Annotated in this window: 51 protein-coding genes and 2 tRNA genes (1 of these 53 running past the window's edge); 19 read left to right on the top strand and 34 right to left on the bottom strand. The window is 32.5% G+C overall.

Annotated features, from left to right (window positions below; all coding sequences use genetic code 11):
- Positions 1–219, top strand: the end of a protein-coding gene (sucC, locus tag BUA46_RS11885; protein WP_019388134.1) for an ADP-forming succinate--CoA ligase subunit beta. The gene continues 972 nt to the left of window position 1, outside the view; 219 of the gene's 1,191 nt are visible here — the last part of the coding sequence; its start codon lies beyond the left edge, outside the window; its stop codon occupies positions 217–219.
- 53 nt (positions 220–272) lie between these two features.
- Here sucC and BUA46_RS11880 read toward each other — a convergent pair whose 3' ends face one another.
- Entirely contained in the window at positions 273–626 is a 354-nt protein-coding gene (locus BUA46_RS11880; RefSeq protein ID WP_019388135.1) for a DUF1456 family protein, read from the bottom strand.
- A 372-nt stretch (positions 627–998) separates the two neighbouring features.
- Between BUA46_RS11880 and BUA46_RS11875 the strand changes: the two genes are divergently transcribed.
- Positions 999–1,412, top strand: a complete 414-nt coding sequence (locus BUA46_RS11875; RefSeq protein WP_019388136.1) for a hypothetical protein — start codon at positions 999–1,001, stop codon at positions 1,410–1,412.
- An 86-nt stretch (positions 1,413–1,498) separates the two neighbouring features.
- Here BUA46_RS11875 and uvrB read toward each other — a convergent pair whose 3' ends face one another.
- From uvrB to BUA46_RS11840, 7 genes are all read right to left on the bottom strand, one after another.
- Positions 1,499–3,502 (bottom strand): excinuclease ABC subunit UvrB, encoded by a 2,004-nt coding sequence (gene uvrB / locus BUA46_RS11870; RefSeq protein WP_019388137.1) that lies wholly within the window; start codon positions 3,500–3,502, stop codon positions 1,499–1,501.
- A gap of 86 nt (positions 3,503–3,588) precedes the next feature.
- The gene (locus BUA46_RS11865; protein WP_019388138.1) at positions 3,589–8,778 is read right to left on the bottom strand and encodes a T9SS type B sorting domain-containing protein; all 5,190 of its coding nucleotides are present in this window, start codon (positions 8,776–8,778) and stop codon (positions 3,589–3,591) included.
- Between the two features lie 125 nt (positions 8,779–8,903).
- A complete protein-coding gene (locus tag BUA46_RS11860) occupies positions 8,904–13,811 on the bottom strand; it encodes a T9SS type B sorting domain-containing protein (RefSeq protein WP_072794753.1) in 4,908 nt (1,635 codons plus the stop codon).
- 147 nt (positions 13,812–13,958) lie between these two features.
- Positions 13,959–16,409: a T9SS type B sorting domain-containing protein gene (locus tag BUA46_RS11855; protein ID WP_035106452.1), complete on the bottom strand. Its 2,451-nt coding sequence runs from the start codon at positions 16,407–16,409 to the stop codon at positions 13,959–13,961.
- Between the two features lie 4 nt (positions 16,410–16,413).
- The gene (locus BUA46_RS11850) at positions 16,414–19,137 is read right to left on the bottom strand and encodes a T9SS type B sorting domain-containing protein (RefSeq protein ID WP_019388141.1); all 2,724 of its coding nucleotides are present in this window, start codon (positions 19,135–19,137) and stop codon (positions 16,414–16,416) included.
- A 28-nt stretch (positions 19,138–19,165) separates the two neighbouring features.
- Positions 19,166–19,990, bottom strand: coding sequence for an ABC transporter permease (locus BUA46_RS11845; RefSeq protein WP_019388142.1), 825 nt, complete (start codon positions 19,988–19,990; stop codon positions 19,166–19,168).
- Positions 19,991–19,995: 5 nt separating this feature from the next.
- Complete coding sequence (locus BUA46_RS11840; RefSeq protein WP_019388143.1) at positions 19,996–20,898, bottom strand: ABC transporter ATP-binding protein; 903 nt, start codon at positions 20,896–20,898, stop codon at positions 19,996–19,998.
- Positions 20,899–21,023: 125 nt separating this feature from the next.
- Between BUA46_RS11840 and BUA46_RS11835 the strand changes: the two genes are divergently transcribed.
- Positions 21,024–22,088 (top strand): hypothetical protein, encoded by a 1,065-nt coding sequence (locus BUA46_RS11835; protein ID WP_019388144.1) that lies wholly within the window; start codon positions 21,024–21,026, stop codon positions 22,086–22,088.
- A 4-nt stretch (positions 22,089–22,092) separates the two neighbouring features.
- Here BUA46_RS11835 and BUA46_RS11830 read toward each other — a convergent pair whose 3' ends face one another.
- The 5 genes from BUA46_RS11830 to BUA46_RS11810 all read right to left on the bottom strand — a co-directional run bounded on the left by BUA46_RS11830 (position 22,093) and on the right by BUA46_RS11810 (position 26,188).
- On the bottom strand, positions 22,093–22,608 hold the full coding sequence (locus BUA46_RS11830) for an IS1096 element passenger TnpR family protein (RefSeq protein ID WP_019388145.1): 516 nt from the start codon (positions 22,606–22,608) through the stop codon (positions 22,093–22,095).
- A gap of 39 nt (positions 22,609–22,647) precedes the next feature.
- Positions 22,648–23,664 carry a COX15/CtaA family protein gene (locus BUA46_RS11825; protein WP_019388146.1) on the bottom strand — a complete coding sequence of 339 codons (1,017 nt, stop codon included), beginning with the start codon at positions 23,662–23,664 and terminating at the stop codon, positions 22,648–22,650.
- Positions 23,665–23,737: 73 nt separating this feature from the next.
- On the bottom strand, positions 23,738–24,190 hold the full coding sequence (locus BUA46_RS11820; RefSeq protein ID WP_019388147.1) for a GNAT family N-acetyltransferase: 453 nt from the start codon (positions 24,188–24,190) through the stop codon (positions 23,738–23,740).
- On the bottom strand, positions 24,187–25,611 hold the full coding sequence (locus BUA46_RS11815; protein ID WP_019388148.1) for a CCA tRNA nucleotidyltransferase: 1,425 nt from the start codon (positions 25,609–25,611) through the stop codon (positions 24,187–24,189). The genes BUA46_RS11820 and BUA46_RS11815 overlap by 4 nt, the downstream gene beginning before the upstream one ends.
- A 16-nt stretch (positions 25,612–25,627) precedes the next feature.
- Complete coding sequence (locus BUA46_RS11810; protein WP_019388149.1) at positions 25,628–26,188, bottom strand: L-threonylcarbamoyladenylate synthase; 561 nt, start codon at positions 26,186–26,188, stop codon at positions 25,628–25,630.
- A 75-nt stretch (positions 26,189–26,263) separates the two neighbouring features.
- On the opposite strand from BUA46_RS11810, the gene BUA46_RS11805 reads away from it, so the two are divergent.
- Positions 26,264–27,025, top strand: a complete 762-nt coding sequence (locus BUA46_RS11805) for a lipopolysaccharide kinase InaA family protein (RefSeq protein ID WP_019388150.1) — start codon at positions 26,264–26,266, stop codon at positions 27,023–27,025.
- Between the two features lies 1 nt (position 27,026).
- Here the strand turns inward: BUA46_RS11805 and BUA46_RS11800 are convergent, their stop codons facing one another.
- The 5 genes from BUA46_RS11800 to BUA46_RS11780 all read right to left on the bottom strand — a co-directional run bounded on the left by BUA46_RS11800 (position 27,027) and on the right by BUA46_RS11780 (position 31,749).
- Positions 27,027–27,782, bottom strand: a complete 756-nt coding sequence (locus BUA46_RS11800; RefSeq protein ID WP_019388151.1) for a glycosyltransferase family 2 protein — start codon at positions 27,780–27,782, stop codon at positions 27,027–27,029.
- A 2-nt stretch (positions 27,783–27,784) separates the two neighbouring features.
- On the bottom strand, positions 27,785–28,861 hold the full coding sequence (locus BUA46_RS11795; protein WP_019388152.1) for a CDP-glycerol glycerophosphotransferase family protein: 1,077 nt from the start codon (positions 28,859–28,861) through the stop codon (positions 27,785–27,787).
- A gap of 38 nt (positions 28,862–28,899) precedes the next feature.
- Positions 28,900–29,844: a Stealth CR1 domain-containing protein gene (locus BUA46_RS11790; RefSeq protein ID WP_019388153.1), complete on the bottom strand. Its 945-nt coding sequence runs from the start codon at positions 29,842–29,844 to the stop codon at positions 28,900–28,902.
- A 36-nt stretch (positions 29,845–29,880) separates the two neighbouring features.
- Positions 29,881–30,795 carry an ATP-grasp fold amidoligase family protein gene (locus BUA46_RS11785; RefSeq protein WP_035106440.1) on the bottom strand — a complete coding sequence of 305 codons (915 nt, stop codon included), beginning with the start codon at positions 30,793–30,795 and terminating at the stop codon, positions 29,881–29,883.
- A 138-nt stretch (positions 30,796–30,933) separates the two neighbouring features.
- Positions 30,934–31,749, bottom strand: coding sequence for a 2,3,4,5-tetrahydropyridine-2,6-dicarboxylate N-succinyltransferase (locus BUA46_RS11780; protein ID WP_019388155.1), 816 nt, complete (start codon positions 31,747–31,749; stop codon positions 30,934–30,936).
- Between the two features lie 325 nt (positions 31,750–32,074).
- On the opposite strand from BUA46_RS11780, the gene BUA46_RS11775 reads away from it, so the two are divergent.
- The 5 genes from BUA46_RS11775 to BUA46_RS11755 all read left to right on the top strand — a co-directional run bounded on the left by BUA46_RS11775 (position 32,075) and on the right by BUA46_RS11755 (position 34,670).
- Positions 32,075–32,383: a hypothetical protein gene (locus tag BUA46_RS11775; RefSeq protein ID WP_019388156.1), complete on the top strand. Its 309-nt coding sequence runs from the start codon at positions 32,075–32,077 to the stop codon at positions 32,381–32,383.
- Between the two features lie 104 nt (positions 32,384–32,487).
- Positions 32,488–32,898, top strand: a complete 411-nt coding sequence (gene ruvX, locus BUA46_RS11770; protein WP_019388157.1) for a Holliday junction resolvase RuvX — start codon at positions 32,488–32,490, stop codon at positions 32,896–32,898.
- A gap of 87 nt (positions 32,899–32,985) precedes the next feature.
- The gene (gene def, locus BUA46_RS11765; protein WP_019388158.1) at positions 32,986–33,576 is read left to right on the top strand and encodes a peptide deformylase; all 591 of its coding nucleotides are present in this window, start codon (positions 32,986–32,988) and stop codon (positions 33,574–33,576) included.
- A 55-nt stretch (positions 33,577–33,631) separates the two neighbouring features.
- Positions 33,632–34,057 (top strand): DUF5606 family protein, encoded by a 426-nt coding sequence (locus BUA46_RS11760; RefSeq protein ID WP_019388159.1) that lies wholly within the window; start codon positions 33,632–33,634, stop codon positions 34,055–34,057.
- 49 nt (positions 34,058–34,106) lie between these two features.
- Positions 34,107–34,670: a TlpA family protein disulfide reductase gene (locus BUA46_RS11755; RefSeq protein WP_019388160.1), complete on the top strand. Its 564-nt coding sequence runs from the start codon at positions 34,107–34,109 to the stop codon at positions 34,668–34,670.
- On the opposite strand, the gene BUA46_RS11750 is transcribed toward BUA46_RS11755, so the two are convergent.
- The 7 genes from BUA46_RS11750 to BUA46_RS11720 all read right to left on the bottom strand — a co-directional run bounded on the left by BUA46_RS11750 (position 34,667) and on the right by BUA46_RS11720 (position 39,961).
- Positions 34,667–35,812: a lycopene cyclase family protein gene (locus BUA46_RS11750; RefSeq protein ID WP_019388161.1), complete on the bottom strand. Its 1,146-nt coding sequence runs from the start codon at positions 35,810–35,812 to the stop codon at positions 34,667–34,669. The two genes, BUA46_RS11755 and BUA46_RS11750, sit on opposite strands and share 4 nt — an antisense overlap.
- A 16-nt stretch (positions 35,813–35,828) precedes the next feature.
- On the bottom strand, positions 35,829–36,278 hold the full coding sequence (locus BUA46_RS11745) for a sterol desaturase family protein (protein ID WP_019388162.1): 450 nt from the start codon (positions 36,276–36,278) through the stop codon (positions 35,829–35,831).
- 10 nt (positions 36,279–36,288) lie between these two features.
- Complete coding sequence (locus BUA46_RS11740; protein ID WP_026010091.1) at positions 36,289–37,128, bottom strand: phytoene/squalene synthase family protein; 840 nt, start codon at positions 37,126–37,128, stop codon at positions 36,289–36,291.
- Positions 37,125–38,597, bottom strand: a complete 1,473-nt coding sequence (locus tag BUA46_RS11735) for a phytoene desaturase family protein (RefSeq protein WP_019388164.1) — start codon at positions 38,595–38,597, stop codon at positions 37,125–37,127. The genes BUA46_RS11740 and BUA46_RS11735 overlap by 4 nt, the downstream gene beginning before the upstream one ends.
- Positions 38,598–38,640: 43 nt before the next feature.
- Entirely contained in the window at positions 38,641–39,540 is a 900-nt protein-coding gene (locus tag BUA46_RS11730) for a MerR family transcriptional regulator (RefSeq protein WP_019388165.1), read from the bottom strand.
- Positions 39,541–39,744: 204 nt separating this feature from the next.
- Positions 39,745–39,830: transfer RNA gene (locus BUA46_RS11725), tRNA-Leu, on the bottom strand.
- A gap of 58 nt (positions 39,831–39,888) precedes the next feature.
- Positions 39,889–39,961: transfer RNA gene (locus BUA46_RS11720), tRNA-Lys, on the bottom strand.
- A 143-nt stretch (positions 39,962–40,104) separates the two neighbouring features.
- On the opposite strand from BUA46_RS11720, the gene BUA46_RS11715 reads away from it, so the two are divergent.
- Positions 40,105–40,626, top strand: a complete 522-nt coding sequence (locus tag BUA46_RS11715) for a shikimate kinase (protein WP_019388166.1) — start codon at positions 40,105–40,107, stop codon at positions 40,624–40,626.
- Here the strand turns inward: BUA46_RS11715 and BUA46_RS11710 are convergent.
- The gene (locus tag BUA46_RS11710; protein WP_019388167.1) at positions 40,618–41,121 is read right to left on the bottom strand and encodes a phosphoribosyltransferase family protein; all 504 of its coding nucleotides are present in this window, start codon (positions 41,119–41,121) and stop codon (positions 40,618–40,620) included. The two genes, BUA46_RS11715 and BUA46_RS11710, sit on opposite strands and share 9 nt — an antisense overlap.
- A gap of 83 nt (positions 41,122–41,204) precedes the next feature.
- Positions 41,205–41,588, bottom strand: coding sequence for an RNA-binding S4 domain-containing protein (locus BUA46_RS11705; RefSeq protein ID WP_019388168.1), 384 nt, complete (start codon positions 41,586–41,588; stop codon positions 41,205–41,207).
- Between the two features lie 83 nt (positions 41,589–41,671).
- On the opposite strand from BUA46_RS11705, the gene BUA46_RS11700 reads away from it, so the two are divergent.
- Positions 41,672–42,730, top strand: coding sequence for an FKBP-type peptidyl-prolyl cis-trans isomerase (locus BUA46_RS11700; protein ID WP_019388169.1), 1,059 nt, complete (start codon positions 41,672–41,674; stop codon positions 42,728–42,730).
- A 58-nt stretch (positions 42,731–42,788) separates the two neighbouring features.
- On the opposite strand, the gene BUA46_RS11695 is transcribed toward BUA46_RS11700, so the two are convergent.
- Complete coding sequence (locus BUA46_RS11695; RefSeq protein WP_143148130.1) at positions 42,789–43,424, bottom strand: outer membrane beta-barrel protein; 636 nt, start codon at positions 43,422–43,424, stop codon at positions 42,789–42,791.
- 124 nt (positions 43,425–43,548) lie between these two features.
- Between BUA46_RS11695 and tgt the strand changes: the two genes are divergently transcribed.
- The 6 genes from tgt to BUA46_RS11665 all read left to right on the top strand — a co-directional run bounded on the left by tgt (position 43,549) and on the right by BUA46_RS11665 (position 50,704).
- Entirely contained in the window at positions 43,549–44,679 is a 1,131-nt protein-coding gene (gene tgt / locus BUA46_RS11690) for a tRNA guanosine(34) transglycosylase Tgt (protein WP_019388171.1), read from the top strand.
- A 6-nt stretch (positions 44,680–44,685) separates the two neighbouring features.
- Positions 44,686–45,762: an LptF/LptG family permease gene (locus tag BUA46_RS11685; RefSeq protein ID WP_072794752.1), complete on the top strand. Its 1,077-nt coding sequence runs from the start codon at positions 44,686–44,688 to the stop codon at positions 45,760–45,762.
- Positions 45,749–46,645: a DMT family transporter gene (locus tag BUA46_RS11680; RefSeq protein WP_019388173.1), complete on the top strand. Its 897-nt coding sequence runs from the start codon at positions 45,749–45,751 to the stop codon at positions 46,643–46,645. The genes BUA46_RS11685 and BUA46_RS11680 overlap by 14 nt, the downstream gene beginning before the upstream one ends.
- A gap of 70 nt (positions 46,646–46,715) precedes the next feature.
- Positions 46,716–47,669 (top strand): acetyl-CoA carboxylase carboxyltransferase subunit alpha, encoded by a 954-nt coding sequence (locus BUA46_RS11675; RefSeq protein ID WP_019388174.1) that lies wholly within the window; start codon positions 46,716–46,718, stop codon positions 47,667–47,669.
- Positions 47,670–47,835: 166 nt separating this feature from the next.
- Positions 47,836–49,377: a replicative DNA helicase gene (gene dnaB, locus BUA46_RS11670; protein ID WP_019388175.1), complete on the top strand. Its 1,542-nt coding sequence runs from the start codon at positions 47,836–47,838 to the stop codon at positions 49,375–49,377.
- Between the two features lie 70 nt (positions 49,378–49,447).
- Positions 49,448–50,704 (top strand): hypothetical protein, encoded by a 1,257-nt coding sequence (locus BUA46_RS11665; RefSeq protein ID WP_026010094.1) that lies wholly within the window; start codon positions 49,448–49,450, stop codon positions 50,702–50,704.
- Positions 50,705–50,854: 150 nt separating this feature from the next.
- On the opposite strand, the gene BUA46_RS11660 is transcribed toward BUA46_RS11665, so the two are convergent.
- The gene (locus BUA46_RS11660; RefSeq protein ID WP_019388177.1) at positions 50,855–51,304 is read right to left on the bottom strand and encodes a hypothetical protein; all 450 of its coding nucleotides are present in this window, start codon (positions 51,302–51,304) and stop codon (positions 50,855–50,857) included.
- Between the two features lie 139 nt (positions 51,305–51,443).
- Here BUA46_RS11660 and BUA46_RS11655 point away from each other — a divergent pair, with 139 nt between their 5' ends.
- Complete coding sequence (locus tag BUA46_RS11655; protein ID WP_019388178.1) at positions 51,444–52,520, top strand: adenylate/guanylate cyclase domain-containing protein; 1,077 nt, start codon at positions 51,444–51,446, stop codon at positions 52,518–52,520.
- Positions 52,521–52,532: 12 nt separating this feature from the next.
- Positions 52,533–52,955, top strand: coding sequence for a secondary thiamine-phosphate synthase enzyme YjbQ (locus BUA46_RS11650; protein WP_019388179.1), 423 nt, complete (start codon positions 52,533–52,535; stop codon positions 52,953–52,955).
- Here the strand turns inward: BUA46_RS11650 and BUA46_RS11645 are convergent.
- The 5 genes from BUA46_RS11645 to thrS form a co-directional block, all read right to left on the bottom strand.
- Positions 52,936–53,754, bottom strand: a complete 819-nt coding sequence (locus BUA46_RS11645) for an HAD family hydrolase (protein WP_019388180.1) — start codon at positions 53,752–53,754, stop codon at positions 52,936–52,938. The two genes, BUA46_RS11650 and BUA46_RS11645, sit on opposite strands and share 20 nt — an antisense overlap.
- 140 nt (positions 53,755–53,894) lie before the next feature.
- Positions 53,895–54,239 carry a 50S ribosomal protein L20 gene (gene rplT / locus BUA46_RS11640; protein WP_019388181.1) on the bottom strand — a complete coding sequence of 115 codons (345 nt, stop codon included), beginning with the start codon at positions 54,237–54,239 and terminating at the stop codon, positions 53,895–53,897.
- Between the two features lie 100 nt (positions 54,240–54,339).
- Positions 54,340–54,537 carry a 50S ribosomal protein L35 gene (gene rpmI / locus BUA46_RS11635; protein WP_019388182.1) on the bottom strand — a complete coding sequence of 66 codons (198 nt, stop codon included), beginning with the start codon at positions 54,535–54,537 and terminating at the stop codon, positions 54,340–54,342.
- A 67-nt stretch (positions 54,538–54,604) separates the two neighbouring features.
- Entirely contained in the window at positions 54,605–55,150 is a 546-nt protein-coding gene (gene infC, locus BUA46_RS11630; protein ID WP_202801147.1) for a translation initiation factor IF-3, read from the bottom strand.
- 33 nt (positions 55,151–55,183) lie between these two features.
- Positions 55,184–57,118 carry a threonine--tRNA ligase gene (thrS, locus tag BUA46_RS11625; protein WP_019388184.1) on the bottom strand — a complete coding sequence of 645 codons (1,935 nt, stop codon included), beginning with the start codon at positions 57,116–57,118 and terminating at the stop codon, positions 55,184–55,186.
- Between the last annotated feature and the right edge of the window lie 553 nt (positions 57,119–57,671).

Here is a 57,671-nt window from a genome sequence, read left to right as displayed (position 1 = left end):
ATTAATATTTTTGGAGGTATTGTACGTTGCGATCGTGTGGCACAAGGTGTTATAGATGCATACAAAAACATGGGTAATATTAATGTGCCTATTATAGTGCGTTTACAAGGAACCAATGCAGATATCGCGAAAGAGTTAATTGATAATTCTGGTTTAGCAGTATTAAGTGCAACTGAATTTCAAGAAGCTGCAGATAAAGTTCAAGAAGTATTAGCTTAAATACATATTGCAGAAAAGGAATTCTGTAATTTGAAATAAAAAAAGAGCATCAATTATTTGATGCTCTTTTTATTTGTATTAGAATGTAATAAGCTTTTCTTTTTTTTAGGTTTTTTGTTTATCGCTTTCGCGGAAGCTTGGTCTTTTTCCAATCTAGAATCGTTTTTGGATTGGTCTATTCTTTTGTCTGGCATTGGTCCTCTAAGGTGGATAACAAGACCATTTAAAAAATTCCGAAGTATTTGATCACCGCACTCCATATATTTTGGATGATCTTCTTTTCTGAAAAATGCTCCTAATTCACTTTTAGATATTCTAAAATCAACAAGTGCTAATATTTTTACAATATCATCATCGCGAAGTTTTAAAGCCACCCTTAATTTTTTTAAAATATCGTTATTTGTCATCGTAATTCTTTTAACGGTCTAAAGATACATGTATTTCATCGATTTTCATTCTTGCAGACTTCAAATCTAACGTTTTGTCTTTATTAATTGAGACACTAAAAATCCTGCTATTTTAAGAACTTAATTTTGCGTATCTTTAATTAAGTTAAAATGTTGAAAATCAACAATTTGTATTCGTTTATTTTAACTTTTGAGTAAATAATAAAAATGTTGAATTGCATTTTTTTTGGATATAATAAATTAAATAATTGATGAAATTGTCAAAATCTACGATTAAATACCTATCCTTTTTCGATAAGTTACCTAATAACCACGATTATTAAAAGATGTATCTGCTTAACTTTATATTGTAATTAATTGATCCCTTCCATAATGATAAATAGAGTAGAAAAATTGAGTCTTCTATCAGAAATGATAGCATTCGCGAAATACGACAAGGATATTCGGCGAATCGAGTATAATTTCTTATTAGGAGTTGCAAAACAGTTAGATATCTCTCGAGAAGATTTTGAATATTTGTTAGAAAACCCAGTAACTTATACACATTTAAAATCTCATAGTGAGCGCATTGTTCAATTCCATAGATTGGTTTTGTTAATGAATATAGAACAAGAACATAATGAGGATAATAACTCTGCTGGAGTAATTAAACTTTATAATTTTGGTTTGCGCATGGGTCTGAGCCATGAATCAATTACCAAAGTACTTTATTTAATGGAAAGTTTTCCAAATAAAATTGTGCCTCCAGATGTTTTAATAGACATTTTTAAGACGCAGTATAACTAGTAGTTTCTCTTTAGATAGTTCTAAAGACCCTAATAATTTAGTGTTGATTATAATTTTCAAGAGTAGATTACCGAAAAGCTAAAAGTTTATTCTTTTAGCTTTTCTAATTTTGTACGATAGTTTTTAATATCGTCTCTAAGTTTTGCTGCTACATTAAAATCTAAAGCTTTAGCAGCTTCTTCCATGAGTTTACGTTTTTCACGGATTTTCTTTTCTAATTCACCCTTACTTAAATATTCGCTTTCTGGTTCAGCAGCTTTTAGCGCTTCAAGTTCATAGCTGTATGTACTAACCGAATTTTTTGAAAGTGCGTTATCTAAACTCTTATTTAAAGCCTTTGGTGTAATGTTGTTTTTAGTATTGTAAGCAATTTGTTTTTCGCGTCTGTATTCCGTTTCATCAATAGTTTTTTGCATGCTTTTGGTAATTTTATCGGCATACATAATGGCTTTTCCATTTAAGTTTCTAGCAGCCCTACCAACGGTTTGTGTCAATGAACGTGCCGATCGTAAAAAGCCTTCTTTATCGGCATCCAGAATAGCCACTAACGATACTTCAGGTAAATCTAAACCTTCACGAAGTAAATTAACTCCAACCAAAACATCAAAAAGTCCTTTTCGCAAATCTTGCATAATTTCAACTCGTTCTAAAGTATCCACATCACTATGGATGTATCGGCATCGAATTTGAATTCTATCCAGATATTTAGTAAGCTCTTCCGCCATACGTTTGGTTAAAGTCGTTACTAAAGTGCGCTCATCTTTTTCAACGCGTTGTTGAATTTCTTCAATTAAATCATCTATTTGGTTTAAACTAGGTCGGACTTCAATTATAGGATCAAGTAAACCTGTAGGCCGAATGACCTGTTCTACATAAACACCATCAGTTTTTTGTAGTTCATAATCGGCAGGTGTTGCACTCACGTAAATGACTTGATTTTGCAATGCTTCAAACTCTTCAAATTTTAAAGGCCTGTTGTCCATAGCTGCTGGTAGCCTAAATCCATATTCCACTAGATTTTCTTTTCTACTTCTGTCGCCACCATACATAGCGTGTACTTGTGAAATGGTAACATGACTTTCATCAACAACCATTAAATAATCGTCTGGAAAATAATCTAATAAACAGAAAGGACGAGTTCCGGGTAGTCTGCCATCTAAATAGCGAGAATAGTTTTCAATACCTGAACAATACCCTAATTCACGTATCATCTCTAGATCGAATTCTGTACGTTCTTTGAGTCTTTTGGCTTCTAAATGTTTGCCTATTTCTTTAAAATAATCATGTTGTTTAACTAAATCGTCTTGAATTTCTTTAATCGCCCCTTGAAGGATTTCGGGCGAAGTCACAAACATGTTTGCAGGATAAATGTTTAATCTATCATATTTTTCAACCACTTGATTGGTTTGAATGTTGAATGATTCTATATCTTCTATTTCATCACCAAAAAAATGAATTCTAAAGGCATCATCAGCATAACTGGGGAAAATATCAACAGTATCGCCTTTTATTCTGAAGTTTCCATGATTAAATTCTCCTTCGGTTCTTGAATATAAACTTTGCACGAGTTGATGTAACAATTTTGTTCTGGAAATAACTTGATCTCTTTCTATTGTAATTACATTCTTCTGAAACTCAACCGGATTTCCAATACCATAAAGGCAAGATACCGATGCTACTACCAACACATCTCGTCTACCAGAAAGTAACGATGATGTAGTGCTTAAACGCATTTTTTCTATTTCCTCATTTATAGATAAGTCTTTTTCTATATAAACTCCAGAAACAGGAATGTAAGCTTCAGGTTGGTAATAATCGTAATATGAAACAAAATATTCAACTGCATTATCAGGGAAAAATTGTTTGAATTCTGAGTATAATTGAGCAGCCAACGTTTTATTATGGGCTAGAACCAAAGTAGGTTTTTGTACTTCCTGAATCACATTAGCAACAGTAAATGTTTTTCCAGAACCTGTGACGCCAAGTAAGGTTTGGTATCTTTCTTTAGATTCGATTCCTTGAACGAGTTGTTTTATGGCTTGAGGTTGGTCGCCAGTTGGACTAAAATCCGATTCAATTTTAAACTTCATATATCACTTAAATGCCAAAGTATTTTATTTGACTAAATTACTTAAAGTAGATGGATTTTGGAATTTAAGCCTTGTGAAATTTAGAATTATCGTTTTAATGTAAAGTGACCAGAAAATTGCCTGCCATCTTCAAGAATAACTTGGAACCAATAATCATCGGTTGGTAAAATTGATCCATTAAAAGATCCGTCCCAGCCATCATATTCAACTATTAGCTGTTTTAATAGCTTGCCATATCTATCGTAAATGAGTACGGTGCTGTTAGATTGAAATCTAGCATCTACACCTTGTATTTTCCAAGTATCATTAACGCCATCCCCATTTGGTGTGAAATATTTAGGATAGCCAACAACGGCAATATCTAATGTGGAAACTCCACAAATATCATCTAAAACATGTATGGTGTAAAAACCTGGGCGAACATTATTAAAGAAAGGAATGTCTTGATAAACAATAAATGTTGAACCTTCTTCTTGTAATGCAAACTGATAATTTCCTAAACCGAGATGTGTCGTATTTATAGTCACTGAGTTGTTTTCAGAAAGATCAACAATTGTAACATCGTCCTGAGTAATGGTTGCGATTTCGGATGCATCTACATAAATTTCCTTAGATTTAGAACAGTTAGTTCCATCGGTTTTGGTTAATGTTATGGTATAAATGCCAGGATCTGATACTGTTATTATTCTATTATTTGAAACAAATTGATTTGAAACCGTATTATCCAAACTTGTAAAAAACCATTCATAATCAAAAACTTCTGATGAATTGGCTTCATAAGGCTCCAATTGAATGGAGAACGTTGGGTCTGATGAACAAACTAATCTTGGGCTTTCTACTTCAAATTCAGGTAACGGATTTACCACAAAATCTACCGTTGTTGATACTGAGCATGTTGGGTTAATAGTGTTAAAAACATCTACAGTAATAGTTTGATTTCCGGAAATAAATGGATTGGGTAGAGTAGGACTGTTGTTAACCGTAACACTATTTTCATCAATATAACTAAATCGAACGTTCATACCCGTTTGGTTTCCTAAAATAGTATTTGAAAATGTTGTTGTTACAAACGGAAAAACACCATCATCATCAACATCTCCTGCATTTCCATCGCATTCAACTTGAGCAGGAATAGTATTAACTATTACAGGCTGTTCATCTACAATAAAGTTAATTAAGGTCTCATCGAAACAAGCACCATCAGGATCCTGAGTGTTGTTATTAGTCACTCTAACTATTATATTTTGATTTTCAGTTAAAAAATTAGGCTGAATAGGACTTACAACTTGAGTGCCATCTGAATAAAAAAGTGGAGCGCCCGTTTCAGTATAATAGGTTATGTTAACATCTGCTAGGTTTTGGCCATTTAAAATATCGGATTCTAGTTGTGAAGTATCGAACGGAAAGTTTAAAATGGTATCAGTCATATCAATATCACATTGTCTATCAAACTCAACAGGACTTGCAACAGGTAAGGCTTCAACATTTAAAATATTCGTGAGCTCTTTTAGACCTAAACAATTATTACCTAAATCACTTTTTACTCTTACCCATATTGTTTGAATATTGGGAGAGTTAGTGTTTTCGTGATTCGCAACATCCAATATTTCGTTATTTTCTAATTCGGCATCAATTATGCTTTCATAAAAATGAGTCGTAACGTTTATGGTATTAAATACATTGGTTTCAATGTCATCTTTAATAGCTGTCATATCAAAAATGGCAGTCCCATCGCGGTTATCAACACCATCATCACATTGAAACAACGGTTGTGGATTGTAAGTTGTTAATACCGCACTACTTGGGTTTACCTCGAGTGTTAAAGGCACAATTCTATAGCAACCGTTTGAGTCTTCAACTCTTATCCAAATCGTTTCTGGTGTAAAGCCTAAATCATCCTGATAGGCTTCCGGGGCTAAAATCGGGTTAGTATTTTTGTTTGCGTCTGGTTCAGTTTCGAAATAGGTAAAAACTAAATTTTCTGTGATAAAATTTGGGTTTATTTCAGATTTAATATGGTCTTGAGTTAAATTGAAAAAGGATTGCCCATCATTACTATCGTCATCACATTGATTATAAATACTAGGATTATTTGCAACCGGTAATTCATTGACTTCTAATAATGCAGCTTCAGAATATATGCCACAACTATTCCCACTTCTATCCAGTTTTACACGGAATTGAAAATTATTAAAAGTAGGTTGAATATTAGTTATAGTTAGCTCATCTGTTTGAGAACCGGAGTAAGTTGCATCATCAGTAATTAAAGCCCAAGTAGTACCACCATTGGTACTAATTTCCCATTGAAAAACTTCTGCTTCGGGAGATATAACTATAAAACTTTCTATTGATGCTTCGCATGCCACTAGATTTAAAGGTTGTTGCGTTATAGAAATAGGACTATGGGTTAAATAATCTGCATTTGGTATCGTGTAACCATCGCTGGCATTGGTAACTAATCCTAGTCCTGTAATAGAATCGGATACTAAATCTACTAAAACAGTTCCGTCACCTAAATAAGTATCCATATTTCCATCTGAGAAACCGGCCTCTATAACATCTGTACAATTATCGCCATCGCTATCTTCATCTATATAACTAAAAATACCATCACTATCTTCATCATTAAGTGCATATCCAATTTCATTACTATCGGGTGTGGTTTCGGCAAAATCTGTCCAACCGTTAATTCCAAAACCTGGGCCATCAACAATACCGTTTAAATCGGTATCGGAAAGCAATCCTAATTCACCTGTTTCAAACAAATCAGTAATCCCATCATTATCACTATCCAAATCGTAAAAATCTGGTATGGTATCACCATCAGTATCTAATGGGGCTACACTAGCATTGTAAATATCATCTAATCCGTCATTATTAGAATCCAAACCAGACAAAGGAACATAGGTTCCTGTATTTTCAATAAAATCTGGGATACCATCATTATCGCTATCTAAATCGAAAGCATCTTTAATTCCATCAAAATCTGTATCTTTCTTATAGCACGATAAGGAGATGATACCGTTAAATGTTGATGTTGCATTGCCATTTTCTAAAATATGAACAAATGATAAACCATCAACTTGGTTCGCAAGAAACTCATATGGTGCTGTGCCATTTGGGGATGCATTAAATTTAAATCGTATTTCTGAACCAGAAAGCATAGTTACACCAGTTTCAAAAATACCGTCGAAATTAGAATCTACTAATAGTCTGTCATCTGGGTCTACAAGTGTTATATTTTTATTTACAGGCAGTATTCTGGCTATAAAATATTCACCGTTGATAGTGGAATGTACTACTGAAATATCTTCTAAAAATTTGACATCGACAGATTCTGTAAATGATATACTATAGTTATTTTCCGCTGATGAAGCTGGCGCTAATGTGCTCGTAATTTTACCTGCAGTACTACCATTAAATGTATTAGTACCACCATTACTATTTGATTGCATAAGAACACCACTCGCAATGGTGTTATTGGTACTTGCGTCTTGAAAAATCAGCTGAGGCGTGTTAAGATTAGTTACGTTTATAATGACATTTCCTAGAGATTCTGTGCAATCGGGTATACCGTCGTTATCGTTATCAATATCAACGTTATCGATAATACCGTCATCATCCCTATCATCGGGACAAATACTTATAGGGATTTCTATAGACTCTAATTCTTCACCTGTACAAGTAATTATTCCAATTAATTTATAGGTGCCAGGTGCATTTGGTGTTAAACTTGCTGTAGGCTCCATAAGATCAATAAACCCTGACCCGCTACCATCATCAAAAAGCCATCTAAAACTATCAAAGTTTTCTGCATTAGCGGCTTCTAAAGTTACATTTGGAATACAATTTCCTAGTGTTGCAAATTCTGCGTTAAAATTAATTTCTGGTGGTGATGGAAAACCTGAATAAAAACTTCCTGAAGTTGCGGCGCCACTATAGTTAAAGTATGCACAATACAACTCGTCATCACTTTCAACTGTAATATTGCCACTTATTCCCTTTATTTTATAAGTGATGTAATCTGCTTTTCCAGTTACAGTATTTACAGCACCTAAGTTAATATTTCCAGTTATAGAAGACGTCACTGTAACATTTGCGGTAGCTTTAGTCACTATTGTAATACCACCCTCGTAAGGTGTAGATCCAATGTTATTTATATTGGCAATATTATCTAAATTACCTCGAGTTTCACAACTTAAAGGAGGTACAAAAAACATACCTTGGTTGGCTTCGGAGGGTGAGCCATTGTTATTTAGTCCTCCAACCCCTTGATATGCAAAAACGGGTTGGGAAGTTTCAACATACATGTTGCCATTACTGCTATAGTTGTTGCCCTCTATTACATAATACTCTCCAGCATCAATAGTTACTCCTGTAACATTTCCGTTAATATTTATAGAGGTGTTGTTTGTATGGGCCACTAATAAAATGTTTTCCCAGTCATTTGTGCCATCGCCTCTAACAAAAATATATTCAGTACCAATTTTACTTAATCCAACTATTTGATCGATACCATAATCTCTTGCACCGCCAGTACCAAAACTTCCATTGGCAGAACCGCAATTCACTACAACTGGTTTGTCTGAACTCACCAGACATCCTATTAATCCATCGGTATTTATACTCGTATCATTACAATTAATGGCCAAGGTATAACTTTCACCTTCATCCAATGTGACGTTCACGGGTATTGGTCCACTGTAATTTTGAATGATAATACCATTTGGAAGATCACTGAAATTAACTTTAGTATCGTCTACTGTGGCCATGACAGAGACAAAGTTGAGGTAGTTGTCCTGCGGATTTTCACTCGTATAACTACCAATTCTAAAAATTGTATCTGGTGCAGATAGTCCTTTACTTACTAATGCACCTGCTTGAGAACCTGCATTCATTCTAACTGATACATAAATTACATCCTCAGATTCAATTATATATCCTTTATTAGTAGTTATGACACTCGATGAAGGCGAGGGTATAAACAATTGTGTATTACCTCCAGATCCTATTGATATTTCTGCAGGGTTTGAATTATTTACTACGCCCGTAATGTAATTCGCCTCTGGTTGGCCTATTGGTTTTATAGTATAAGGAACATCTATGTTTCTAGGCGTTGATAAGTAAATATACTGGTCTTGAGGAGTGGAACTACCCGAGTTTGCAAACGTTAGTGGCGGTATGTAGTGTTTTTTACTTAATTGTGCATAACCTCGAATACTACAAAGAATTAATAAACAAAATATAAATCCTTTAACGATAATATTATTCGTCATGTTTTAATATTAAGTAATTACCTTAATTACTAGTTGGAAAAACTAAAATATAATATTTAAAGTAAATAAGACTTAAAAAAACTTTTAAGGTTTAATTACATCGTTAAAACAACTTTATTTTTAAATTATCGTTTTAAAGCAAAATGCCCTTTAATATTGAAAGTTTCTCCATTTTGAACTATGTCTGCCGAAAACCAGTAATCATCTGAAGGCATATTTTCGCCATTATAAGTTCCATCCCAACCTTCTGAATAATGAGGTAATGTTTTAATGAGTTTTCCGTGTCGGTTATAAATATAAACCATAGTTCCGGGCAATTGATTTGCTCCTACAATATGCCAAGTATCGTAAGCGCTATCATTATTTGGAGTTACAAATTTTGGAATATCGAAAACGAATACTTGTTTTGTAACATCCATACACCCGTTGATATCTCTTACGGTTACAAGATGTTCTCCGAAAGAAACATCTTCAAAAATATTAGAATTTTGCGGTTCACCATCATCCAGAATATAAATATAATCTCCTATTCTCGAGTTATCTATTTCAACTGTAATTCTATTTGGGTCAGCAAAATTAACAGTTGAAGTGAAGTTTATTATCGCTTCTTCCGAAGGAATTACTTCAAAATTATGAGTGTATGAACAGTCATTACCCACAACATTAGGTCTAGTTACGGTTACAGCATAATTACCAGGATTTGTTGGAGGTATTACAATGCTACTAGTAGTGGCTCCTGTAGACCATAGATATCTATCGCCAGCTACTCCGGTATCTGCAGATACAGTAACAGGTTCGTTATTACACAACGGTACGGTTTCATTTATTGCAATAACGGGTAAGTTATTTATGCGAATATTAAATTGGGTTGTGCTATAACAGTTTGTTCTATTGTTTTCTAACCGTGCGTAGATAGTTTCCCCGTTTGAAGCCGAATAAATATTCCGTAGATTATCCGTTTTGCTTTCAGCATCTTCTAAAGAACTATAGAAGGTTATGATATGATTTAATGAATTTAAAGACCCTAGAATAATACTGTTATTATCTCGTAAATCAAAGCTTTGTATACCATCGTAATCATCATCACAATCCACTAAATCTGGCGGTGTGTTGGCAACTGGATTTTCATTTATTTGCAATACAAAAGTGGGTACAAAATAGCATCCGGTAGATGGGTCTGATACCCTGATGTATATGGTATGGCTTGCCGCTGAATAATTAAAGGTACTACCTAGAGGTGCCAAATTATCATCCGCATCAGTTTGTGAATTATGATATGATATCGTAACAGCAGAAGGATCGCTAACAATCATATTATCAACTTGCGATAAATCATAAGAATTAGTTTCATTATCGCAAATCTCGATTGTACCTATTAAATTAGTTGCAGGTGGCAGGTTTACTATTAATTCTAAAGGAATAACAACAAAACAGCTAGTTAAATTATTGGCTACTTTTATATAAACAGTTTTCGTATTCGAATTAAAATTAGATGGATTTGTAATTTCCATGGAGTTATCTAATCCGTCGTTTGGATTTATATCTGTTAAATTCTCGAAATAGTTTAGAGAAAGATTACTTTTTACTCTATCTAAAACTTCAAAATCATCATCAACAGTATCAATATTATATGTTGTTAAATCAAAATCAACAATACCGTCATAATCAATATCACAATTGGTAATACTCGGGACGTTATACATAACATCGGGAGCGGCAATAATATTTATCCCTAATTCTTCAACGATATGGCATAATGAGTCTTCACTTTCAATTCTGATATAAATACTTTGCGGATTCGTAGTATTAGTATATGTAGAAGGTAAAGGCGCTGTATTAGAATCCGCATCTTCAGGTGAAATATGGAACGAAATATTCAAATTATCGGGTGAACCAGAGCTAATTTCGGTGGCTTTTTCAGCTAAATTAAATTCATGTAAACCATCATTGCTATCGTCATCACAAATTAAATAATCTATTACAGTATTATAAACAGGATCTGGCGAAACTTGAATGAGAAAAGATGAGGTTCCAAAACATGATGGATCTGTAATGTTTTCTACCCTAACATAAATTGTTTGAGGACTAGAAGTATTTTGATAGACATTATTTTTATCTATTGGCATGGTATATGCTGCGTCTTCAAAATAATAAACTTCTTTACCAGGTTGTCCGTTTAAAATTTCAACATCCTTTTCAACTAATAGGAAATCTGAAGTTCTATCACCATCATCTTCACATAATTGAAAATTACTAATAGTTGGGAAAACGGGTAATGTATTTACAATTGCTTCAAATGAAACAATAGAATAACAGCCCGTGCCACTTGCAGCATCTTCTACTCGGATATAAATAGTTTGTGTATTTGAATTGTAAGCACTACGGTCAGCAACAGGAATAGGATTTGTATTGTTATCAGCATCTTCAAAAGATGTAAAAACATCTAAGTTTAAACCTGTTCTGCTTGGTACGGCTTCATCAATTTTATCTTCAAGATTTATTATTGAAAAACCATCTTGATCGTCATCACATATTATTTCATTAGAAGGTTGATTGGTAGTAGGAGCAACCAAAACTTCAATTTGAAACGGGTTAACTGTAGAACAACCAGAATCCAAACTCTCAATACGCGCATAAATGGTTTCTATGGCATTAGTGTTGTTATAAAAAGGCGGTAACTGATTCGCTGTATTATTACTTATTGCATCTGCATTATTATCAAAATAAGTAACTGTAAAGTTGGTGTTCCCTCCAGTGATTATGTCATCTATTGATTGTAAATCTATGCTTGCAATACCGTCGTCATCATCATCACAATATGGAATTGTTACATTTGAAAATAATAATATAGGGTTTACTAATAAGGTAATTTGAGAATTTTCAACACAACCGCCATCTTCTATTCTGATATATAAAACTTGTGGGCTTGTTGCCGCGTAAGGTGCAGTTTTATCTATAGGGTTTGTCCCATTATCTCTGTCTTCTTCTGTTTCGTAAAAAGTAACTGTAATTGAATTTGGTAAATCGTTAGCAATAAATATTTCTACGGTATTTAAATCGAAATTTAAGGTGTCTGAATTATCATCATTGGTATCACAAAGTGCGAAATCGCCAGTATCCGTTCCAGTAAGTAATAAATTGGTATGAATTTCGAATGGTACTATAGTTGTACATCCTGTAGTATCATCTTCAATTCTTAGATATAGAGTGGCAGAACCAGGTTCTAACACGGCATTTGTATATTGGTAATTGGTTTCGTCTGCAATAACGTTTGTGTTGTTAAACGCATCATCATAAGTTGCATGAAAAGTTGTTGACACACCTGTTAAGCCATTAAGTATGGCGCTAATAACCTCGGTTAAATCGAAAGTGGCATCGCCATCTAAATCTCTATCACAAGCATCAATATATTGCGTTTCTCTGTTAACAATAGGGCTAAGCGTAACTACAACATCTAAAGTTGTGGTGGTAATACATCCTGTGGTTGTATCAACAACTCTAACATAAACTTGTTCGTTTGGTGTGTTCGTATTAATGTAAGGTGATGGAATAGGATTATTTCCCGTACTAGCATCAAGTGGGTTATAATGATAGCTCACTAATAAATTCGTTTGACCTTGTGTAATTTCGTCATCTTTTTGAGTTAAATCAATAATGGCATAACCATCAGGGATGTCGTCTCCATCACAAATTTCTAAAGTTGTAGGCGTTACAATATCTGGTAACGGATTAACAATTAAATTAAAACTTGTATATGCTAAACAATTACTATCGTCATCCTCAACCCTAACAAATATTGGCTGCGGGTTTGAGGAGTTTGAAATAGGCGTTGTTACAGGTAAAATATCAAGTCTTGCATCACTATCGGATAAATGATAGCTAAACGTATAATTTGTAAAAGGAATATTTGCAATAACTTCTGCATCTTTGGTTGATAAATCAAAGATTTCGGTTTCATCGCCGCTCGGATCATCACATATCTCATAATCCGAAACAGGATCCATCGGCTCTTCGGTGTTTAAAACAACTTCAATTTCATCCGTCTCTAAACAGGTGCTTCCATTTACGGGCACTGAAACTTCTACACGATAAGTACCATCTTGAATGGTTGTATAGGTAGGTGATATTGCACCGGGTATTAATGTGCCATTTCTATACCAAGCGTAAGAAGCCAATGGGTTTTGTAAATCGGCGTCTAAAGTTGCCACACTTTCACAAGTAGCAATATCTTCCCCTAAATCGAGTACTCTGAAACTATCACCTTCAATAAATACAGCGGAATCAAAAGTTCCATCTGTTTGGTCGGCGATTATTAATTTAATATGGTAGGTTACGTTAGGTTGTATGCTACCCATTGCTGTTAAAACGGTAGTTCTCCCATTATAATTTGTATCACCACGGTTATAACCGTCAAAATATTGGTCGTTTTGTGCGGCACAAACTCCAAAAATTTCGTCGTGAATGGTATTGGTATTTACAGGTATGGCTGTACCTGGAATAAGTGCGATATTTTGATAAGGATTAGTTGTTCCTGCTTCTTTGATAAGAAAAACAAAGCCATCAGAAAATTGACAGGGATTAATGCCAAAGTATTCTTCGGATGCTAATAAATAATTAAATTGAAACTGATTTGAGATGGAAACAAAATCGAACTCAATTGAGGTGGCATTAACGGTATTTGTAATTCCTAAAGCGGTTTCTAAATCGGGGTCTGTTCCCCATGTATTTGAGCCTTCACTAAGCGTTGGTGTGATAGTAGCATTACCACCAGAGGCTGCCCCACCGGTTGATAACATAATACCTCTTTCAAACGGAAAATTTGAACTACCTCTTTCAAAATAAGCATAACTAGAAAGACCGTTGGCACTACCATTGACAAATGAATCAATATTAGAAATATCTACACAACCGTTTACCAGATTGTCTTGTATTAAAGCTTGTAAACTAACAGTATCATCTACAGTTATTTGCTGTGAAAACAAATAATTACTTCCGCAAAGAATCGAAATTATGATGAAACGTGCAAATCTCATAACGTGTAGGTATTTTCTATTAGGTTATTATTAATTAAAATATGACCATTAGTTGGGACTAATATGGTCGAAAAATAGGCATATTTAGATGAAGCGCAAAAAAAATCGGACAAAATGCACGAAATTTAGTTTTTTAGACCCTGTCATCTAGTTTTTCAAAGTGAAATGATCCTTAAATATTCTTCCGTCTTGTAAAATGACAGAAAACCAATAATCATCACTAGGTAATTTTTTACCATTGAAATAACCATTCCATCCTTCACTTAAAGGAATGAGTTGTTTTATTAATTTTCCGTAGCGGTCATAAATTTTAATTTTAGTATTGGGCTGAAACATACTAGATACACCATAAATTTTCCACTCATCATTAACACCATCGTTATTAGGAGTGAAAAATTTAGGAAACCCAATAACAGAAACATCACTTTGAGTAACACCACAATTGTTCTTAACATCTTTTACCGAAACCGTATAAATTCCAGGAAAAACATTATCAAAAATATTACTGTCTTGATAATCTTTTACAGTATTTCCATTTTCATCTATCAAACGATATTGATAAATCCCTTCTCCTGAAACGTAAACTGTTATGGTATTATTTTGAGAAACATCATTAACATCAAAAGCTGGAGAGTTAAACGTTGCAGTATTTGAAGCTTCAATGGTAACCGTACGTTCTTTAAAACAGTTATAACCATCGGAAACTGTTACGGTGTAAATACCAGGTTCATTTATTTGGGTTGCGTAAGTGTTATCTCCGTTCGACCAATTGTATGTATAATTATTTGGATTTCCGCTGTTCAATGCCGCATCAATAGTTATAGTTTCAGGAAAATCATTTAAGCAATAGTAAAATAAATCTTCAGTTTTGATATCAGGTAAAGGAAATACGTATAGAAAAACTTGACTGATACCATAACAATCATTCGCATTTTCAACCCTTGCATAAACAATATGATAGTAAGGGGTAGTGTTGGTATAAATTGGATTTAATGGATTTTGCTCTAATACGGCATCTTTAAAAGTTTGATAGTACACGACATCTAGGTTTGCCGGTAACCCCGCTAATATATCTGCTGAAGCATCCTCTAAATTAAAGTTGTAAAGCCCATCTTCTATACCATCATCGTCACAAAAAGTGAGATACGCGTTGTTCGAATCTGTAACGGTAACCGCAAGTGTAAGTTCAGAATAACCAATGCATCCCGAAGCATTATTAATTACTTCTACATAAATTATTTGTGGATTCGAGGTATTGTTAAATGCATCGCCATTAACTTCAGAAGTTCTTACAGCATCCGTATAGAATTTTAATGTCCTATTCGCAGCAGCTCCAGTTAATTCAGCCTCCGCTTGATTTAGATTAAAAGTTGTTAACCCATCTGATAATCCATCTTCATCACATTGCAATAAAGTAGTGTTTAAAGCTTCAGGAGCTTCATTTACTTGTAAATTTAAAGTTGTAAAACTGCTACAAAATGAATTGGATACTTCTTCAATACGTACAAATATTTGCTCGTTAAAAGGCGTAGTATTGTAATAGGAATAGGGAAGGGCACCAATTCTATTTTCAGCATCTGAACTTGAAGTATAATATAATACGTTGAAATCTGCTGGGTTTTGCCGATTAAGAATTTCGCTGTTTTTTGAAGCCAAATCAAATATAACCTGTCCGTTTTTATCATCGCCATCATCTAGATTGTCACATAAAATATAATCTGATGGTGATGTAAAATCTGGTCCGCTAACACGTAATTGAAAATCAGTTAATTCAAAGCAACCAGTGGAATTATTTGTAATTCTAGCATAAATAGTTTGTGGATTGTTAATATTAGTATAAGGGCTGTTTAAAGCGTTTGTGCCTATATTAGCATCACTTGCAGAAATATGGTAAGTCACTGAAACGTTGGATTGTGAACCTATAATTGACGGTGTATTATTGGAAAGTGTAAACTCTGTTGTTTCATCTGTAAAAGGCGCAATTTCATCGCAAGAATCAACATCTAATGCTGCTCCAGAAGTTCCTGATTCATCAGTTGGAGGCTCCGAGAAGGTAGCAGTTCCTGTCCATTCTAAACTAAACGGACTGTTACCTATAGGTCGGTCTATAACAATAAAATAGGTTTCTCCAGCATTGACATCAAGCCATCTTACAAAACTATTGCCACTTGCTCCTGGCCCTTCAGAAGTGTCGGTTTCTGAACCATTCATACCAGTTTTATTGTTTGATAAACCTGCGTTTTGAGGATTAGTTGTTGAACATCTTATAGCTTGACCTAAAGCGCCACAAGCCACATTTGGACCAAAAACAAAAAAATCATAATCTTCAGTGATACTTCTACTATTTGGTGATAAGGTGAACCCAAGAGTTCCAGAAGTAACTGTAGTAACACTAAGCCAAATGCTATTGTTTTCTTGACTTGAACAGTTTTGGCCAGCACCTAATTCTTGTGTGCCTATTCCGTTTACATCTAAAGTAATATCAGCATTTCCACATGCTGTTACAGCGTTGATACAATCCGTTGGTTCTTGACTTATTAATACGTTCGAATACAAAACTATCAAACAGAAAAAACTAAATTTTAGATATACTTTCAATATGTTAATGTTTGAGAGTGAAATGATCCTTAAATATTCTACCATCTTGTAAACGAACAGCAAACCAATAATCATCACTAGGTAATATTTCACCTTGATATAATCCATTCCAACCTTGCCCTAAAGGATCAAATTCTTTAACCAATTTGCCATATCTGTTAAAAATTTGAATTTTAGTATTCGGTTGAAACATGCTTGAAACACCATATATTTTCCATGTGTCATTCACCCCATCATTATTAGGAGTGAAAAACTTAGGAAACCCAATGACTGATACATTTTGATTTACAATACCACAATCATTTTTTACATCTTTAACGAGAACATTATAAATCCCAGGAAAAACGTTCTCAAAATAGTTACTGTCTTGATATGGATGCGTGGTGATATTATTTTCATCAATTAAGCTGTATTGATACGTGCCCTCGCCGCTAACAAATACAGTTATGGTATTACTTTGTGAAGCATCGGTAACCTCAAAAGCTGGATCTTGAAAAGTTGCAATGTTAGATGGCTCTACTGTTACCGTTCTATTTTTGGTACAGCCTGTTATCTTATGAGTTACCGTAACGGTGTAGGTGCCAACCTCATTTATTTGAGTAACATAATTTGTATCTCCGTTAGACCAATTGTAATTGTAATTACTTGAAGCATCATTTATAAGTCCTGCATCAATATTGATAGTGCTTGGAAAAAAATTGATACAATAAATATCAGACCCTTCAGTTTCTATATTCGGTAATTCGTGAACCGTTAATAAAACTTCACTTATACCGTAGCAATTGTTGGCATTTTCAACGCGTGCATAGATAACTTGATTGTAAGGATCAATATTGGTATAAGTAATAGGTAAATGATTTATTTCTAACAAGGCATCGTTATAAGTTTCAAAATACGAGAGGTTTAACCCTGCTGGCAATCCTTTAATGATATCATTTTCGGCATCGCTAAGGGTGAAGCTATAGAATCCATCCTCAATACCATCATCATCACAATGCTCTAGGGAAGCATCACTAGCACTTGTAGAGCTAACCGCTAGCACCAATTCTGAAAAACTTGAACATTCCGTTAAATCGTTTATAACTTCAACATATACCGTTTGAGGATTAGATATATTGTTATATGCATCAGCATTAAGCTCTATAGTTCGTGAAAAATCTTGATAAAATTTTGTCGATCGATTAAAAATATTCCCGACTAATTCGTTATGTGCTTCAGTTAGATTAAAAGTAGTTAAGTTATCTGCAATTCCGTCTTCATCACATTGTAGTAAAACATGATTATTTGCTTCTGGATTAGGAACAAAGTTAACAAATGCTTGACCTTCTAATGCGCAATCGCCATTGTTGGGCTCAATGTATACTTGATAATGTCCTTCTTGAAAAATTTCTAAATCAAAATCTGTTTCAGGCAAAGGCGCGCCATCAACCGTCCATATGTAGGTTGCTCCAGGAATATCATCTGCGGCTAAAATGTAAGAACCTCCATCGCATATATCTAAATTAATTGAGCTTTTTCCGTTTTTTATGATATCTATTTCTGTATTAAAAAAAGATGCTATAAAAGGAGGCAAGCCTTGTGACGAATTGAAAGGTGAAAGGTTTATAGCATTGTGCCTATATGTACAGCCTGGACCTACAACATTTGGATTTTCTATAACACCTAAGAACGGTAATCCAACATCGTAAGTTGAACTTAAGGCTCTATATATTTTTCCATCAGGACCTAATTGTAATGCGCCTCTATAAAGTTGTCTTGAATCTATATTAACTTGAGAGTTTTGCACATCGGCATCGGCTAAGTTAAACTGAGATAAAGTTGATTTATGATTGGCTGGATTATTATTACTATTAGGGTTTTGGGTATCAAAATAGTCGTTATAAGAATGCACGTATAAAAGCTGACTATTTGGTGAGAACTCAACTCCATAAGGAAAAGCACCACCATTATTTGAGGTTATAAATAATGCAGTTTCATTGGACAATGTGCCTAAAGTTGAATCAAAATCGTATAAAAATAATCCGCTTTTTATATTGGCCGATGCCGCTTTCGTACCATCAGGCGAAAGTTTTAAATAGCCACGAATCTCGTTGGTAGGATTCATTCCAGGAGATTTTACGGAAGTTGTGTTAATACCTGTATTACTTATTTCAAAGGCATGGAAAGTATCAAAAGTAGTGCCTGTTCCATCCTCTGATGCATAAGTTACCACCCAAATGGATTCAGTTACGCAATCTTTTAAAACCGCTGTAATTTTCTCTGAACAAAACGAAAGTAATTGGGTGTTTTTAGCTGTTACTTGACCTAAACCTCCATTAAGTGTCATATCGACTATTGAATAATTTAAACCGTTATTAACGCCGTCGAGACTATTATCTACAGTAAAGACATAATAAATGGAGGAGTCTGCTGGTTTGGGAACTATAATGGCGGATTGTGTACTAGACGAATCACCATGTAAACCAAAGCCATTCACCATTTGTAAATGGTTACTGTTCCAAATGGTAACGCCGTCAGTATAAAAAAGCAAATTACCATCTTCATCTGATATTGAAGAACAGCCTTCTCGAGTATTTAATTGCCCGTCGGTTTTTTGAATAATGGTATTCGAAGCTAGATCGAAAGATATACCCGCATTCTCCCCAAAATACCAATTTGAGGCTTCATTTTGAGCATAGAATAGCAGCCCAAAAAGGCTAAAAATTACAGATAAAGCAGTTTTTTTCATTTTTCAATAGCGAAAGCTACCAAAGATATTATAAATCTCGCTTTTTTAATAATCTATACGACAAAAAGATAAATAAGGCAGTCCAACATAGTACAATAATTATTTCGTAGCTGTGAGCGCCATAATCATAGGCCAATTCCCCTTTGTCTGGGAATTTCGTCATGGCTACTCTCTGAAAAGGTTGGTCTATAAGTTTATACATAGACTTTAATGGAAAGAAATTTTGTATTTTTTCTGCAATTGAAGCATTAAATTGCCATGTTATTAAACCAAACAGTATCCATTCTAAAATATACAGAATAAATAGAAAGGCTAAAGCGAAAGCAGATCGCTTTACTAACATTCCAAAGAATAAACACAAACTAAAAAAACCAATCAATTTAACAAAGTAAGCTAATAAAAATTCAGTTTCTCTAACCACTATGGTAGCTTCGGTATAACTGGAATAATACATACCAATACAAAATGAAATTAACGTAATTAAAACTGTTGAAACCAACGAAAAAAATACAATGGTATAGAACTTAGAAAGTATAAATTCCTTTTTACTTAAGCCATCAATAAGGTTTTGTTTTATAGTTTTATTACTGTATTCGTTGCCAATCATACTCACTACAACTATAGCGAAAAAGAATTTAAACTGAGAGGCAAAAAAAGTTGTTAAATGCCAAATAATTGGAAAATTAAAAACGCCCAATTCTCCTAATTCTAACGTGAAAAAACCAAATACATTAATCTTTAATGATGACAGTAAAATAACAAAAAAAGGCAAAATAAATGATATAAAAATGAGTATTTTACTCGTTCTATTCAGCAATAATTTTTGCAATTCTAAATTTAATAGTCGTAGCATAAAAATTAGTTTTGGTTGTGGTCTGTTAACTGCAAAAATTGCTCTTCTAAGCTTTCTTTACGCTGCACTAAATGCGTTAATACAATACCTTGTTCAAAAAGGTATTTATTAAAATCATCAGATAGCATGGGTTCGCTTAGAAATGCCGTAATTAAATGATCTTGAATCTTAACTTTACTAAATGATTTATGGTTTTCAAGCAACTTAATAAGTTCGGTTTCTTTATTGCACTTTAGCTCGAAAAAACCATGGCTGGAAATCATTTCATCAACTCTGCCCGAATATAATTTAACACCTTTTCGGAGTACAACTACATGTGAGCATACTTTTTCAACTTCATCTAGCAAATGCGATGCAAGTAGAATGGTAGTCCCTTTTGCAGCAATTTGCTTTATTATTTCTCGAATTTGATGAATTCCTTGAGGGTCCAACCCGTTTGTAGGTTCGTCTAGTATTAAAATTTCTGGGTCGTTTAATAGGGCAGAAGCAATGGCTAATCGCTGTTTCATACCTAAAGAATAGGTTTTAAACTTACTATCTTTACGTTCTAATAAACCAACTATTTCTAACTTTTCGTCTATTTTACTAAAATCTACGCCCTTAATTTTACAAACCAATTTTAAATTTTGTGTGGCTGTCATGTACGGGTAAAAGTTTGGGCGCTCAATAATAGCGCCTACCTTCTTTAAAGCATCATGTGTTGAGGTGTTGCCATCAAACCAATGAAAACTACCTTCGGTTTTGTTCACAACGTTAAGTACTATGCCTAAGGTTGTAGATTTTCCGCTACCATTCGGACCCAAAATTCCATAAACATTTCCTTTGTTAATGGTGAATGATAAATCTTTAACAGCCGTTAAATACCCGAATTTTTTCGTAAGGTTGTTTATTGTAAGAATAGATTCCAAACTATAATGTTTTTCTGCTAGCTGAAGATGTTAGCAATGGTTAGTTGTTTAAGTAAGACGAGAGTCTTTAATTATTGTTACAAGTTTATGATAAAAACCTTAAATTTGAATAAGTTTATACCTCTATGCAAGATTTAAAAATATCTAAAAGAAAGCCTTCATTTCCTATAACACAAAAGTTGGATGAATATCTTACCTTATATAATAGAAACGTAAAAATTCCTATTTTTTATGATGATTTATTAAGATTTCAAGGGTCTATTGTTGTGTATGATAAAGATGATAATGACACCCTTTGGATTCGTGTGTATTACAATGAGTTTGAGCGTGAAGAAATTGAGTCTGCCTTAAAAAAAGTTTATACCATTTTCCACTCAGATGGTAATGAGAATATATTGCCATTTTTAAGTGTTGATGCCATAGATTATTGCACTTTCGGAAACTCTAAACCTTTTAGAGTAAAGATTAGAAATATTTTAAATGATAATTCTACTTATTTCTATGTAAAAACTGCCGATGCTTCTCGTGTTTACGGGTTGGAGTTGGAGCACATGCTTTCGCCTTACAATTTGAATTTTCTAGTATACGAAAACACTTTGATTGAAGAACATATTGCGGGCATTCCGGGAGATGAGTTTATAAAAAATATGTTGCCAGATTGTAATAAATCTGAAAAGTCTCAAATAGCCAAAGAGTTTGTAAAATTTAATGAACGTTGCATGATTAGAATGCTAGGAGATATGCGTTCGTATAATTATGTAATTGTTCCTACTCATGATTTTGATAAAGTGGTTTACAAGATAAGGGCCATAGATTTTGATCAACAGTCTTATGAAGGAAAATTTAATATCTATAGACCTCAGTTTTTCAAGGAAAATTTTCAAATGGTAGAATTAGTTTCAAATAGTATCCAGAAGTTGTCAATAGATCAATACAAAACTGAAGAGCGTTCTATATTAGTAAAGCGTTTAAAGAGTTTTCAAAATAGGGTAGCCCGATTAATAAAATGTATGGAGGCAGATGACATTTCGCCAAAAGAACACGTAGACCAATTAAAGATGACTATTTTTAGTTACACCAACGATGTAAATTTTAAGAAAAGTAAGAATATGGGAGAAATACTTAAATATTCGCTTGACTTTTTAACCCGTAATTATGAGAATGTTACTTTAGAAAATTTAAAACGCTAATAGGTTAATTCCAGTTCTCATCAAAATCTAAATTATCGTAATCATCTACGTCAATTTCATCTTCAAACTCATTAAATTCATCTTCTTCACTATAAGTTTCAAACGATTTTTCATGAGCTTCATCTGGAACTTGTCCTTTAACAAACATCAAGTTCGGATAATCGTGCCCTTCAGTTTCTTCAACTATTTCGGCTAATTCAACAAAGAAGGTCCACATGCTTAAAAAATCGTAAACATAAATAAGTTTAGTTTGTGCTTCGTGAACAACACTATCTAAACTAGTTTCATTCATTAAACGCGCAGAACCATCATCACTTAAATCGAATAATGAAATTTCTTCACCTTGATCCCATTGATCGTTACTTAAATAAAATGAAGCCATTTCAGTTCCGTCGAAACCAAACGATTGCGTTATGATGTTGTGCAAATCTTCAAGCGTATCGGTTTCACGAATTTCTAAATCGCGGAAGATATCTTCTTCTGTGTCATTATCTAAAATAACTCTAAATCTATAGATCATTACGTATAAATATTGAAGTGCAAAGTTAACTCATTTATCTTATTTGGAAAAGCGATGCAAAGTAAATGTCATAGCACTTAAAAGAAAAAATGCACCAACTTGATGAGCAACACCTAACCAAACAGGGACTTGTAATAATATGGTAAAAACCCCTAATAAAAATTGAAACCCTAAAATAACAACTAATAAATTTAATCCTTTTGATTGATAGTTTGTAAGGGCTAATTTTTTAGATTTATAATAAATGGCTAATATAAATCCAACCACTACAAAAGCTAGTATTCTGTGTACAAATTGCACTCCGCTTTTGCCTTCAATAAAGTTTTTATAGGTAGGAGTTTGTTCGGTATAAACGGTTTCATGCATAAATTTTCCTTCGCTCATCATTGGCCAGTGGTTGTGCATAAAACCGGCATCTAAACCTGCTACAAAAGCACCGTAAATAATTTGCACAATTACTATAAATAACCCCCAGCGAATTAAGTTTCTAAACGCATTATTGATTGCTTTCTTATCAGGAAACATTAAATCTAATGCTACCCAAAAAGTATAAGCAAAGGTTATAAATGCGGTAGTTAAGTGCGCTGCTAATCTGTAATGACTAACATCAGGATTATCAACCAATCCGCTTTTTACCATATACCAACCTAGAAAGCCCTGGAAGGATCCAAGGCAGAGTAAAACTATTGCTTTTTTTAAAGTGGATTTTGAAAGTTGTTTCGTTATTAAAAAATATAAAAATGGAATTAAAAATACGAGACCTATAAACCTTCCAATAACACGGTGGAGCCATTCCCAAAAGTAGATATCTTTAAAATCTTCAAGTGTAAATTGGTTGTTTAATTTTTGATATTCTGGGTACTGCTTGTATAAATCGAAAGCTTCCTGCCATTCAACTGCATTCATAGGAGGAATGGTGCCTGATATTAGTTTATAGTTGGAAATAGACAATCCAGAATGTGTTAATCTGGTAATGCCACCAACAACAACCATGATAAAAATTAAAATGCAACCCGTTAATAACCAGTAAATTACTTTTTTGTTGTCCTTTTTCATATCTGTCTGGTCGAGCGCAGTCGAGACCTATTAAATGTTGTAACCTCTCGACTGCGCTCGAGGAGACAATAGTTTATTTTAATTCCTTTTTAAAACATAAACTATTTTCAATGCCTATGTACTGTCCGTAGTTTGGTATTATGCTATAATTCATTTTTTTATAAAATGAAACGGCTTCCTTTTGACGTTTTCCTGTTTCCAAAACACAGGTGTTAAAATCAAGTTCTCTTGCCCAAACTTCTAATTCTTGTAACACTTTTGAGGCTAAACCCATGCCTCTAGAACTTTCTTGAGTAAACATGCGTTTTACTTCAACTGTATCTTCACTTAAGGCTTTAAAGGCACCACAAGCAAGTGGCGTTTCATTTTTATAAACAACAACTACATGTTTTAAAACATCAATATTATTATACTGACTGTAAAACGCATGTTCATCGCCATCAATTCTTTTTAAATAGGCGTTTAATAAGGATACTAAACTTATAAAATCTTTATTTTTAGAATTTGTTCTTTTAACAGTAATCATGAATCTACGGCAGATTTTAGTCCTAATTTTTTACCTTTCTCCAGCATGAGTTTATATGCCGCTTCATATTCGTTTGGAATTTCACCTTCAAGAATGGCTTCTTTTATGGCTTCCTTAATTATTCCAATTTCTCGTGAGGGTTTTAAATTAAAAACCGACATGATCTCCTCACCAGAAATAGGAGGTTGAAAATTTCTAACATGATCGCGCTCTTCAACTTCAATAATTTTTTCGCGAACAATTTTAAAGTTATTATGATATTTCGTGAATTTTTTTGGGTTCTTGGTAGTAATGTCGGCTTCACATAAAGTCATTAAATCATCTACATAATCGCTCGCATCAAAAACCAATCTTCTCACGGCCGAATCGGTTACAATATCTTGTGCTAAAACAATTGGTCGAGAACTCATTAATACCATTTTTTGAACAAATTTCATTTTGTCATTCAATGGCATTTTAAGTCTTTTAAATAAGCGATATACCATTTTTGAACCTTCAAATTCGTGCCCATGAAATGTCCAACCAACTTTTTTGCTAAATTTTTTGGTAGGAGCTTTACCAATATCATGAAGCAGTGCAGCCCATCGTAACCAAAGATTATCTGTATTTTGGGCAATATTATCAACCACTTCTAAGGTGTGATAAAAGTTATCTTTATGCCTTTGTCCTTCAACTTCATCAATACCCTTTAATGCAATTAATTCGGGCAAAATATATTTAAGTAATCCTGTTTTTTCTAATAGCAAAAAGCCAATAGAAGGTTGTTTGCTTTCAAGAATTTTATTGAGCTCCGTCACGATACGTTCTTCGGTAATTATTTTGATGCGCTCACAATTTTTTGAGATGGATTTTAAAGAAGCATCTTCAATTTTAAAGTTTAATTGGGCTGCAAAACGTATAGCTCGCATCATTCGCAATGGGTCGTCACTATAAGTAATATCTGGGTTTAAGGGTGTTCTTATCGTTTTATTTTCTAGATCTTTAATACCATTAAAAGGGTCCAGTAAATCGCCAAAATGAGCTGGATTTAGATTTAAAGCTAAGGCATTAATTGTGAAATCGCGTCGGTTTTGATCGTCTTCAAGTGTGCCGTGTTCAACTGATGGGTTTCTACTATTTTCAGAATAAGATTCTTTGCGTGCGCCAACAAATTCAATTTCTATATCTTCAAAACGCAACATAGCGGTTCCATACGTTTTAAAAACTTGTACTTTTGGTTTATTAGGAAGGTTTTGAGCAACTTGTTTTGCCAATTTAATACCATTGCCAATCGCAACGACATCAATATCCTTCGCATCACCGCGCTTTAAAAGAAAATCGCGAACAAAACCTCCAATAACAAAAGCATCCAATTGCAGTTCTTTAGCAGATTTTGATATGATATTGAAAATAGGATGTTGTAACGCTTCTTTGTAATTCATTGATGATGTTGAGGTTTTAAGCTCTTATAATCTTAACAATACCATTGTTACCCAATTTGATTATTGATGATGGTTTTGAACAGATTTTATCGTGTTGCAAATTTACAACATAGTCCACACCTTTTAAAACCTCTGGACTTATTTCTTTAAATGATTTTGGAGTTGGTTGGTCACTAATATTTGCAGAGGTAGAGACAAGTGCACCATTAAGTTTTCTGGTAAGCCAATAGCAAAAATCGTCGTCTGGAATTCTAATGGCGATTGTTCCGTCCTTAGCAATTAAATTTAAAGGCAAATGTTGAGCTTCGTCGTAAATTATAGTTGTTGGTTTATCGGTTATTTCTATGATGTTTAAAGCAGAAGCAGGCACGTGCTTTACATATTTTTTTAGCATTCTGTCGTCTGAAACCAAACAGGTTAATGGTTTGCTTTTATCACGTTTTTTTAATGCAAAAACTCTATCTATCGCTTCTGCGTTCGAAGCGTCGCAACCAATAGCCCAAACCGTATCTGTAGGGTAGAGTATAAGTCCCCCTGCTTTTAAAACTTCAAGTGCGCTATTAATTTCTTTATTCATATTTTGAAGCTATATTTGCAGCATTGCAAATTTACAACAGAAAATAAAACTAGCATTTGCTAGTTTGTTTTATATATGAAGAAAATTAAGGTTTTTAGTGAAGATTTAAGTGACTCTTTTAAAACGGAGATTTCTAAAATAGTTGATAACTTCAGTGAGATTGAAGGTGGTGTTGGAAAACGAAACATCATCAAAATAGTGAAAATAGAAGGGGTTGATTATAATATTAAAGCCTTTAAAATTCCTAATATATTTAACAAAATAGCTTATAATTTTTTTAGAAAAAGTAAAGCACAACGTTCTTTTGAATATGCGAAAAAGTTGAATGAATTAAAAGTAGGAACCCCGAAACCAATAGCATATTTTGAAAATAAGAGTCCTCTGTTTTTTAAAGAAAGTTTTTACATTAGTGAGCAATTACAATGCGATTTAACGTATAGAGAGCTTACTAAAGATTTAAATTACCCTGATTTCGATACTATTTTAAGAGCATTTACGAGATTTACCTATAGTCTGCATGAAAATGGAATCCATTTTCTAGATCATTCTCCTGGAAATACTTTAATTAAAAAAAATGGTAATACTTACGATTTTTACTTAGTGGATTTAAACCGGATGAAGTTTGAATCTTTAGATTTTGAAAGTAGAATTAAAAACTTCTCTAGACTTACAACTCATAAATCTATGGTTGAATTAATGAGCGATGAGTATGCGAAAGCATCAGGTGAAGATTTTAATAAGATTTTCGATTTAATGTGGAATTCTACAGAAACGTTTCAATATAAATTTCATAAAAAGAAACGTCTAAAAAAGAAATTGAAATTTTGGAAAAATTAGATTATTGTCTGTTTTTTCGAAGTAACCAAAGTTTTACATAGCGCATAAATACAACATATCCTTGTATATATCCAATGGTTAAACCTACAACACCATCACGAAAACCACTTTGTAAAATATAGTGTTTAAAGAAGCCCCAAAATGGTTTTATAATAAAATGATAAGGTGTTAGCTTTCCCGTTTTTTTATCATAATCTTTCGCTTGCCACCACGCATAACGATTCATTTTTTCAAGATATTTATCGAAAGTAATATAGGTGTTATGATACAGTTTTTCTTTTAATCGCCCTACGTCACCATCTGCAATAATTTCGGCATGTACATGCTTATCTTGGTATTTACAGAAATCCCTTTTAAACAATCGGATAACAGCATCGTTTCTCCAACCGCTATAATTGACGCGTTCGCCCATAAAATGATTGTTTCTACCTATCCAGTAGGCTACAATAGGTTCTGGAGGATTTTTTAAAATTTTAAGGATTTCGGATTTTAATTCAGGTGTGACGCGCTCATCGGCATCAACAAGTAAAACCCATTCGTGTTTAGCTTGTGGAATAGCCCAATTTTTTTGAGATGCAGAATATTCATAAGCCCTTCTAATCACTTTTACGCCTAATTCTTTTGCTTTTTCATAGGTGCCATCTGTACTTAAACTATCTACTACTATTATTTCATCTGCAAAATTTACTGAAGCAACAACGGCTTCAATATTATGTATTTCATTCCCAGTTGGGATGATGGCTGTAAGCTTTTGCATTTTTAATCTTTTGAAATGGTAAACTGCTTGTTATAGCTTTTTAATGTAAAGTAATTAAGCTTTTTTCTGATTTTAAATTTTCGAATCAAATTTAACGGTTTAGATTTTAAATGGCGTTTATCTTTATGTAAAAATGATATAGTAGCATCAATAAGTCTGCTGCTCGATTTTCCATCGGAATAGGGATGTAATTCTTTAACAAAGTCGTTAATTTTTTCTATTAAATCTTTAGGATAGCTTAAGGCAAAGTTAAAAGTGTCTTCTAAATCATTAGCATTATTAACATGCAATAAGTAATCGTGTTTGTAAGTGTGGTTAAAAGTAACTACAGGCTTTTTTTGCAATAAATATTCTTGAATTGCTGAAGTCGTATCGGCAAACAAAATATCTGATGTTTTGAACAACGGAATTAATTGGGTTGTGTTATGAAATTTGAAATGTTTTCCGTTTAATGATTGCCATTTTGCAACAATATGTTCTGGTAATTTTGGATGTAAAACCATTATAAAATTGAACATGCCGCTATTTGAAAGTCGTTTTATTTCATTAAAAACAGCATCATTATAGGCTAAACTTAAACGTTCAGTAAACGTTGAAGCAATCATAATCGTTTTAGTGTTTTCTTTATTTTCTAACGGAAATAAAGGGTCTACTTTAGGCCAACCAGTTTCCATAACTTCAAAATATGGGTACTTCTTTTTTTGTTCTAGAAACCCTTTTGTAGTTGAAGGCCCTTGTGTACTGTACAAATCGAAAAATCCCCGAATTCTAAAATGCGCTTCCCCTGTTTTCTTCTCAGGTCTTTTATAAGTTAAAAAACCATGAAATATTTGAACTTTTAAACCGGTAATGAAATCTGGCACATCATCGGTTGCGGTTAAAACTATATCGGGCTTAAATTCTATTACTTCATTAATTGTATCTAATGTATTCGTTTTATGACTTATTGATTTTTTACCGTCATCTAAATCTGAAAACCATTTTACGGTATATCCTCGGTTTAAAATCTCTGTTTCCAAAGGATTTCCTATGGGTAATGCATAACTGTATGATATGTAAATTAAAAATCTATAATTCATTCTAACTTTTTGAGATTATAATTGGTTTGAAATTATCACTAAACCATACGGTTTTCAAGCCATTTCAAAATATAATCTAAAATTTTTGGCGGACACAAATCTAAACTTTGCATACCTAAAAATAATTTGTTTTTAGATTTTACATTTAATTTAAACTTATACCAAATTAATGGTTTCTTGTAAGACCTAAAGTATAACAATTGTAAATCATCTTTAAAAACGCAGGTTTTATTTTTTATTTCAAGATGATTTGCTAAACCTTGGGGTGTAAATTGTATGTCGTTTCTAAATTTATGTTTAATATTTTCAATTAATACAGCCTCATGACCTTCGAAGTATGTTTTAAACGTCGTTTTTCGTAATGGATGCGGAGTATGTTTGAAATTATAGTATTTATTGAATCCTGCGAGTTTCGCAGCATTTTGTTGTATTGCTTTATGACCTTTTTTTGCTTTTTTGAACCTTTTATAAAAGATATCTTTATCAAACTTCAACCATTTACCTCTTAATACAGGGAGACCATTTTGAAAAAAATCTGATGGTTTTGTTTCATTAATTAGGAAGAAGTCGTCGTTAAAATAAATAAAATGTTCAGCTAATTCAGGAATTCTATATAAACACGTTTCAATGGGCCTACAATTAAAGGTGGGTAAATATTTTTCATAACCATCAAAAATCTCCGTATGATCAATAATTTTTACGTTTTTGTATTTAGCATCCTTATGCTCATTTTTCAGAAAACTTGGAGTTTGTTCATCAGTTACAACGTAAATATTTCTAACATATGAAGCAAATTTCAGAATAGAATCAATTGTAAATTTAATCTCATTGACTTGATCAAATCGGGTTCTGAATTTTTTAGAAGTAATTTTATTTGAGTCTTTTAAAAAAGGCAATATTTTGGCCTGATGTTTTTCGTCATCACCATCTACCCATAAAATTACGGCATCAATAATAAGTTCTTCTGTTTTAGTTGTAGTCATAACTTAACGAGCGGATGGTATCTTGTAACATTTTATTTATTCAATTTCAGTAATAACTTTCTGCCCTTTTTTAAGTTTAGGAAGTTCAATATATTCACCAATAATTTTATTGTATTCATCTGGAATAAAATCTTTTCTTCCGTCTGAGGGATAGAATGTCATTTCGCCAAAAACGCTTTTGCCTTCAATAGAGTAAAAATCAACTCGAACAAATGGGAAATTACCAGCTAAGATTTCAGATAATTTTATCATTTCTTCTAAATTGCTTGGTTTTTCAACTTCCGATGAAATACTTTTTTTAAGAGATACATATCTAAATGGCAGAGGGTTAAATTCGAAATCATAAAATCCACGTTTATGATTTTGTTCTCTATCTAAATGTACCTCTAAAAACTTAGCTTTCCCTTTAAAGCAATAAAATTTGTAATCAATTAAAGATATTCCGCCTTCATCTTTTAAAAGCTTTTCAATAATTAATCGAGGTTTTACGTTTTTATATGCCCATTCTTGACCTGTTCGATAGTACTGACTTTTATTTAGCCATTTTTTAAAAAGTTTGCTGGTTTTCTCTTTATTTAGATTTTCATTATCTCGAACAATTAAATTATAACTACTGGCATGGGTCGCTTTTACTATAAATTTAACAGGTAAATCGTCGTAATTTATTTCTTTTGGATGGTCATAAACGCCATAAATATCGTTTAAATATTGTGCACCAATTTTTGCTTCAACATATGCTCTTACTGCATATTTATCTACCAATTGTGTTAAGATGTCAGGGTGATAAAAAACTTTAAGCCATTGTATTTTGGCATTAAATTCTTGTGGATTTTCGAGATTTAATTTTTTTCCGGTGTAATGTTCATAAAGAAAGTGAGCATAAGTTTTTGGAGGTAAAAACTTTAATTTTCTCAACATCCTCATGCTGAACTTACGTATGTTTTTAAGCATTATGCGAATAATTTTGACAAATATAAAATAAAACTACAAGGTAGTTTAATATTAAATTTAAAGTAGAAATTGTTTGAAAAAAAATAAGACCAACTTACATAAAGCTGATCTTATTTTTATTTTAATTCGTTGCTTAAATTAAACCGCTACATTATGTTCACGTAAAGCATCGTTTAAACTTGTTTTCTTATTGGTGCTTTCTTTACGTTTACCAATAATTAAAGCACATGGTACGTTAAATGTTCCTGATGGAAATTCTTTGGCATAACTTCCAGGAATAACTACAGAACGCGCTGGTACAAGTCCTTTATATTCAATTGGTTTGTCGCCAGTAACATCAATAATTTTAGTACTCATAGTTAAAGTAACTCCAGCACCTAAAACAGCTTCGGTTTCAACACGTACGCCTTCAACAACAATACAACGGCTACCAATAAAGGCATTATCCTCAATAATTACAGGAGCAGCTTGTAATGGCTCTAAAACACCACCAATACCAACACCACCAGATAAATGTACATTTTTACCTATTTGTGCACAGCTTCCAACAGTAGCCCAAGTATCAACCATGGTACCTTCATCAACATATGCACCAATATTTACATAACTAGGCATTAATATAGTTCCTGGAGAAATATAAGCGCCATGTCTTGCTACAGCGTTAGGAACTACTCTAATGCCGCGTTCAGCATAATTTCTTTTCAACGGAATTTTATCATGATATTCAAAAATACCAGCTTCTAGAGTTTCCATCTTTTGAATTGGGAAATATAAAACAACTGCTTTTTTAACCCATTCGTTAACCTGCCAACCGTCTGTTGTTGGTTCTGCAACACGTAATTCACCTTTGTCTAGCAAATCGATTACGTTTCTAATAGCTGTGGTTGTTTCCTCTTCTTTTAAAAGCGCTCTGTTATTCCAAGCGTTCTCTATGATTTGTTGTAGTTCAGTCATTGATTTATAATTTTTGGCAAATATAATGGCTATCCTTCAAAAAGTCATTGAATAAGAAATAATAATAAGCTCATTTCAATGAAAATTATTCAATTCTGTATGTGCTTTTTATGGATAAATAGTGCTTTTCATCTTTTAGACTAATCGATTACTCGACTAAAAGCAGGACAGCTTGTATTTGAGCGTTAAAAATTGTATTTAAACCATTTATCGGTAAAAATTTACCGCTGCTCTAGTTATCGAAAATACTGGCTCGTACAACTAATTTTTTATTCAAAACATAACAACTCGATATATATTTGAATCATCAAACAATGATAAACAGATGAAAACAAATATTTACATATTATTAATTTTATTACTTTCTTTCTCTTTCGGAAATGCACAAAGTGCTTCTGAAGTAGATGCAATAGAAACTAATAAGACTGTTTCTTTTTCTGTAGATGCTGAAATAGCTACTATGATGGTAGAGACTAATACTGTAAATGATGATTCATTATTAATTGATGTTTCAGAATTTAATGAAACGATTGCACGAAGTACTAGTGATATTAGAATTTACTTAAACCGTAAAAGAAAAGTAAGTAATATCAATTTAGTTTTTAAAGAAATAAATAAAGCTGTTAGAGCTTAAAAAATAATGTTCAAGTATTAATAATTAAGGTTAACTATTGAGTAAAGGCTATCCATCTGGATAGCCTTTGTTATTTTATTATTATACTTTTACATAAAAAATAAATGGCAAGAATACTAGCAATTGATTTTGGAACCAAACGAACAGGGTTGGCAGTAACTGACGAAATGCAAATTATAGCATCTGGTTTAACTACAGTTGAAACTAAATTGTTGCTTCAATTTTTAAAAGAATACACTGCAAAAGAAACTGTTGAATTGTTTTTAGTTGGCGAACCAAAGCAAATGGACAATACGCCTTCTGAAAGTGAAACTCACATTTTACCTTTTATTACTAAATTGGAGAAGGCTTTTCCTAAAATCCCTATTAAGCGTGTTGACGAACGATTTACCTCTAAAATGGCATTTCAAACCATGATTGATAGTGGACTAAAAAAGAATCAAAGAAAAAATAAAGCTCTTATAGACGAAATAAGCGCTACTCTTATTCTACAAAGTTATTTATACTCAAAATAATTTATTTCTTAAAAGAATAAATTTTTGTTAAATACAATACAAAATATATAAGTATTGTATTTTTGCAAAGATTTAATTAAACACAGCATGATTTTACCAATAGTAGCATACGGAGACCCTGTATTAAAGAGGAAGGCAAAAGAGATAACGAAAGATTATCCTAATTTCGATACACTTTTACAAAGTATGTTTGAGACTATGTATAATGCAGCTGGAGTAGGTCTTGCTGCACCCCAAATAGGTTTGCCAATTAGAATGTTTTTAGTGGATACAGCACCTTTTTCAGAAGATGAAGATTTTACAAATGAAGAAAAAGAGTTGTTAAAAGGGTTCAAGCGTGTTTTTATAAATGCTAAAATTGTTGAAGAAGCGGGTGATGAGTGGGCATTTAACGAAGGCTGTTTAAGTATCCCGGATGTAAGGGAAGATGTTTTTAGAAAACCAATTGTTACAATTGAATATTTAGACGAAAACTTTAATCCGCATAAAGAAACTTATAACGGATTAATAGCTCGAGTAATTCAGCATGAGTACGATCATATAGAAGGTATTTTATTTACCGATAAATTATCTAGCCTAAAAAAGAGATTAATAAAAGGCAAGTTAACCAACATCTCTAAAGGGAAAATAAATGTAGATTACAGAATGCGTTTTCCCGATGAAAAAAAGAAACGATAATACTTGCAATACATTAATAAACATTTGATATTTGCCCCTTTTTAAAACATAATTTATGAGTTTAGATAAAGTAATTTCAATTTCAGGAAAACCAGGGTTATATAAGTTAATAACTCAAACGCGTGGTGGTTTTGTTGCTGAATCATTAGTAGACAATAAACGAATTTCTGTAAGTATACAAAGCAATGTAAGTGTATTAAGTGAGATTGCAATTTATACTTTAACAGAAGAAGTGCCTTTACGTCAAGTTTTTCTAAATATAAAAAAGAAAGAAAACGGAGAGCCAACATCTGTTAAGCCAAAAGATAGTAAAGATAAATTAGAAGAATATTTCTTTGATGTTCTGCCAGATTATGACGAAGATAGAGTATATGCTAGCGATATTAAGAAAGTAATACAATGGTATAACTTGTTGCAACAGCACGATATGCTCAACGATTTAGAAGTAGTTGAAGAAGAAGCTTCAAACGAAGAAGAATAATATTAAATATAAAAAGCCTTCATTTAGAAGGTTTTTTGATTTTTAAACCATGAAATTAACAAAAGGTAAAATAAAAAATATTATTTTTTTTATAATTATTGGTTTATTAATAATTCCTCAAACAAGACAGCCAATACAGGTTTTGTTGCATAAAAGTTTAGCAGTATTTAGTCCTTCTACAATCAATACGTCTAAACAAGAAACTCTTGAAGATTACAATTGGTTACTTAAAAACAGTGAGGGTACCGTTCTAAATTTTCAAGACCTAAAAGGAAAAGTTATTTTGGTTAATTTTTGGGCTACTTGGTGTCCGCCATGTATTGCTGAAATGCCCAGTATGGAAGCTCTTTATAAAGATTATAGCGGTAAAATTGACTTTGTTTTTGTATCTAATGAAGATTTTCAAGTAGTTAACGAGTTTATTAAAAAGAAAGGCTACACTTTTGAAGTGTTTAACCCATTGACTCAATATCCTAGCAACTTTGATGTAACAAGTATTCCAAGAACATTTCTTTTAGATAAAGAAGGACATATTGTTATTGATAAAACTGGAGCAGCCAATTGGAATAGCGACAAAGTCCGAACTTCTATTGACGATTTATTAAAACTTTAAAACGTTTTAAAAAAGGCCTTTATAAAACTCCAAGAAAATAAAGAATACATGATTTTAATTTCTTCAATTACTGTTGATTCTTCATCTAAAAACCGGAACATGGTTTGTATAGAATTTTTATTGTAAAACTGTTGAAATATCCATTCTCCTCTTTGGTTTTCATCTTTTAAAACTTTCAAGAATACTTTATCATAAAACTTAAATCGACGTTTAAATAAGCGCGCTGAAGGGTTTTTATTGGCTTTTAAATTTTCTATAATTTTTGAGACTTTTTTCTCAGTGTGTTTAAAAGAATACCCAGTAGACCCTTTAACCCAACCGCCACCAGTTCCTATTTTTGTTTTGCTATTTGTGTTATAGCTTTCAAATGGAAAGTTAGTCATGGGTATTTGACCCATTTCAGTTTCTATAATTTTATAGTCTACAATATTAAGGTAATCACTAATGTATTTTTTTATAAAAGAATCGTACGTAGTTTCACTAACCAAATCTGATGTAAAATAAGTGAACTCTACTAGAGCTGTATTTTCAGAAAAGGGTAGCACATAGGTAAATGTAGTTTGGTTGCTGTCCTTTAATCGATAGTCCATCATGGTAATGGAATCAGACTTAAATACGTTTTTTTTAGTTTCTATAACCCAGCCTTTAAAATGTTGAATAATCGAAATATGCTTTTTTGAAAGAAGGGAAAATGCATCAGGAATTCTACTGTCAAAAACGTGAGAAGCTGAATATGTATTTGTGTTAGTTTTTACAGATACGTTATCAACTTCTGTCACCGTTTCAACTTTCTCAATTATAAAATTAAAGGTTTCTTTAACTGAAAGCATTTGCTTCGCATAATTATAAAAATCTATTGCCCGAACGGTTTTGTACGTATATGGATTTAACTCTAAATTGATGTGCTTTTTATTAGTTATAACCGATGCTTTACTCCAAGTTTTATGGGTTATAGTATCCCACTGAGATTTACCAGATTCCCAAAAACTCCACGTTTTATCGTTACTATTTTTAGGTGATGCATCAATTAACGCGATGTTTTTGTTATCAAAAAAAGTATCCGATGCCAATTTTAGAGCAAGCTGTAACCCAGCTAAACCATTTCCAATAATGATATAATCGAAATGGGTATTATTTGCCATTAGTTTGAAGTGTAAACTACTTTTTAAAATATTTAAAAGGTACAAATAGCATCCCAAAACACTCACCATCTTTTTTACCTAAGTGTTTATGATGAATTTTGTGTGCGCGTCTTACGCCTTTAGCATACCAATTATTGGCATTTCTAAACAGTTTAAAACGCTGATGGATAAAAATATCATGCACAATGAAGTATGATAATCCGTAAGCAAAAATACCAAGTCCGATAGGTAAGCCTGCCCAAAAACTGGTGTATTTCCAAAGTAAAAAGAAACCGATACTAACCACTGCATAAAAAATGAAGAAAGCATCATTTCGTTCAAACCAACTATCATGGTCTTTATGATGATGATCTTTATGTAAACTCCACAAAAATCCGTGCATAATATATTTATGGGTAAACCACGCCATAAACTCCATAAAGCCATAGGTGCCTAAAAATATAAGTATCCAATAGAAAGTATGCATGTTTGAAATTTTACAATAAATTTAATTGATATTTTACATAACTACGCATTAAAAGCTCGATTTTTTTCGGGTTTGAGACGCGAATTCTAGAATCTTTTATTTTTAATGCGGGTGTTCTTTTAAGCTTTTTTAATAATTGTTTGTAGTACCTGTATGCCATAAAAACACCAAATTTAGCTTCAATAGGTAATTTTTTAATACCGCTTAATCCTGCTTCAAAATCATTTTCGATATCATTTATTATTTCTTGTTTCGATAATTCATTTAAATTTTTTAAATCGGTGTTAGGAAAATAGGTCCTATCTAAACCTTCAAAATCAGCTTTTAAATCTCTTAAGAAATTTACTTTTTGAAAGGCTGAACCTAATGCCATTGCAGATTCTTTGAGTTCATTATATTTTTCGTCATTCCCATTAACAAATACTTTTAGACACATTAGGCCAACAACGTCTGCAGACCCATAGATGTATGCTTTGTATTCATCTTCAGTTAAATAGGTGGTTTTGTGTAAATCGAGCCTCATACTTTGCATGAAAGCATCAACTAAAGCCTTGTCAATCTGGTATTTATGAAACGTATATTGAAATGAGTTCAATATGGGATTTAAACTTATTTTATCTTTCAATGCTAACTCCAGATCTTCAGAAAATCTATCAAAAAGCTCTTCTTTATTGTAATCATGAAAAGAGTCTACGATTTCATCAGCAAAACGCACAAAGCCATATATGTTATAAATATCGTGTCTAATTGATTTATATAACATTTTTGTAGCTAATGAAAAAGACGTGCTATACGTTTTTGTGACTAGCTTACTACAATTGTAAGAAACGGTATCGAATAATGACTTCATACTAAAATACTATGGTGTTTTGTTACTAAATCGGCTACTAATTTTCCTGAAATTAATGATGGAGGAACACCCGGTCCAGGAACCGTTAATTGTCCGGTAAAAAATAAATTATTAACCTTTTTACTTTTAATTTTTGGTCTTAGAAACGCGGTTTGCAAAAGCGTGTTTGCCATACCATATGCATTTCCTTTATATGAGTTATAGTCGTTTATAAAATCATTAATACAAAAACTCTCCTTAAATATAATACTTTTCTTAACGTCTTGAGAAGTTAAATGTTCAAACCGATTGATTATTTTATCAAAATATTCAGATCTTAATTCGGGAGTATCTTCTAAACCAGGAGCTAATGGAATTAAAAATATTCCTGCTTCTTTGCCTTCGGGGGCAGCGTTATCATCTGTTATACTCGGGAAACTCGCATAAAATAATGGGTCTTTAGGCCATTTTGGGTTATCGTAAATGGCTTTGGCATGTACATCAAAATCAACATCGAAAAATAAGGTGTGATGATTTACATTTTCTAATTTTTTATCGAACCCTACGTAAAAGAGGAGTGAAGAAGGAGCAAATGTTTTCTTTTCCCAATAACTCTCGGAATATTGCCTTAATGATGAATCAATAAGTGTTTCTGTATGATGATAGTCTGCACCACTTACTACAATATCTGAATAATAATTGGTTCCGTTTGAAACTAATCCTTTTGCTTCTTTGTTCTCTATAAGTATGCTTTCAACAGGTGCATTTACCTTTATATTAACTCCAAGTTCTTTAGCTAAATGTTCCATAGCCAGTATTACTTGATACATGCCTTTTTTAGGATGAAAAGTGCCTAATCCAAAATCGGCATAATTCATAAAACTATAAAATGAAGGGGTATCACTTGGTTTGGCGCCTAAAAATAGGACTGGAAATTCAAGAATTTTAACTAACCTTTCGTTTTTAAATTCTTTTCTGACATCCTTCTTTATAGTACTAAAGAATTGGTTGATTTTTTTAATTGTTGCCGGAGTAATTAATTCTAAAGGTGAAACCCCAGGATTATAAACCAAGTCTTTTATAGCAATATCATAATTGTTTTTTGCGGTATCTATAAATTTTTGGAGCTTTTTTGAACTGCCAGGTTCTTCTTTATCAAAAGCAAGTTTAATTTTTTCTAAAGTATCTTCAATCGTGATATAGTCATCTTTTCCAAAATAAACACTGTAAGCAGGGTTTAATTTTTCTAGGGTGTAGTAATCCGATGGTTTTTTGTTAAAATCAGAAAAAAAGCGTTCAAAGACATCGGGCATCCAATACCAAGTTGGACCAATATCAAAGGTAAAACCATCTTTGATAAGTTGTCTGGCTCTTCCGCCGATAGTACTGTTTTTTTCAAAGATTGTAACCTCGAAACCAGCTTTTGCTAAATAACAAGATGCTGCTAATGAAGAAAACCCGGAACCTATAATGTTGATTGTTGATTTCATAATGTTTAACAAATATAGTAAAAAGTTAAACAAAATCAAATATTTACAACTCTTTTACCAAATTTTCTATAGAATTGAAGGTACTCATTTTTTTAGGAAGGCTATTCGTTTCAACTTCAGAAAGCTTTTTTCCTAGTAAATATAATTTTGTATTCTCTTTCCTTAATAGTAATTCATTGAAGTCATTTAAGTATTTTGGTATATCTTTCGCTTCAGGATATACTGTAAAGTAAGATACAAAGGTTACTTCATCAAAAAACTCTAACAAATCGGTTAAACTTGCCATAGGAACACTTTCTCCTAAGAAAATAGTATGATAACCCTTACTGCGTAATTGATAGTTTATAAATAACAGTCCGATATCGTGAATTTCATTTTCGGGTAAGAAAAGTACAAAGGTCTTAGAATCTGGTTTAGGTTCTAATAATTGGATACGTTCTGTATTTAAGAGAATTTTTTGTTTTATATGAACAGATAGAAAGTGTTCGTGTGCAGGCGTTATTGTGTCTGTTTGCCATAATAGTCCTATTTCATTAAGCAAAGGAAGAAAAACAGAATAGAAAATTTCACTGAAAGTCTTGTTTTCGAGTAGGTTGTTGTAGGTGCTGTAAAACAAAACTTGATCAAAATTAATCATAGCCATTTTCAAGGCGTTGATGGCATGATCTTCAACTTTGGCTCTAGAGGCAATTTCTCTAACTTTTATCGGGATTTCTTCTTCACTGAGATTTGCGATTTTAGAAATTTTAATACCATTATTATTGAGAAAAGAAATATTTAAAAGCTTCTGAAAACTTGTTAAACTGTAATTTCTAATATTGGTATCAGACCTATCTGGACTTAAAAGATTATATCTTTTTTCCCAAATACGAATGGTATGAGCCTTTATGCCTGTTAGGTTCTCTAAATCCTTAATACTAAAATTAACCTTAATATTGTTCATCAAAATTTATATTTTGTTAAACAAAAATACTAATATTAATTGAGAATTAGCAAAAAAGTTTTATTAATCAAAATTTGTTTCTGTTAAAACCCGATGTTTTACTAATGATTAAATAGTAAAAATCACATCAGTTCAAAGTAATAAAAATATAATTTATTACGTGTTGAAATAATAAACTAAGTAAGGAAATGATACACTATAAAGTGCGCACGAGAAGATTCGAACTTCCACATCCTAAAACGGATACTGGCCCCTCAAGCCAGCGCGTCTACCAATTCCGCCACGTGCGCATTAATGAGGTGAGTAAAAATAGAAAAAGTTAAGCAATAACGCTTAACTTTTTTCTTGTGACCGGGCTGGGGCTCGAACCCAGGACCCTCTCCTTAAAAGGGAGATGCTCTACCAACTGAGCTACCAGGTCATTATTTCAATAACTAACATACTGCCGTTAGCGGGTGCAAATATAAAATGTTTAATTAATAAAACAATACTTTTTTTAAAGAAATTTTCGTTTTTTTGTGCAGCAAATGCGTATGTTTTTAATAATCAATTTATAGCGAAAAAATGATCATTGTATTAATTGGGTATATGGCTTCCGGAAAGACGTCTGTTGGAAAGAAATTAGCAAAAAAATTGAATTATAAATTCATTGATTTAGATGATTATATTGTAGAAAAAGAGAACATGTCTGTAACTGAGGTGTTTAAAGAGAAAGGAGAGATTTATTTTAGAAAGCAAGAATCTATTTATTTAAATAAATTATTAAAATCTAAAAAAAACAGGGTTTTATCCGTTGGTGGTGGTACGCCTTGTTACAGCGGTAATATGGATGTTATTCTTAACTCAAAAAATGTTAAGAGTATCTATTTAAAGGCTTCTTTAAATACTTTGGTAGAAAAATTAATGAGAAAGAAGGCAACACGCCCATTAATAGCTCACATAGAAACTGAAACAGAAATGACCGAGTTTATTGGAAAACATTTGTTTGAACGTGTTCAGTTTTATAACCAAGCAGAAATTCAAGTTTCTATTGATAATAAGTCTAAGGATGATATTGTAGAAGATATTATTCTTGAATTATTCTAAAACAACTTCAAATTTTTTGCCTTCTAATACTACCTGTACATGCTCATGTAATGATGTAGAAAGCGAAATACCTTTAAAATCTGCTTTTACAGGGTATTTTTTATGATTTCTATTCACTAATACAGCTGTTTTAAACTGTTTTAGTGGTACGCTTAAAAAGTGTTTTACGCCATAAATTAAGGTAGTTCCAGAATTTAAAACATCGTCAACCAATACAATTGATTTGTTTTTGAAATCTTCAGCAGCAATAGAAGTTTTTATTTCTGCCAATGGATTCTTTTTATCAATACTAACTTTACAAAGAATGGGTTCAATATCGGAAATTTTTTGTAATTCGGATTTTATTTTTTTTGCAAATACGAATCCATTTTTATCAATTCCAGCTAGTATAACCTCCTTCTCATCTACGTTACTTTCATATATTTGAAAAGCAATTCTCCTTATTTTGTGTTTAATTTCGTTATGATTAAGGATGATGTTATCTTTTACTTCCATAGGGTGTTTGTCAATTTAAAGTATAAAATTACTCATTTTTATTTGTATTCTCTAGTTTTTAAAGGCCTCAAATGCAATTAAAATTAAATATCTTCTAATGAAGTTTCATCTGTAAAATCATCAATATCTCTTCGGTCTTTTTTAGTCGGTCTACCCACACCCTTTTTTCTGTAATAATCTTTAGAGTATTTTAAAAGTTCTCGAGCTTCAAATTGTTCTTTTGGCGTGGTATCTGTTCTATAAATATCTACTAATTTGGCGCCAACTCTACTCTCAGGAATATCATTAACTTTTAACTTATAATTAATTTGATCTTTTCTCAGCTCAATTATATCCTGCGGAAATACTTCTCTGCTAGGTTTAGCTAGATCGTTATTAACTTTAATTTGTCCTTTTTTACAAGCGGTAGTCGCTAAGGTCCTTGTTTTATAATACCTAATACACCATAAATACTTATCTACACGCATACAATTAATGTGTTAAAGGGCGTTAATTTTGTTGTGCAAGAATGTTTTAAAATTGTATCTTGCAGCCTCAAAAATAAGGAATAATGAGTTTAAGAAAAATTGGTTTTTATATATTAAGTTTTGTTGTTGTATTTGCTTCTTGTAAAAAGGATGACGACGGAAATATTGTGACCATTGAAATACGTGATAGAGCGGAGCAACAAATAAGTGATAATGATTCTATTATAGACTATTTAGAAACTCATTATTTTAACAAAAGTGCTTTTGATGGAAGTAGCACTGACCTTAATTTAGCAGACATTGAAATTACCAAAATCACAGACGAGATTATTTCTAGCGATGCAGATTCATTGTTAATAAACGCTGTACTAACAAAGCAAGCTGTTTATGAAGATACTGATTACGATTACTATGTTTTAAGATTAAATGACGGCGGCGGTATCGATAAGCCAACTTTTGCCGATAATGTTGTAGTAACTTACGAAGGTTTTACTTTAGATAATGAGGTGTTTGACAGTAGAGTGAATGCATTAGGTGACGACCCGTTTGATTTAGTTTCCTTAATTCAAGGATGGCGATTGGTTTTGCCAGAATTTAATACGGCTGAGAGCTACAATGAAAATGGCGATGGCACAGTAAATTTTGTAAATAGTGGTTTAGGTGTTATGTTTTTACCTTCAGGATTAGCTTATTTTTCATCTGCAGTACCTGGGTCTTCATACGCACCTCTTATTTTTAAATTTGAATTGATTGCTACTTTTCAAAATGATCATGATGGCGATGGCATCCCTTCTTATTTAGAAGATTTGTTTAAAGGGGATGGTACACCAGGAAGCGACGCAGTTTTTGATGTTAACTTTGATGATTTAACTGATGAAACAGATGATGATACAGATGGCGATGGTGCACCAAATTATTTTGATACTGATGATGACGGCGATGGTATTTTAACCGAAGATGAAATTGTTGTAACAACTGAAAATAGAGCAACTATTGAAGAAATTAAAAACTTGCCGTTGGAATCTAACCAAGTTCTTTTAAATAAAATATCAAAAGAAACAGATGGAACATATACTGGTACCATAATAACCTTTACAGATTCTGATTCAGATGGAATTTATGATTATTTAGATGATGAATAAATGTATTTTAAAATAAAAAAACCTCGCGTTAGCGAGGTTTTTTTGTTTAAATGTATATCTATAATAATAACGATAAACTCAAAATTAATTGATCCGGTCTGGTATCTAATCTATCCGTACTAATACCATTGTTTCCAATAAAAGTAGCTTCGTTATCAGTAAACCCACGTTCGTATCTTAAATCAATACCCAATTTTTTAAAGTTAAGCCCGATTCCAAAATTTAATCCTACGGAGAAATCTTCTTCTACATTATTAATAGCAATACCATCAAATTCAGTATCTAAAATATACTGTAACGAAGGGCCTCCAAATACGCTAATTGGTCCTAATACTTTTAAACCTACCAATAACGGTGCGTCAAGCTTTTGCATTTCGAAACTATCATCATCATAATCACTTTTGGTACTAGTATAGATTATTTCAGGTCTAAAAAATACTTGATTTCCAATTTTCCCAAATAATCCAATGTGATAACCTACATTTCTGTCGGGGTTCCTGTAGTTATCATTAATAGATTCAAAATAATCACCATTAGCGTTATAATTTAAACCGGCCTTTAATCCAATACCTTGAGCGGTTTGAGCCAAAGAAACATTTGGAATAACAATGGCAATAAATAAAATAAAAAATAAATTCTTGTTCACGACGCTAAAAGGTTTTAAGCGTTCGCGAAAGTTTTGCAAACTTTTCATAATGTTCGTTTTTTTAGATTTCATTAACAATATCAAAAACGTTGCCAAAAGTATTTTATTTTCTTTTTAATACAATCATTTTCTTTTTTCAGTTATTTATCTTTGCTGCTTATAATTACTTTCAATGAAATTCGAATTGCACGCAAAAGATGCTCAAAGTAAAGCTAGAGCCGGAAAAATAACTACAGATCATGGTGTTATAGAAACACCAATTTTTATGCCTGTTGGTACTGTAGGAACAGTAAAAGGCGTACATCAGCGTGAATTAAAAGAAGATATAAACCCAGATATTATTCTCGGTAACACTTATCATTTATACTTACGTCCTCAAACCAACATTTTAGAGCAGGCTGGAGGGTTGCATAAGTTCATGAATTGGGATAGAAATATTTTAACCGATTCTGGTGGTTATCAAGTGTATTCTTTGTCTGCAAATAGAAAAATTAAAGAAGAAGGTGTCAAATTTAAATCTCATATTGATGGAAGCTACCATACGTTTACACCAGAAAATGTAATGGAAATTCAACGTTCAATAGGTGCAGATATTATTATGGCTTTTGATGAATGCACACCCTATCCTTGCGATTATAATTATGCAAAACGTTCCATGCACATGACACATAGGTGGCTTGATAGATGTGTAAATCATCTTGAAAAAACACCATTAAAATATGATTATAACCAAGCTTTTTTCCCAATTGTGCAAGGGAGTACTTATAAAGATTTGAGAAAGCAATCAGCTGAATACATTGCCAATGCAGGCGCTGTTGGTAATGCCATTGGAGGATTATCAGTTGGCGAACCTGCTGAAGAAATGTATGCCATGACCGATGTAGTTTGTTCTATTTTGCCGGAAGATAAACCAAGATATTTAATGGGCGTGGGGACACCAATCAATATTTTAGAAAATATTGCGTTAGGTGTAGATATGTTTGATTGTGTTATGCCAACCAGAAACGCTAGAAACGGTATGTTGTTTACGGCTCATGGAAGTATAAATATTAAAAATTTGAAATGGGCTGATGATTTTTCACCAATTGATGAGATGGGAATCACTTTTGTGGATACTGAATATACAAAAGCTTATTTGAGACATTTATTCACTGTTAATGAGTTATTAGGAAAACAAATAGCAACCATTCATAACTTGGGCTTTTATTTATGGTTGGTTCGCGAAGCAAGAAAACATATATTAGCAGGAGATTTCAATACTTGGAAAGATCAAATGGTTAAACAAATGAACAATCGTTTATAGGCATTAATGAAAATATTAGACTGGTACATATTAAAACGATATTTGATTACTTTCACCATGCTATTATTGTTATTTATTCCAATAATGATTACAGTGCATATAGCTGAAAAAATTGGTAAAATTCTCGAAAACGAAGTGCCATTCGGTGAGGTAATGATTTACTTTTTAGATTTTACTGTTTACTTTGTTTATTTACTGTTTCCGCTGTTTTTATTTATTTCGGTAATCTGGTTCACTTCAAAATTAGCTAACAATACAGAGGTAATAGCTTTTTTAAGTTCAGGTGTGTCATTTACAAGATTTTTAAGACCTTATATGATTGGTGCTACCTTTGTGGCACTTTTTTCAATAGTTTTAGGATTATTTTTAGCGCCAAAAGCAAGTGAAGGCTTTAATGATTTTTCATATAAATATTTTAAGAAAGGAAAAAGTGCAATTGAAACTACCAATGTTTTTAGACAGATAAATGACCAAGAAATTATTTATGTAAGTAATTTTGATGTTAAAAACAATGTAGGTAATAACTTTACTTTAGAACATTTTGAAGATAATAAACTTCAATATAAAATTACAGCGAGCAGTATAAGGTATATGCCTAATGATACTGTTTACAGATTAACTAACTATGTAAAAAGAGACATTGGAGAACATACCGATGAGCTTGAAATTATAAGAAGAAAGGATACGCTTTTCTCTTTTGATGTTGATGATTTAATTCCTGTGATTTATGCTGCTGAAACAAAAATGTATGGCGAATTAAGAGATTTTATTGCTAAGGAAGAAGCACGAGGATCTTCAAATGTTGGGCGATTTAAGCTCGTGTTATATAGAAAATGGAGTTTGCCTGTTTCGGTATTTATTTTAACCATTATTGCTGTTGCCGTTTCTTCTATTAAAAGAAGAGGAGGAATGGGAGTAAACCTTGCTGTAGGGATATGTATCGCTATGGTATTTGTGTTTTTTGATAAAATTTTTGGTGTCATGGCAGAACAATCAGACTTCCCGCCTTTAATTGCCGTATGGTTTCCTAATGTCATTTTTGGTATTTTAGCAATATACTTATTGTACAATGCCAAACGCTAAGGTTAAAAATTTTCTACACTTACATTTCTTAGTTTTTATAGCTGGTTTTACTGCTATACTAGGTGAGTTAATTACTATAAAGGCCATTTCTTTAGTATGGTATAGAATGGTAATAGCGTTCATTTTAATATTCATTTACATTAAAATAGCGAAGGTTAACTTAAAAATTGATTTAAAATCTGTTTTACGACTGTCAATTGCAGGAATTATTATAGCCTTACATTGGATAACCTTTTTTGGAAGTATCGATGAAGCCAATATATCTATTGCTTTAGCTATGTTTTCAACTGGGGCTTTTTTTGCATCTATTATTGAGCCTATTATTTATAAACGAGCCATAATTGGCTATGAAATAGTTTTCGGGATACTAGTAATTACAGGTGTTTTTATAATTACACAAAGTGAATTAAAATATCTTACTGGAATAATTTTAGGAATTTCATCAGCTTTTTTATCATCCTTATTTGCTGTACTTAATGGGAGTTTTTTAAAAAAACATACGGCAACGGTAATTTCTTTTTATGAATTTATTAGCGGAGTAACATTTATTTCTTTGTACCTCTTATTTTTTGGCGAAGGTTTTACTGTAGAGTTTTTCAATCTGAGTCATTTAGATTTTGGGTATCTTTTCATTTTAGCTTCAATATGTACGGCATATGCTTTTATCGCATCAGTCTATATCATGAAAACAATTAGCCCATATACTGTAGTTTTAACTTATAACTTAGAGCCTGTTTATGGAATTATTTTAGCTCTTATTTTATTCCCCGAAAAGGAAAAAATGACAAATTCCTTTTATTACGGAGCAATCATAATTATTGGCGTGGTGTTTTTAAATGCCATCTTGAAAAACAAGAGAAAACTAAAAAGAAAGTATACTTAGCGTTTAAACACAATTAAAGTTTTTATATTTGTACACTAACTAAATTTTAAAAGTCAAAAATAAATTTCTTATGGAATATTTAGAATTTGAACTCCCAATAAAAGAGCTAGAAGATCAATTGACAAAATGCAAGGTGATAGGTGAAGAAAGCGATGTCGATGTTTCTGAGACATGTAAACAAATTGAGAAGAAACTTGCTGTAGCTCAAAAAGAAATATACAAAAACTTAAGTCCCTGGCAGCGTGTTCAACTATCACGTCATCCAGACAGACCGTATACCTTAGACCATATTAGAGCCATCTGTGGGGATACTTTTCTGGAACTGCATGGAGACAGAAGCTTCAAAGATGATAAAGCTATGATTGGCGGTTTAGGTAAAATAGGAGACCAAAGTTTCATGTTTATTGGTCAGCAAAAAGGATTTAATACCAAAACAAGACAGTATAGAAATTTTGGAATGGCTAATCCAGAAGGTTATAGAAAAGCTTTAAGGTTAATGAAATCTGCAGAGAAATTTGGTATTCCAGTTGTAACATTGCTAGATACACCTGGTGCTTATCCTGGATTAGAAGCTGAAGAGCGCGGGCAAGGAGAAGCTATTGCAAGAAACATTTTAGAAATGACACGCTTGAAAGTGCCGATTATAACGATAATTATTGGTGAAGGTGCCTCGGGTGGCGCATTAGGTATTGGAGTAGGAGATAGAGTGTACATGCTTGAAAACACTTGGTATTCTGTAATTTCTCCCGAATCTTGTTCATCTATTCTTTGGCGTAGTTGGGAGTATAAAGAACAAGCTGCTGAAGCGTTAAAATTAACTGCTGCCGATATGAAAAAGCAAAAATTAATTGATGGTATAATTAAAGAACCACTTGGTGGAGCACATCGCGATAGAGAGAAAACTTTTAAATCTGTTAGTGACACTATCGTAAAATGTTACGACGAACTTAAAAACTTATCACCAAAAGATTTGGTTTCTCAGCGTATGGATAAATATGCTCAAATGGGAGTTTATAAAGATTAAGTCTTTTAAATCAATAACTTTTAAGAAACTGAAGTTTAATCTTCAGTTTTTTTTGTACTTATCCACAATTTTTTTAACTTATTAACAGTTAAATTGTTAACGAGTAGTGAACATAGAAATATAATAAAACTACAAAACAACCTTCTTTTTAATTACTTTCGTAGCTATGAAACAACCCAATCATTTACGAGGCTATAAAATAGACAAGAGTACCATAATCAATCTTGAGAAAGGTAAAATCCCTCCTCAAGCTCTTGATTTAGAGGAAGTTGTGCTAGGCGCTATGATGATTGACAAGAAGGGGGTTGATGAAGTTATTGATATTTTAAGCCCCGAAGCGTTTTATAAAGAAGCCCACCAACATATCTTTGAAGCTATTTTTCAGCTTTTCGAAAATAGTGAACCGGTGGATTTATTAACCGTTTCATCACAATTAAAGAAAAATTCCAAGCTAGAAATTTCAGGAGGCGATTTTTATTTGATTTCCTTAACCCAAAAAGTGTCTTCCTCTGCACATATTGAGTTTCATGCGCGTATCATTTTACAGAAATTTATTCAACGTAGTTTAATAAAAATTTCTAGTGAAATTATTGAAGATTCTTATGACGAAACTAAAGATGTTTTCGATTTATTAGATAATGCTGAAGCGAAATTATACGAAGTCACTCAAGGAAATATTAAAAAATCGAGTGAAACAGCTCAAGATTTAGTCATTCAGGCTAAAAAGAAAATTGAGGAAATTTCAAATAAAGAAGGTTTAAGTGGTATTCCAACAGGTTTTAATAAATTAGATAAATTAACTTCAGGTTGGCAACCATCAGATTTAATCATTGTGGCTGCCCGTCCTGGTATGGGTAAAACAGCATTAACATTATCTATGGCACGAAATATTGCTGTAGATCAAAATATTCCAGTGGCCTTCTTCTCTTTGGAGATGGCATCAGTACAGTTAATTACACGTTTAATTTCTAGTGAAACAGGCTTGTCTTCTGAGAAATTAAGAACCGGTAAACTTGAAAAACACGAATGGGAACAATTAAACGTAAAAGTTAAAGGACTCGAAAAAGCACCTCTATTTATTGATGATACACCATCACTTTCTATTTTCGATTTAAGAGCAAAAGCACGTCGTTTATCGTCACAACACGGTATCAAATTAATCATGATTGATTACTTACAGTTAATGACTGGTGGCAGTAGTCATGGTGGAAATCGTGAGCAAGAAATATCTATGATTTCAAGAAACTTAAAGGCATTAGCGAAAGAATTAAATGTACCTGTTATCGCATTATCGCAGTTATCGCGTGCGGTTGAAACTCGTGGTGGAAGTAAACGACCATTACTTTCAGATTTACGTGAATCTGGTGCTATCGAACAAGATGCCGATATTGTAAGCTTTATTTACAGACCGGAATACTACAAAATTGATGAGTGGGATGATGAAGAACGTTCACCTACAGAAGGTCAAGCCGAATTTATTGTTGCAAAACACCGTAACGGTGGTTTAGAAAACATTCGATTAAAATTTATTGGGCATTTAGGTAAGTTTGATAATCTCGATGATTTTGATTCGCCTTTCGAGTTTCATTCTAAAATGAATGCTGCCGCCAATGATGATACGTTTAAATCGGATAACTTTAAAGCGAGTCCAGATCAAGCATTTGGGAGTTCTTTCAATGATGATGAGGATAACGAAGTACCATTTTAATAGAACTCTTAATACCTAAATTTTTTATAAAGTTTTTACTCGGGCATATTTTTTGAGTATCTTTCAACCTATGAAGAAAGCCCTATTCATATTATTATTACTTATCTATTCACCTATGTTTGCCTCATACATCCTAATCCCTATGGATGTAGATAGCCAAAAGAACCATTTAAAAGCATACGGAATAACCTATTGGACACTCAAAAAAGAGTTGAAAGTTAAATGGCTTTTAAATTACAAAGGAGGTTCATTTTTACTCCCAGACACCGAAGCTATCAGAAGAGAATGCCAAATTCGAGGTGTATCATTCGAAGTTATTTCTAACGCTAAAGCTGAAGGCATTCTAGAAGAAATAGCAAGTCCGAGTCAAAATATGGAAGCTGTAGTTTTAGAAAAAGCTCCGAAAATTGCGGTTTACACCCCAACAGGAAAACAGCCCTGGGATGATGCCGTAACAATGGTTTTGCAATATGCTGAAATTCCATATGAAACGGTTTATGATGAAGAGGTATTAAACGATGGGTTATTAGCTTTTGATTGGTTGCATTTGCATCACGAAGATTTTACAGGACAGTATGGTAAATTTTATGCACAATATAGAGCGGCTTCTTGGTATATTCAAGAGAAGAAAGATGCAGAAGAATTAGCGAGTAATTTAGGATATAATAAAGTATCTCAAGAAAAGTTGGCTGTGGCTCTTAAAATTCGCGATTATGTAATAGGAGGAGGATTTATGTTTGCGATGTGTAGCGCAACAGATAGTTTTGATATTGCTTTATCTGCTGAAGGTGTAGACATTTGTGAGCCTATGTTTGATGGCGATGGAAGTGATGCCGGTTATCAAAATAAAATTGATTATAAAAAAACCTTTGCATTTACTAATTATACCTTAGAACGAGACCCAAAAATTTATGAGTTTTCTTCTATTGATATGACAAGAAAACGCATGATTCCAAAGACTGCTGATTATTTTTCACTCATGGAATTTTCTGCTAAATGGGATCCAATTCCGAGTATGCTTTGTCAAAATCACACCGCTTTAGTAAAAGGTTTTATGGGACAAACCACATCCTTTACTAGAGAAGAAATAAAATCGAACGTGTTGGTGCTAGGAGAAACAAAATCAAATGGAGAAGCCAAATATATTCATGGTATAAAAGGTAAAGGCTTTTTTACATTTTATGGAGGGCATGATCCTGAAGATTATCAACATAGAGTAGGAGATGCCAAGACTGAATTAGATTTGCACCCAACTTCACCAGGTTATCGCCTTATTTTAAATAATGTTTTATTTCCAGCAGCAAAAAAGAAAAAACAAAAAACATAAATAAAGACTTCTAAAATTATTTCAAAGTAAAACTAATGTAATACCCAAATATGTTGAATCACTAGAATACCTATCCAAGTTTTTGATGTAACTGAAAATATTAAACTTTTAAAAAGTGAAATAATCTAAATTGGCTAGAGAACGAATTAATTATTCTATAACAACAACTTCTCTGGTAAAAGTATAGATATAGCCGTCAGCACCAGAGCCCGATAATTTAGTATTTTGGTCTAGAGTAAAAGTACCATCTTCATCCGAAATAGAAAGTAAACCATTATCAATTCCATCCACTTCTAAGTATAGTCTAGAATCTTCATCTTGTATGACTCGATAAGGATAAATTCCTGTATCAAAACCATCTTCAAGGTCATCATCGTTATTGTTGTTTTCAACATACAGTATACCATTTGCGTCTTCAAATTGCCATATGATTACACCCATTTCAAAATTGTGATCTACTCCAGCAAAACCTCCAGAAACAGTATTTAAATGCCATTGTATAATAGTTTCCGTTTGATCGGACGTTTTGATATTGTTATCTGGTAAACAGCTAACAATTAGTCCGATAGATAAATAAAATAAAAGAAATTTAGTTTTCATAAATAGGTAGTTTGTCATTAACAAGATGAAAAAAATGTAAATTGGTTGCGTAAAATTATTTACAATTTAAAAATGATCAAAGTAATTTATCAATAAACTCAGTTTTTATGTATATTAAAAATAAAATTAAATTTTTAAAATGTATAATTTAAAACAATTTTTAAGACTATTTGTTTATTCAATTCTGTTTTGGACGTTAGCCTTTTTCTTATTTATTTTTATTCGTTTTGTTGCTTACGGAGAAGAGCAAGAGGCTATACATTCGGTTTCAGATAACACGAGTGATATTTTTAGTTGGTTACATTTCGGGGTTATTTTAGGTGTGCTTATAGGTACAGTGTATGCTTTAGTTGAGTTTCTTTTCGAAAAACTAATAACAAAAAACATTTACCTCGGTTTAGCTATATTATTAAAGACCATAATTTATTTAGTATTACTTGTATTTTCATTTCTGTTCATTATAAATCTTGCAGAAATTGAAATGGATATAGACCTAGTAAATGATATATCTTGGTGGCTTAATAATGGAATTTTCTGGGTGGTCATCTCATATTTCTTCATAGCATCGTTGGTATTTCAATTTGTTAAGTTAGCGAATGAGAAATTTGGTAGAGGTGTTTTATTCAATATGATTTCAGGTAAGTACAGAAAACCAATTGAAGAAGAACGCTTATTTATGTTTATAGATTTGAAATCTTCTACAACTTTAGCAGAAAAATTAGGACATTATAAATACAGTCAACTTCTACAAGATTGTTTTTTCGATCTTAATAGAATAATAGGACGTTATAATGCTGAAGTTTATCAATATGTTGGAGACGAAGCAGTTTTAAGTTGGGATTATAAAAAAGGTATAAAAAACAGGAGATGTATTGATTTGTATTTTGATTTTCAGAAACTTCTAGTAAAACGCTCAAATTATTATTTAAAAAATTATGAAATTGAACCGTTTTTTAAGGCAGGTATTCATGGCGGAAAATTAATAGTTACTGAAGTTGGTACATTAAAAAAAGAACTAGCTTATCATGGCGATGTCATAAATACAACCTCTAGAATACAAGAGGCTTGTAATAAGTATAATCAATCACTTCTAATCTCTGAAAATATATTAAAGGATTTAAATTTAAAATCGAAATATAAGTCTGAAAAAATTGGAGATTTACTTTTAAAAGGAAAGAAAGACAAGTTGAAAATTTATGGTATTCATGAAATTTAAAATTAAAAACAAGTGAAGTATTTTCAAAAAGAAATAAAATTAAAATCACAACCAAGAGGGTTTCATTTAGTTACAAACGAAGTATTGAATGCCATACCTGAAATTAAACAACTTAATATTGGGCAATTACAGGTTTTTATTAAACATACCTCGGCTAGTTTAACAATTAACGAAAACGCAGATTTTACAGTAAGACAAGATTTCGAAAGTCACTTTAACAAAATGGTTCCTGAAAATGCATCGCATTACAAACATACTTATGAAGGTTCAGATGATATGCCTGCACATATTAAGGCATCTATGTTAGGAGCTTCTGTGCTAATACCAATTTCCAACGGTAAGTTAAATTTAGGTATTTGGCAAGGTATTTATCTGTGTGAGCATAGAGATTATGGCGGCTCCAGAACTATAGTAATTACTGTTTTCGGAACTTAGTTTTTGAATTTATCAGTTTTTCTAAAATATATTCAACGCCAAAATCATTATTGCTTTTTGTTTTATAATTAGCAATTTCTTTTACATTTTCATGTGCATTTTCCATCGCAAAACTATAAGTTGATTTTTTCAACATTTCTATATCGTTATTATAATCTCCAAAAACTAGAGTTTCATCTGGTGATATATTAAATTTTCGCTGTAATAATTCTATCGCATAACCTTTATTAGCTAATTCATCTGAAAGATCTAACCAATGCTTTCCGGAAATTTTTACTTTATAAGCATTTTCAAGATGTTCAAAATGCGGATATATGTACTTTTCTGAATCTTCGGCATGATACAACGCTACCTTCATAATATCATCTTTTATGTCATCAATACTTTCAATAACTTCAAATAATGGGTAATATTCAGATAATAATTTGATATTACCATCAGAGTTACTTTTAAAGTAACCTTTGTTTTTTGTACAAAACACTGGATGAATGTGGCTGTTTGAATCTATTAATAATTCAATATCATGCAAATGTGTTTTATTTATTGGTGTCGATAATAGCAATTCATCTTTCTCTATAACGATACCTCCATTTTCGGCAACAACAATAATGTCATTTTTAATGGCGCTTAATTTCTCAATAATACTATAATACGGTCTGCCACTGGCAGCTGCAAACAACACATGGTGTTCTTTCAGCTGTTCAAATAATTCAAAAAATAGTGGACTTACTTCATGGTTAGAGTTTAGTAAGGTGCCGTCCATATCGGTCACAACCAATTTTATTTTAGATAAATTCATATAAACCGTTTTGAATTACAAACTTAATATTACTTCGTATATATAACGCATTGAAATAATTAATAAATAAAAAAATCCGATTCTTGCGAACCGGATTTTTTATTAAGCGAATAATATGTTTTACAATAGGCGAAAGCGCCTTATTTTACTTTGTTAATTATAGCTTTAAAAGCTTCAGGGTTATTCATAGCTAAATCTGCTAAAACCTTACGGTTTAATTCAATATCATTAGCTTTTAATTTCCCCATAAATTGAGAATATGATAAACCGTATTCTCTGGCTCCTGCGTTAATACGCGTTATCCATAAAGCACGGAATGTTCTCTTTTTGTTTCTACGGTCTCTATACGAGTATTGCATCGCTTTGTCAACCGCATTTTTTGCTACTGTCCAAACGTTTTTACGACGTCCAAAGTAACCTTTTGCTTGTTTTAGAACCTTTTTTCTACGGGCTCTTTTTGCTACAGAATTTACTGATCTTGGCATAATTTTAATTGTTTTTTGTAGTAGGCGGTCAATAAATTGACACTTTCAATATGGCCTAACTCCAGGGTTTATAAATTGTTTTAACCGATTAAAACGTTAGTTACTTTAAACGTAACATCGTTTTAATATTATCTTCGTCAGCCTTATGTACTAATGTATCATGGGTTAACGCAAGCTTACGCTTCTTAGACTTCTTTGTTAAGATGTGACTCTTAAAAGCGTGCTTTCTTTTAATCTTACCAGTACCCGTAAGCTTAAATCGCTTTTTGGCACTAGATTTTGTTTTCATTTTAGGCATTTCTTTTCCTAGTTTTTAATTATTTCGCTTAATTATTTTCAACTGAATTTATTTCAGTAATTTTTTATTATTTCTTAGGAGCAATAAACATGGTCATACGTTTTCCTTCCAAACGTGGCATCTGTTCTACCTTTCCAAATTCTTCCAAATCTTGTGCTAAACGAAGCAATAAAATTTGTCCTTGCTCTTTAAATATAATCGATCGTCCTTTAAAGAATACAAAAGCTTTTAGCTTTGCACCTTCCTTTAAGAATTTCTCTGCATGCTTCTTTTTAAAATCGTAATCATGATCATCAGTCTGAGGACCAAAACGAATTTCTTTAATAATAACTTTAGTAGCCTTAGACTTTAAAGCTTTATCACGTTTCTTTTGCTCGTAAAGAAACTTTTTATAATCCATAACCTTACAAACAGGAGGATCAGCATTCGGAGAAATCTCTACTAAATCTAATTCTTGCTCGTTGGCTATTCTCATAGCGTCTCCTTTGGTATAGATACCAATCTCAACGTTATCTCCTACAAGACGTACTTTTTGAGCAGTAATCTTAGAGTTAATCTTATGCTTATCTTCTTGTGAAACCCTTCTAGGTTGTTGTCTTCTTCTAATTGCTATGGCTTTATGGTTTTAAATTAAACTTATTATTTTTTAAAACGATTTCAACGTTTTTTTAATGTCTTCTTTTATTATGTTTGAGAAAGCTTCTACTGATATCATGCCTAAATCTGCGCCACCATGTTGTCTTACAGTTATTTTGCCTTCTTGCTCTTCTTGTTCGCCAATGATAATCATATAGGGGTGTTTCTGCATTTCAGCTTCCCTGATTTTCTTCCCTATAGTCTCATTTCTATGGTCTACAAGGGCGCGAATTTCGTCATTTTCTAGCAAATTTAAAACTTTTTCAGAGTATTTTTCATATTTCTCACTAATTGATAAAATAATTGCTTGCGTTGGCATCAGCCAAAGCGGAAAATTACCACCAGTATGCTCCAACAATAATGCCACAAATCGCTCCATACTTCCAAAGGGTGCGCGATGTATCATAATAGGTCTATGAGACTCATTATCACTACCTTTATAAGTCAAATCAAAACGTTCAGGTAAGTTGTAGTCTACCTGAATTGTTCCAAGTTGCCAGCGCCTTCCTAAAGCGTCTTTCACCATAAAATCTAACTTCGGACCGTAAAAAGCAGCTTCACCTTCTTCAATAACAAAATCAAGGCCTTTATCTGTAGCAGCATTTATAATAGCTTGTTCTGCTTTTTCCCAGTTAGCGACATCACCAATATATTTGTCTGGGTTTTCAGGATCCCTTACAGATACCTGGGCTGTAAAATTTTCAAAGCCTAAGGAGCCAAACACATAAAGCACCAAATCAATAACATCTTTAAATTCTTTATCTAATTGTTCTGGCATACAAAACAAATGGGCATCATCTTGAGTAAAACCACGTACACGAGTTAAACCATGTAATTCTCCACTCTGTTCATATCTATAAACGGTTCCAAATTCGGCATAACGCTTTGGTAAATCTTTATAACTCCATTGTGAACTGTTGTAAATCTCACAATGGTGTGGGCAGTTCATTGGTTTTAACAAGAATTCTTCATCTTCTTTAGGCGTTAATATCGGCTGAAAGCTATCTTCTCCATATTTGGCATAATGTCCAGATGTAACATAAAGCTCCTTTTGTCCAATATGCGGTGTCACCACCATTTCATATCCAGCTTTTTTCTGTGCTGCCTTCAAAAAGTTTTCTAATCGCTCACGTAAAGCCGCACCTTTTGGCAACCATAATGGTAAACCTTGACCAACTTTTTGTGAAAATGTAAATAACTCTAATTCTTTACCAAGCTTTCTATGGTCACGCTTTTTGGCCTCTTCAAGCATTTCTAAATACTCAGTAAGCTCTTTCTGTTTCGGGAAAGAAATTCCATAAACACGTATTAGTTGTGGTTTGTTCTCATCGCCACGCCAATATGCACCAGCAACACTCAGTATTTTTACGGCTTTAATGATACCAGTATTTGGTATATGGCCACCACGACATAAATCTGTAAATGTAGAATGATCACAAAACGTAATCGTGCCATCCTCCAAATTCTCTATCAATTCCGTTTTAAAAACGTTGTCCTTATATAGTTTCAATGCTTCAGATTTGCTAACAGAGCGCATATTAAAATCGTGCTTTTCTCTAGCAATCTCTAACATTTTATTTTCAATAGTCTTAAAATCTTTTTCAGATATGGTGTGCTCGCCAAAATCTACGTCATAATAAAAACCATTTTCAATCGCAGGACCAATAGTCAATTTAGCACCATCATACAATTCCTCAATGGCCTGAGCCAAAACGTGTGCAGAAGAGTGCCAAAATGCCGTCTTACCTTCGTCATCTTTCCAAGTATATAAAACCAAAGAACCATCGGTGGTCAATGGCGTAGCAGTTTCCACAGTTATACCATTAAAATTTGCCGAAATAACATTTCTCGCAAACCCCTCACTAATGTTTTTAGCAACATCCATTGGTGTAACGCCCTCGTCAAAAGTCTTCACGCTACCATCAGGTAAAGTAATATGTATCATTAAAATAATTTAAATTAAGGCTGCAAAGATAATAGTATAAACAAACCCACACAATATATATGTATAAATTCATTAGTGCGTTCCCCAAAGGGGTCGGGCTGAAGTTTATTCTGAGCGGAGTCGAAGGGTTTCAAGCCCTCGCGTCGTACCTCCGTTGTGGGCTATCCACTACAATCCCTAACGCGGGCATAACGTTATAAAGATTAGACACCATAGAAAGATTAGGTACCATAACAATACCGTTCACATAAAGAAAGAACAATTCAAGCCTACAAGATTCACAGGTCAAAATAGCTAATCAATTAACAGTATATAATCCGTACCTAGATGCTTTTAGTTACAAGATTAAAAAAAAGCAAATAACATTAAGGTTTATAAATAACAGAAAACAAGGCAGTTAAAAGTGATATAAAAAAAAGGCAAAAAAAAGTTTAAAAAAGCCATTGCGTAATTAAAAATAGGTAGTATGTTTGCACCCGCTAAAAACAGCAGTAGAGTTGATTAGCGAAGTTCATAAAATGTTACTTATTTAGTTGGGAAAGAAAAAGGTTCA

The sequence above is a fragment of the Algibacter luteus genome, assembly GCF_900141715.1.
In the GTDB taxonomy this organism is placed as follows: Bacteria; Bacteroidota; Bacteroidia; order Flavobacteriales; family Flavobacteriaceae; genus Arenitalea; species Arenitalea lutea.
Note: the sequence above shows the minus strand (reverse complement) of the source record. Positions and strands in the feature narration are given on the sequence as shown.

Bases quoted from the DNA above. Each gene is read 5' to 3' on its own strand.
- BUA46_RS11875 (WP_019388136.1), top strand. From the start codon at position 999: ATGATAAATAGAGTAGAAAAATTGAGTCTTCTATCAGAAATGATAGCA.
- BUA46_RS11685 (WP_072794752.1), top strand. From the start codon at position 44,686: ATGAAAATATTAGACTGGTACATATTAAAACGATATTTGATTACTTTC.
- rpmI (WP_019388182.1), bottom strand. From the start codon at position 54,537: ATGCCTAAAATGAAAACAAAATCTAGTGCCAAAAAGCGATTTAAGCTT.
- BUA46_RS11820 (WP_019388147.1), bottom strand. From the start codon at position 24,190: ATGATTACTGTTAAAAGAACAAATTCTAAAAATAAAGATTTTATAAGT.
- BUA46_RS11825 (WP_019388146.1), bottom strand. From the start codon at position 23,664: ATGAAAAAGGACAACAAAAAAGTAATTTACTGGTTATTAACGGGTTGC.
- BUA46_RS11655 (WP_019388178.1), top strand. From the start codon at position 51,444: ATGTATAATTTAAAACAATTTTTAAGACTATTTGTTTATTCAATTCTG.
- thrS (WP_019388184.1), bottom strand. From the start codon at position 57,118: ATGATACATATTACTTTACCTGATGGTAGCGTGAAGACTTTTGACGAG.
- BUA46_RS11760 (WP_019388159.1), top strand. From the start codon at position 33,632: ATGAGTTTAGATAAAGTAATTTCAATTTCAGGAAAACCAGGGTTATAT.
- BUA46_RS11730 (WP_019388165.1), bottom strand. From the start codon at position 39,540: ATGAACAATATTAAGGTTAATTTTAGTATTAAGGATTTAGAGAACCTA.
- BUA46_RS11780 (WP_019388155.1), bottom strand. From the start codon at position 31,749: ATGACTGAACTACAACAAATCATAGAGAACGCTTGGAATAACAGAGCG.
- BUA46_RS11665 (WP_026010094.1), top strand. From the start codon at position 49,448: ATGAAGAAAGCCCTATTCATATTATTATTACTTATCTATTCACCTATG.
- BUA46_RS11675 (WP_019388174.1), top strand. From the start codon at position 46,716: ATGGAATATTTAGAATTTGAACTCCCAATAAAAGAGCTAGAAGATCAA.
- rplT (WP_019388181.1), bottom strand. From the start codon at position 54,239: ATGCCAAGATCAGTAAATTCTGTAGCAAAAAGAGCCCGTAGAAAAAAG.
- BUA46_RS11805 (WP_019388150.1), top strand. From the start codon at position 26,264: ATGAAGAAAATTAAGGTTTTTAGTGAAGATTTAAGTGACTCTTTTAAA.
- BUA46_RS11785 (WP_035106440.1), bottom strand. From the start codon at position 30,795: ATGCTTAAAAACATACGTAAGTTCAGCATGAGGATGTTGAGAAAATTA.
- BUA46_RS11755 (WP_019388160.1), top strand. From the start codon at position 34,107: ATGAAATTAACAAAAGGTAAAATAAAAAATATTATTTTTTTTATAATT.
- BUA46_RS11750 (WP_019388161.1), bottom strand. From the start codon at position 35,812: ATGGCAAATAATACCCATTTCGATTATATCATTATTGGAAATGGTTTA.
- BUA46_RS11680 (WP_019388173.1), top strand. From the start codon at position 45,749: ATGCCAAACGCTAAGGTTAAAAATTTTCTACACTTACATTTCTTAGTT.
- BUA46_RS11810 (WP_019388149.1), bottom strand. From the start codon at position 26,188: ATGAATAAAGAAATTAATAGCGCACTTGAAGTTTTAAAAGCAGGGGGA.
- BUA46_RS11700 (WP_019388169.1), top strand. From the start codon at position 41,672: ATGAGTTTAAGAAAAATTGGTTTTTATATATTAAGTTTTGTTGTTGTA.
- BUA46_RS11860 (WP_072794753.1), bottom strand. From the start codon at position 13,811: ATGAGATTTGCACGTTTCATCATAATTTCGATTCTTTGCGGAAGTAAT.
- BUA46_RS11790 (WP_019388153.1), bottom strand. From the start codon at position 29,844: ATGACTACAACTAAAACAGAAGAACTTATTATTGATGCCGTAATTTTA.
- BUA46_RS11795 (WP_019388152.1), bottom strand. From the start codon at position 28,861: ATGAATTATAGATTTTTAATTTACATATCATACAGTTATGCATTACCC.
- ruvX (WP_019388157.1), top strand. From the start codon at position 32,488: ATGGCAAGAATACTAGCAATTGATTTTGGAACCAAACGAACAGGGTTG.
- BUA46_RS11660 (WP_019388177.1), bottom strand. From the start codon at position 51,304: ATGAAAACTAAATTTCTTTTATTTTATTTATCTATCGGACTAATTGTT.
- BUA46_RS11830 (WP_019388145.1), bottom strand. From the start codon at position 22,608: ATGATCTATAGATTTAGAGTTATTTTAGATAATGACACAGAAGAAGAT.
- dnaB (WP_019388175.1), top strand. From the start codon at position 47,836: ATGAAACAACCCAATCATTTACGAGGCTATAAAATAGACAAGAGTACC.
- BUA46_RS11695 (WP_143148130.1), bottom strand. From the start codon at position 43,424: ATGAAAAGTTTGCAAAACTTTCGCGAACGCTTAAAACCTTTTAGCGTC.
- BUA46_RS11715 (WP_019388166.1), top strand. From the start codon at position 40,105: ATGATCATTGTATTAATTGGGTATATGGCTTCCGGAAAGACGTCTGTT.
- uvrB (WP_019388137.1), bottom strand. From the start codon at position 3,502: ATGAAGTTTAAAATTGAATCGGATTTTAGTCCAACTGGCGACCAACCT.
- BUA46_RS11705 (WP_019388168.1), bottom strand. From the start codon at position 41,588: ATGCGTGTAGATAAGTATTTATGGTGTATTAGGTATTATAAAACAAGG.
- BUA46_RS11880 (WP_019388135.1), bottom strand. From the start codon at position 626: ATGACAAATAACGATATTTTAAAAAAATTAAGGGTGGCTTTAAAACTT.
- BUA46_RS11835 (WP_019388144.1), top strand. From the start codon at position 21,024: ATGCAAGATTTAAAAATATCTAAAAGAAAGCCTTCATTTCCTATAACA.
- BUA46_RS11745 (WP_019388162.1), bottom strand. From the start codon at position 36,278: ATGCATACTTTCTATTGGATACTTATATTTTTAGGCACCTATGGCTTT.
- BUA46_RS11735 (WP_019388164.1), bottom strand. From the start codon at position 38,597: ATGAAATCAACAATCAACATTATAGGTTCCGGGTTTTCTTCATTAGCA.
- BUA46_RS11645 (WP_019388180.1), bottom strand. From the start codon at position 53,754: ATGAATTTATCTAAAATAAAATTGGTTGTGACCGATATGGACGGCACC.
- BUA46_RS11850 (WP_019388141.1), bottom strand. From the start codon at position 19,137: ATGAAAAAAACTGCTTTATCTGTAATTTTTAGCCTTTTTGGGCTGCTA.
- tgt (WP_019388171.1), top strand. From the start codon at position 43,549: ATGAAATTCGAATTGCACGCAAAAGATGCTCAAAGTAAAGCTAGAGCC.
- BUA46_RS11800 (WP_019388151.1), bottom strand. From the start codon at position 27,782: ATGCAAAAGCTTACAGCCATCATCCCAACTGGGAATGAAATACATAAT.
- def (WP_019388158.1), top strand. From the start codon at position 32,986: ATGATTTTACCAATAGTAGCATACGGAGACCCTGTATTAAAGAGGAAG.
- BUA46_RS11710 (WP_019388167.1), bottom strand. From the start codon at position 41,121: ATGGAAGTAAAAGATAACATCATCCTTAATCATAACGAAATTAAACAC.
- BUA46_RS11815 (WP_019388148.1), bottom strand. From the start codon at position 25,611: ATGAATTACAAAGAAGCGTTACAACATCCTATTTTCAATATCATATCA.
- BUA46_RS11775 (WP_019388156.1), top strand. From the start codon at position 32,075: ATGAAAACAAATATTTACATATTATTAATTTTATTACTTTCTTTCTCT.
- BUA46_RS11845 (WP_019388142.1), bottom strand. From the start codon at position 19,990: ATGCTACGACTATTAAATTTAGAATTGCAAAAATTATTGCTGAATAGA.
- BUA46_RS11740 (WP_026010091.1), bottom strand. From the start codon at position 37,128: ATGAAGTCATTATTCGATACCGTTTCTTACAATTGTAGTAAGCTAGTC.
- BUA46_RS11865 (WP_019388138.1), bottom strand. From the start codon at position 8,778: ATGACGAATAATATTATCGTTAAAGGATTTATATTTTGTTTATTAATT.